This window comes from Bradyrhizobium sp. AUGA SZCCT0283 (assembly GCF_018130385.1).
GTDB lineage: Bacteria > Pseudomonadota > Alphaproteobacteria > Rhizobiales > Xanthobacteraceae > Bradyrhizobium.
On sequence record NZ_JAFCLU010000010.1, the window covers coordinates 168844 to 225921 of the forward strand.

The following is a 57078-nucleotide window of genomic DNA, read 5'->3' on the forward strand; positions in this document are numbered from 1 at the left end:
GACGCGCCAGGCCGCCCGATATCGTGATCGCACGTTATTCGTCTTCGGCGAAATACGGTGGAGCTATGCCGAAACGGCTGCGATCGCCGCCGCATCCGCGGCCCGCCTGATGCGCGCCGGAATTCAGGCCGGCGACCGCGTCGCCCTGATGTGCTCGAACCGGCCGGAATTTTTGGAAGTCTATCTCGGCTGCGCCTGGATGGGCGCCGTGACCGTGCCGATCAACACCGCGCTGCGCGGCATCCAGCTCAGCCACATCCTGCGCAACTCCACGCCGAAACTGCTGGTGATCGAGGCAGGCTTTATGCCGGCGATCGAAACGCTGGAAAGCGACGTCGCGCTGCCGGACCTTATCTGGACGATCGGCGATAGCGCCGCGTCTTCGGTCACGCCAGGATCGATCTCGCCGCTGCCCGCGCTCGGCGAGGGAGCTTCGCCGGCGCCGGTGCGGCCGGACGACACAGTTGCGATCCTCTATACGTCGGGCACTACGGGTCCTTCCAAGGGTGTCTGCTGCCCGCAGGCGCAGATGTTCTGGTGGGGCGTCTACTCGGCGCGCGCGCTCGACATCCGCGAGGGCGATGTGCTGTTCACGACACTGCCGCTGTTCCACACCAATGCGCTGAACGCATTCTATCAGGCACTCCTGAACGGCTGCACCTACGCGCTCGAGCCGAAATTCTCCGCCTCCGGTTTCTGGGCCGCGGCGCGACGGCACCAAGCGACGGTCGGCTATCTCCTCGGCGCGATGGCCGTGATGCTGCTGGCGCAGCCGAAATCCGCCGACGACACCGCCCATTTCCTGCGGGTCGCGCTCGGCGGCGGCGTCCCCGGTCAATTTCACGGGCCGTTTCTCGAACGCTTCGGCGTGCCGCTGCTCGACGGCTACGGTTCGACCGAAACGAATTTCGTGTTCGCAAGCTCCATCCCGTCCGATCGTCCCGGCACGATGGGCTATCTCGTCGAGGGCGTGGAGGCCTGCATCGGCGGTCCCGATGACGCGCCTCTGCCTGATGGAGAGGCGGGCGAATTGCTGCTTCGTTCGCGCGAGCCGCTCGCATTCTCGACTGGTTATTTTGGAATGCCGGACAAGACGGCCGAAGCGTGGCGAAATCTCTGGTTTCACACCGGCGATAGGGTCGTGCGCGAGGCGGACGGCCACTACCGCTTCGTCGACCGGATGAAGGATTCGATCCGCCGCCGCGGCGAGAATGTTTCATCCTGGGAGGTGGAGCAGGTGTTGCTGAAGCATCCGGCAATCGCTACCTGCGCCATCTATCCGCTGCCGTCCGAACTCGGCGAGGACGAAGTCGCGGCGGCCGTCCAGCTTGAACCCGGTCACGCGCTGGAGCCGATCGATGTCGTCAGGCATTGCGAGGGCAAGATGGCTTATTTCGCGGTGCCGCGCTTTGTCCGGATCGTCACCGAAATGCCGCTGACCGAGAACGGCAAGATCCGAAAGATCACGCTGCGCGAAGCCGGAAAAACTCCCGACACCTGGGATCGCGAAGCGGCGGGATACAGACTGCGCCGCTAGATTTTTGATTTGACGCGTTTTCTTGACGCGAACCGGGCGCCACTTCGCTGGAAAACGCTCTCGAATCAGGCGCGAGCTTGCTCCGTCGCGCGCTTCACGGCGCTCTTCAGGTCGTCGAGCTCCTTGACCAATCCGTCGAGCCGCCCTTTCGGAAACTCGGCAAGCAGCGAAGCCAGCCATAGGCCGTGCTTCTTCGCCATCCGCCTGAACGCCTTCCTGCCCTCGGCCGTCATGCAGACGATCTGCACGCGACGGTCGAGCGGCGACGGCGACCGCGTGATGAAACCGTCTTCGACCAGGCGATCCACGATCGGGGTCAGATTCCCAGCCGTGACCATTAGGCGCTTTGGCAGCTCACCCAGCACCAGTCCAACAGGCTCGCGATCAAGCTGTGCCAGCACGTCAAAGCGCGGCATCGTGAAGTCGAACTCTTCCCGGAACTGACGGCGAAGCTCGGCGCCGATCAACGACGTGCAGGCAAGGAGGCGAAGCCATACCCTGACCTGGGCGCGGTTGTCCGCGTCTTCCCCGGCCATGTTCTCTTCGTCGATCAGCGCGATCTCCTTGCCGGCCATCAACCCATGCCTCCCGACATTCCCTTATGCAGCCGAGCGGATCGGCATCAAAAGGTTCTGAAACGAACGTGTAAATCCTTTAGGGCCAAATCAAGTTCCCGGAACGAGAGTGGTTTGAACGATCTCGCACCCCCGGATTCGGTTGCCTGCCGCACCTCGACCGTAGCGGAGGATATCGTGGCTGGGCAAGCGTGGCGGGGTCTGTCATGCAGGAAATGACCTGAATTTAACCGGAAAGCGGCTCTCCGCCTCGACGCTGAATTGCCGATTGAGGGGCGGGGCACGGCGTCCGGGGACTTCAACGCTCGACTTTGCGCGTCGGCCCGGTTATAGAATAATACTTTATACCTAAACTAAACCGAGCGCCTTGCATGGCCCGTTTTGAATCCCTGACGCTCTCCGAGCTGCCGAGCGGCATCTGGCGCACGCGCCTTCCGGTACGCTTCGGCTCCTGCGATCCAGCCGGAATCGTCTACACGCCGGAATATCTCAACCTGTTCAACGGCGTGATCGAGGACTGGTACGGCGATGCGCTGGGACTGCCCTATCATGAACTGGTCGGAACACGGCGGACCGGCCTCGGCTATGCGCACGTCTCGGCGGATTTCGCCAAGCCCAGCCGTATGGGCGACGTGCTCGACGTCGTGGTCATCGTGCGCGATATCGGACGCACCTCGGTGAAGCTCACGGTTCATGCGTTCAAGGATGGCACCGAATGCGTACGCGCCACCTTCGTGACCGTGACGACCTCGCTGATGGATCACAAATCGATTGCGCTGCCGGACGACATGCGTCTCGCGTTGAAGAATTACCAGGCGCGTTGCGACGCGCCGGCCAGCGCTGCCTCGCCAAGCCTGCGATACGGACCTAGCAGCCTGCCGGCGTGACTGCGGCTGCCAGGCTGAACGCATCGAGCGCGCACCACTCATAAGAGCTCGCTGAACACGATGCCGACGGCGCTTCGCCTCATTTGAGGTGGCTGATTTCCGGATCATTTCCTATCTGCTTGTGGACAAGAAGTAATCAATCTCGACATTGTCTTGGTCCAAGCTGTCCCGAAGGAGCCCCCCATGCGCATATTGGCTTGCACGATTCTCACCATCGCAACGGTGCTGGTGGCCGCGCCCGCGCGCGCCCAGACCTATAATCCAAACTTCCCAGTCTGCCTGCAAACCTACGCTATCGGCGGCGGCTATATCGACTGCAGCTTTACTTCGCTGGCGCAGTGTGCAGCGTCCGCATCGGGCCGCGCGGCGCAGTGCCTGACCAATCCGTATTTTGCGCAGGGCGACAGGAAACTGCCTCGGCAACGCGGCGTTTACTAGAGGCGGCTGCATCGGCTTGCTTCGGAGGCGTCATGGCCACTTTTGCCCATGCCAACGCTTCTACGTATAATCCGGCGAAACCACCATTTCGTGAGGTCATGTGACTGCCCCCAATCCCGCTGCCGGCAAACCGGTCGATTCCGCCTCCCTTGTCAACGTGCCGCAGTTGGTAACGGCCTATTTCGCGTCGAAACCGGATCCGTCCGATCCCACCCAGCGCGTTGCCTTTGGAACCTCGGGTCATCGCGGGACGTCGCTCAAAAACTCCTTCAACGAAAATCATATCCTGGCGACGACGCAGGCGATCTGCGACCACCGCCGCGAAGCCGGGCTGACCGGCCCGCTGTTCGTCGGCATCGATACCCATGCGCTCGCCGAGCCGGCGCTGGTGAGTGCCGTGGAAGTGTTTGCCGCCAACGGCGTCGACATCATGATCGACGAGCGCAGCGGCTACACACCGACGCCCGTCATCTCGCATGCGATCCTGAGCTACAACAAGGGCCAAACGCGCGGACTTGCCGATGGCGTCGTCATCTCGCCGTCGCATAATCCGCCCGAGGATGGTGGATACAAATACAATCCGCCGCATGGTGGTCCGGCCGACACGGATGTGACCGCCAAGGTCGAAAAGGCCGCCAACGCCTACATGGAAGCCGACATGAAGGGCGTTGTGCGGATGCCGTATGAGCGCGCCCGCAAGGCGCCCTCGACGCATCTGCACGACTATATCCGTCCCTATGTCGCCGATCTCGGCAATGCCGTGGACATGGCGCTGATCAAATCATCGGGCGTGAAAATCGGGATCGATCCGCTGGGTGGCGCCGCCGTTCATTATTGGCAGCCGCTGATCGCGCATTATGGAATCAATGCGACTGTCGTGAACACCGCCGTCGATCCGACGTTCCGTTTCATGACGGCGGACTGGGATGGAAAAATCCGCATGGATTGTTCCTCGCCGTTCGCGATGGCGGGCCTGATTGCGATGCGCGACAGGTTCGACATAGCCTTTGCCAATGACACCGATGCCGACCGGCACGGCATCGTGACGCGCACGGGCGGCCTGATGAATCCGAACCATTTTCTGGCCGCCGCGATCGCCTATCTGTTCGAGCATCGGCCGCAATGGGGCAGCGAGGCCGCGATCGGCAAGACCATCGTCTCCAGCTCGATCATCGACCGCGTCGCGGTTAAGCTGAATCGCAAGCTGGTCGAAACCCCGGTCGGCTTCAAATGGTTCGTCGAGGGCCTCGGCAGCGGTGCGTTCGGATTCGCCGGCGAGGAAAGCGCCGGCGCATCATTCCTCAAGCGCGACGGCTCGGTCTGGACGACCGACAAGGACGGCATGGTGATGGGGCTGCTCGCCGCCGAAATCCTCGGCCGCACCGGCCGCGACCCGAGCCAGTTGTTTGCCACTCTGACTGCCGAACTCGGCGTGCCCCACTACGAGCGGATCGACGTGCCGGCGACACCAAAACAGAAAACCGCGCTGAAGGCGCTCGGGCCGGAGCAGCTCGATATGCGCCAGCTTGCCGGCGAACCGGTCACCGCGATCCGGACCCGGGCGCCGGGTAACGATCAATCCTTCGGCGGCATCAAGGTCGAATCCGAGGCGGGCTGGTTTGCCGCGCGGCCATCGGGCACCGAAGACGTCTACAAGATCTACGCCGAGAGTTTCCGAGACCGGAACCATCTGAACGCGATACAGCAGGATGCCCAGCGCGCCATCGCGAAGGCCTTCTGATTTCGCGGTAACCGGTTGGGCAACGGAAAATCCTCGGTCGCTCCTGGCGCAATGGGAAGAATGTTGCGCCAAGCTGCACCCAGTTGCACCGGTTCGGCACATTCCTGACCAGACGGGAACCGCGGAATTGAGTTTCTGGCGCCGTCGCTTTTGCGATCACGCTGAAATCACGAAGCTCCACGCAGTGTTAGGCTCGGGAGCTAGCTGCCAGAAACCCGTCCGGGAGGAGGGCCTGTAAGCTATCACGAGGTTATCGGGGGATGAAATGAGTGCGGAATCGGTTGTCTACTATCTGAATCGCGTGCCTGAGAGCGATCCGAATGACCAAACCGAATGGCTTTTGACGGCATTGGGGCAATATACCGGCGCGGAACTGCGTGAACTGCTCTATGTAGCGGAAGAGCCGGGATTCTTTGAATTGATGCGCGGGCTGTTTGCGCTTTCGGACGAGAGCCGTGCCGTCCTGCAGCACTTTCTCGAAACCGGCCACCCGCCGGCCATGAAGGCGGCGATCGACCCGAAAGGCCGGTTGACGATTGAGCACGTCGACGTCGAGCAGCGCGTAAAAATGCTTCCTGTGATCGCAAATTAGTGTGCTGCGCTCCCTGAGGTTGTGCTAGGGTTCCAGCTTGAACAGTTGGGAGCCTGCCCATGCCGACGAGGAAGTCTGGCCCGCTCGATGCGATGGTGGGTACCAGAATTAGTATGTTGCGGGTCAACCGCGGCATGAGTCAGGGCATGCTCGCGGAACGGATCGGCGTTACCTCCCAACAGGTACAGAAATACGAGCGGGGCGCCAACCGGGTTGGCGCTAGCCGGTTGGCGCAAATCGCTTCCGTGCTGGGTGTTTCGGTCGGCGAGCTGTTCGAATCTTCCGGGGCCGAATCTCCCGGCCTGAATTCGCCGGTTCGCTTGCTTGCCGAGCCTGGGGCCTTGCGCGTTCTCAAGGCCTATGCGCGAACGACCAGTCCGCGTGTGCGGCTTCGCATCGCGAAGCTGGTTGAAAGCATCGCCAGTCGAACTTTCGGAGCGAAGGCCACGGTCGCAATATTCAATGCTGTCGATCATGGTGAGCGGCGGAAGTTTCCCTCGCGAGGTTAGTCTTCCGCAGGAAGACCAGCGGCAATCCTGTGTCGCCCCGCAATCCGGTTGGAGGCGTCAGCCGGTCGCGCGCATCGCAAGCCGCTCCGGCGGCCTGCTGCCGGGAATGAACTCGCCGATCCAGTCACGGCGCGTCGCTTCGATATGCCAGGACATTGCCTCGGCTGAATAGGGTGCCGGATCGGGAATGTCCTTGCGGATCTCCTTGCCGTCGAGCCAGCCGCAGCTGTGCGAGTAGCGCGCTTTGCAGACGAGATGGATATCGCCGTGGTCCTGCAGCAGCACGTAGCCATCGGCCGGAAAAAATGTACCCGCAAGCTCGATCGCACCAGGCAACTGGCGCACCAACAGGAACGTGCTGGTGGATTGCGATTCCGATTCGGAAACCAGCACGCCAACCAGGCTGTGGATCGGCGCGATTACCTGCGGTGCAACCAGTGCGAGAGGCTCCGTGATCGGGCCAGCCGTCGCGATCGAGAGATATTCGCCCTCCGGTCCCCAGCGGCAGGCGATCAGCCACTCGCGGCTGCGGCTACGAATCAAGGTCGGCTTGGCATAGTCTGAACGGGCAATATCTGCGGCCATGGCTATGACGAAGGCTTTCGCGAGCATAAGTTTCCTCCAGGGCGAGGGCGGGCTGGCCTCTCGTTCGAAGAATGCACGTCAAGTCGTGAGGTCACCGTGAGCGGTACCGAAAATTCGATGCAGGAATTGTTTGCTCGCGCGGCATCGTTGCTTATTGGCAACGAAGTGAACGCCGCCGGCGATCACGATGCCCGACTTGTCTTGCAGGCGCTGGAATATGCCTCGGAATCCGGCAACCGGATTGATCCGCAGACCGCGAATCGCGCCCATCTGCTCATCGCTGCTTCCCGATTTGCGCGGGTGTTCGAACTGGCCTCACCCGATGCGCCCGGCCTGTTCAGCTTTGGCGCGCAATTCGATCCAGCGCTTGCCGATCCCTTGCATGACGGAAGCCCGATGGTCGGCGTTTCCGGCGTCGGTCTGACGTTGCGGGATGCATTTCAGGGCTGCATCGGCGAGGGAATCGAGTACCTCTCTCAATTGCAGACCGGGAGCGACGTGTTGCTCAAACCCGGCGTCGACGACTGGGCCGGAAAACTCGGTCCGAAGGCGCTGGAGCTGGTCGCTGCCGTCTCGGAACGCCGATTGCAACCAGAGCGAGCGCTTTCCTGGTGTCGTACAACGAGGCTGACTGACGGCGGCGAAGTGTGGCTTCCGGCCGACATCTGCCTGCGGCGTCCGCCGGCGCAGCGCGACTTCGCGCCGCCATTCCCCTTGAGCATCGGATCGGCCGCCGGTCCATCACGGGATGCCGCGGCACTGCACGGCCTGCTGGAATTGATCGAGCGCGATGCGGCCAGCCTGTGGTGGCGGGGCGGTCAGCTGGCCCGATCGATTCCGCCGCAGCATGAAGCCGGCATCGTGGCGGAAGGTTTGTTGCGGCAGCTTCGGCATGGCGCATCGGTGCAGCGCCGGACATGGCTGCTCGATATCACGACGGATATCGGCCTGCCCTGCGTCGCGGCCGTCTCTTGCCGGGCGGACGGTTCCGGTTTTGCCTTCGGCCTCGCCGCGCGGCCGGCGCTCGAGGCCGCGGTCCGCTCGGCTACGCTCGAAATGTGTCAGCTCGAACTGGCCGACGCCGTCGTCGCAACCAAACGCAGCGAGCGCGGCGATGACGCGCTCAACGCCCAGGATCGCATCCACCTGCAGCGCGCAGCGATCAATGCCGATCAGTGCAGACTGCTGCAGCCGGTCGCGGAGTACGCGGCCCATTCGCCACTTCACGCAACTGAAGCGAGCGTCATATTTGGATTGATCGTGCAGCGTTTGGAGAAACGGGGAATCGAGACATTTTGCCTTGATCTCACGCGCCAGCGCTTTGCCGTTCCGGTGGTCCGCGTGATTGCCCCGGGCCTGCAAGTCGAGCCATCCGAAATCATCACGGCCAGGCTGCAGGATGCGATTGCGCGAACCGGAGGCGGCGCAACCTATACCGCAGGTGTCTCTTTGATATAGACTGCCGAAATTATCCAACCGGTTCCGGAAACCCTGCATGCCGTCCAGCGCCAATGCCATGACAGCAGACAAGGCCACGGCGGCGCCCGAAAGCGCTCCGCGTCTATCGGTTTCGCTGGTCGGACGGCTCGGCGTGCGGTTCAACGGCCGGGCGATCGAATTGCGAACCCGCAAGGCCGGGGCGGTCCTTAGTTACCTTGCGCTGTTGGAGGCGAAGCAGGAGAGCCGCGAGCGGCTGGTTGGCCTGCTTTGGAGTCGTTCGGACGAGGAAAAGGCACGTGCCTCGCTGCGCCAGGTCGTTCGCGAACTGCGGTCGATGCTCGAGGAGGCCGGATATGACGGCTTCGTCGCGGAGCGGCTGATGATCGGCATCGACGTCGCGCGAATCGAAGTTGACATCGAAAGCGTGATCCAGCTCGCCGAAAGCGGACGCATTCACCCGCTGCTGCTCGATACTCCACAGCTCGACGGACGGCTGCTCGAAGGAATGGACGATCTCGACCCGTCGTTCCGGGTCTGGGTGCTGGCCAAGCGGCAGACCATCCATGAACGGCTGATGCGAAATCTCGACGAAGGTCTGACCTCCGCAAGCGTCCCCGCCGACGCCAAAAAGAGGATCGCGGCCGCGATCGTCAATCTCGATCCGACCCATGAATATGCCTGCCGCTATCTGATGCGGGCGCATGCGGAAGAGGGCGATGTCGCCGGTGCGCTGCGCATTTACAAGGCGCTGTGGGATCTCCTGGACCGCGATTACGCGATGGAGCCGTCGTCGGCCACGGAAGAGCTCGTCGCGAACATCAAGCTCGGCATTCTCGAGGGCACGCCGGCCGATCGGGCCGCCTCGGCAGCGAACGACGAATTCGCCGTCAGGATGATCAGGGGGACCGCGCTCGAGCCGGTGGCCCCGATGTCGCGATCGGTCGTTGCCTCTGCCAGGACGCGCCTGGTGCTGCGGCCCTTTGCGATGCATGGCGTCGACGAGGATCACAGCCATCTGGTGCAGGGGTTCTCCCAACATCTCGCCGCCTGTCTCGTCCGCTTTCGTGAATGGAGCGTGGTCGATCGTCCTCCCGCGGCCGTTGTGCTTCCGGCTTCGGGCACGGCGCCGCAATACTGCATCGAAACCACCGCCTACCAGGCGGGCGCCGAAATCAACATCGTGATGGTGCTGCGGGATGACACCACCGGGATTTACGTCTGGAGCGAAAGCTTCCGGCTCGGCCTCGGCAACTGGTTCGAGACGCAGCAGCGCATCATCCGCCGGATCGCGACCTCGCTCAACGTTCAATTGTCGACCGAACGGCTGATGCGGCTGGCGGGCGAGCCTGACGTGTCGCTCGATCTGCACGACCGCTGGCTGCGCGGCCAGAATCTTATGTCGAAATTCGATCCGGAAAGCTGGCGGCGGGCGGTCGCCATCTTCCGAGATGCGATTCGCGACAATCCGGGTTACTCGCCCTGCTACAGCAGCCTCGTGCAGATGAACAACATCGAGCATCTGGTGCATCCCGGGATCTTTCGCGAGTTCGACAAGGCCAAGGCGACCCTTGAACTGGCGAAGACTGCCGTTCAACTGGACCCGGTCGATTCCAGGGCGCATCTGTGCTGCGGCTGGTCTTATGTGATGGCGCTCCGCGAGGCGGAAGCAGCGCCGCACATGGAACTGGCATGTGAGCTCAACGACAATGACCCATGGACGCTGCTGTCCAGTGCTCACTACTCGGCGATCTGCGGATCGATCGAGGATGCCCGCGTTCGCGCCGAGCGGTCGCTCGCGCTCTCACCTGCGCCATCCTATCTCGAATGGGCGTATCACGGCACTGTGCGGTTCTTTTGCGGAGACTATGAAGGCACCATCGAGGCGTGCGATCGCGCGCAGGGCATCAACAAAGTCCTCCCGGCGTGGCGTGCGGCTGCGCTGTTCCAACTCGGGGAACGCGTGCAGGCGCAGCAGGAAATCCAACGCTTTGTGAACGGTCTGCGTTCATTCTGGGTCGGATCGTCCACGCCGACGGACGAGGCGGCGGCGCGCTGGGTCATGCAAGCGCATCCAATCAGCGTGAAGGAGCGCTGGGAAGCCCTGCGCCAAAGTTTGCGTGGCGGAGGGCTTCCAGTCGATGGCATCACTCACCTAACGCGCAGCTAGATCATCAGGCACAGTAGCTGATGGTGTAGTCGCCGACACGTTCGGCATGCACGCGGAACTTGTCGGCCTCCGGAATTACCGGATCCAGGCCGTTGAATAGGCGCTTGTAGAACGGCGGAAGCGGATAGGTCGCGCCCGGCTTTTTGAGGTTTTCCTCCGAATCCGCGATCATCACGGCGGGCGGCAGGCGCACCACGATCGTGTCCATCTCCTGTTCGATGAACTTCACCTTCTTGAAGCGTTCAGGCACCGTCATGAACACCTGGGCCTTGGCAAGCTGCTCCTTGAATTCGTCGACGGTGGTCGGGATCGGGTATTCGTTGTCGTCGTCGAGATAGTTCTTGCCGGTGGACCAGGTCTTCACCAGATTGCCCCAGCGCTCATGGTTGGTCACTTGCATTCTTTCGATGGCCATAGCTTCACTCTCCGGGTTGCGTGAAGCGGAGGATTCCGCTTCACAAAAATGCAGGCACGGCTTGCCGCAGCTCGGCAATTTCGGTGGTGAATTCCACTAGCTGCGCCATGCTTGAGATATCGGGAATGTCCTGAAGTACGTTCGCCGGATAATATTCGCATGAAATTGCCGCCAGTTGCCCGGCAAGCGAGCTGCCGTCCGTGCAACGCGGGTCGCCGGCGAGCGCACCAAAAATGACTTCCGACACGATGATTGATCCGAGCGGGCCGAGGTGCAGGCCCTCAGCCTGCGGTTGCCGCATCGCTTCGAACAGGATGAAGAAGGGCAGCGGTGGGTCGTTCGAAAGGGTTTCGATGTCCTCGGTCGTCAACGCGCCATACGCAGGCGCGGCTGCCAGCCATTCGCGAAGCTGATCGGTACGATAGGCGCGGTCGGCAAGCAGGCGCGACATGGCGATGAACTGCGGTCTGCGATTGCCGATCTCCGCGATCAGCGCATCAACCGACCACATGCCGGCCAGTCCGGCGCCGAGCAGGTCGCGATAGAGCAGGCCGACCCGTTCCGTTTCGTCGAACGCCGGAAAGATCTGATCATTGCCCAGCCCATCGCTGAGATGTGGTCCGATGCGGCGGCTGAAATTCGGCATCGACCCGTTGATCTCGTAAAAACGCGACCATTGCACCATCCACGTCTCATCGAGCGGCATATTTGCGGGGTCGTTTACCGAGCTCTTTTCGAGCGTGTTGTTGAGGTCGTGGAGGGACAGGTCATTGATCTGGTATTCGGGTCGCACCATGGCGTGACCGAAGCGGAATGCGCCGTGCGAGAACTCAAGCGGAATTTCCCAGTCGCCAGTCGCAAAGCCTTCGGAGGAATGGGGGCGATCGATGAAGTCGGGGTTCGGTCCGTGATAGTTCGTGTAGATCGCCGGATGGACCACCCGCCGCATCAGGTCGTTGCGGATGATGTTGTGATAGATGGCCGTCAGTGCGCCGCGGGCGCACAAAAAGCGCTTGTAGGCGGCACCGAACTGACCGTTCGGCCCCGCGTTGCCTTCATGGCGGCGAATGATATCGATGAGCCCGTTGTGCAGCAGCGCGAACAGCGCGGTGAGCTGCGACATGACGGCGTGATCGTCATTGCGCGGATCGGCGACCAGCGCCTCGGTGAGGGCAACGCGGACACCTGCAATGCTGCGGTCGATTCCGGTCACGTTCTCGGCCGGGGTCCGCGCGATATCGCGGAACGGGCACCCGGTCGCCGGCTCGTTCTCCTTCCAGCGCATTCGCCCGAGCCGCAGCTTGGTGCGGCGGTCGTCATTCGGCGCATCGAGCGCGTAGATGTGCGGCGATCCGACAGGACCGCTGCCGTACAGCGTCTCCAGCCGAAGCGGCGTGCGGCGCGCGTTCGTGGTCCCTCCGCCGAGACCGCCCGCGACCGAAAGCGGAATCGCCGAATGCACAAGGTCGTGCGCAACGAACTGCAGCAGATAGGTATAGCCCGAGGGGATGAACGGATTTTCCCAGTATTCCGCCGATCGAACCTGGTGTGGCGGCCATTTGATTGCAGCATCCATTCGCCGCGACAGGCGATGCATCAGTCTGCGGAGCTCTGCATGGTGTGACGGCGAACCGAGCGGATCGACACCGAAGGCACGGAAGCGTTGCGAAGGAGCCGGCGTGCCGAGGAAGTGACGAAAGCCGGGCGTTGCCGCCGCCTGAGCAGAGCCGCGCGTATCGAACTCGGAAGTTCGGAAAGAGGATGCGTCAGCGACGTTCTGCAGAGCCATAAAAATCACTCTCGCGCTTGGTCGGGGGCAGCGAGACTGCGAAGAAAGTCGTGAAATTATCGTGAGTTAAATTGTTAGAACCTGTGAACATCTGTGGACATCTTTTGGCCATTGTGCGGCAACTGCATGTTGCGAAACGCTGCGTCTTCCGGCTGTTTCCCGGCAAGCGATGCAGCTCTATGGTCCGGCATCTCGTTGTGCCGATTGACATAGGAGCTTGGCGTGAAGCTTACGGAGACGGCACTCTTGGCGGGATATGTCAGTGCAATGCTCGTACTGATGTTTGTTGTTTCAGGCGCGGTGCGCGCCGAGCCGGCTTTCTCCTTCGACGCCACGCCGGGCAAGCTGCCGAAGACGGTCGTTCCGATCAACTATTCAATCGAGCTGAGACCCGACGCCGAGAGCCTTGCGCTTCCCGGCGTCGAAGTGATCGACATCGAGGTACGCGAACCGACAGCAGGGCTGACCCTCAACGCCGTCAACACCACGTTTGCTTCCGTCACCGTGGATGATGGGACGGAGCGCGCCGACGTCGCGCTGGATGCCGCGGCCGAGACAGCGACCTTCACTTTTGCGCAGCCGCTCGCGGCGGGCGCGCATCGGCTACGGATCGAGTTCACGGCGCGGATCAACAAGTTCGATCGCGGCTTCTTCTTCGTCGATTATCCGACCGACAGCGGCGTGAAGCGGCTATTGACGAGCAAGCTCGAGCCGGCGGACGCGCGGCGGATATTTCCGTGCTGGGACGAGCCCGCATTCAAGGCGAGTTTCGTCCTGGCCGTGAGGGTGCCGCGCCATTTCCTAGCGGTCAGCAACATGCCGGTAGTGCGCGAAGAGCCGCTCGAGCCGAACCTGAAGAACGTTACCTTCGCGCCGACGCCGAAGATGTCGACCTACCTGTTCGTGCTGACGGTGGGCGAACTGGAGCGCATCACGGCGGAGGCGGAAGGCGTGACGATCGGTGTCGTCGCCACCACCGGCAAGGCTGCGAAAGGGCAATTCGCGCTCGATAGCGCGGCAAGACTGCTCGCCTGGTTCAACGACTATTTCGGCGTCAAATATCCACTGCCCAAGCTCGATCTGATCGCGGTCCCTGGCGGCTTCGGCGGCGCGATGGAGAACTGGGGCGGCATCACCTTCTTCGAGAGCCGGCTGCTGTTCGATCCCCAGACAAATCCGGACAGCGCGCGGCGCGGCATCTTTTCCATCATCGCGCATGAGATGGCGCATCAATGGTTCGGCGATCTCGTCACCATGGCCTGGTGGGACAATCTCTGGCTCAACGAGGGTTTTGCGACCTGGATGGCGACGAAGGCTGCGGAGCAATTTTATCCGCAATGGCAAAGCTGGCTGAACGGTTACGGCCAGAAGCAGTTCGCCATGGCGCTCGACGCCCGGCGCACCTCGCACCCGGTCCAGCAGCCGATCGTCAACGAGAGCGAGGCCATGGTCGCGTTCGACGCCATTACCTACAACAAGGGGCAGGCGCTGATTCGCATGCTGGAAAATTACCTCGGCGAGGCGGCGTTCCGCGACGGCATCCGCGCCTACATGGCCGCGCATGCCTATGGCAACACCACCACGGCCGATCTCTGGCGGGCGCTGGAGCGCGCGGGCCACAAGCCGGTGACCGATATCGCTGCGTCCTTTACCGAGCAGGACGGTGTGCCGCTGATATCAGCCGAAACCGCCTGCAACGGCGACACGCAGCGGCTGACGCTGCGGCAGGGCCGTTTCGTGGTCGCGCCGGCGCAGACGGCTGCCTTGCCGCCGCGCCACTGGCAAATACCGGTTGCGGTCGGGAACGTAGGCATGGCGCAATCGGCCGATGTCGTACTGCTGCAGGGCTCGACCGAAATCCCGGCCGGATCCTGCGGCGAGGCGATCAAGGTCAATCTCGGCGACATCGGTTACTACCGGGTCGAGTACGGGCCGGCGAGTACGGCCGCGCTGGCGAAGGCGCTGCCGCAGATGTCGCCGGCAGACCGCGTCAATTTCCTCGCCGACGGCTGGGCGATGGTGCAGGCCGGCCGCGCCGGGCCTTCCTCCTATCTCGCCCTGGTCGAGAATGTCGCCTTCGATGACTGCCGTCCGGTATGGGATCAGATCATCACGGTATTCTCCGCGCTCAACCGTCTGTCGCGCGATCGGCCGGAACGCCCGGCGCTGCAGCGCTACATCAGCGCCAAATTGCGCACCGTTTTCGACCGGCTCGGCTGGGATGGCAGCGGCTCGGGTGACGACGACAACACCTTGCTGCGCGGCAGCCTGATCTGGACACTCGGCGAACTCGGCGACGAAGAGATCATTGCGGAGGCGAAGCGGCGGTTCGCCGGATTCCTCAGCGATCCGCAATCGCTGCCGGGGGCCTTGCGCGATTCCGTCACCCATGTCGTCGGCGTCGCGGCGGATCGCACGATGTACGACACGCTGCTGACGCTGGCGCGCAAGAGCACCGTCACCAATGAGCGATTGCGCTATTATTATGCGGCGGCCAGCGCGCGCGATCCGGCGCTGGCGGATGCCACGCTGGCGCTGACACTGACCGATGAAGTGCCGGGCACGATCGTCACCGGCCTGATCGGTTCGGTCGCTTCCTCGGGGGAGCAGCCTGATCTGGCCTGGGACTTCCTGCGGAAGAACTACGATGCGTTGTTCACAAAGCAGGGGCCGCAATTCCGCGACCTGTTTATCGCCAACTTCATGACCAATTTCAGTGACGACGGCCGCGCTGCCGAACTTGCAGCTTTCGCGCCGGCTCAGGCGACCTCAGGCGGCCGCGTGATGGCGGGCCGGGCACAGGAGGTGATTGCGATCTCCGCCGACCTCAAGGCCCGCGCGCTGCCGGCGATCGAGGCCTGGATCAGGGAGCGCAAATGATGGCGCCCTTCGCACCATTCCTGCGAAGCGTTGCCTTGCACCGGCATTCCCGATAGCCATAGCAGTCTGGACTTTCCTGGTTGAGGCATTTCCTTCCATGGCTGATTTCCACGGCGTCTTTCCCTATCTGGTCTCGCCCATCGATGCGTCAGGCCAGATCCGCACGGGGGTGTTGGGCCGGCTCTGCGACGACCTCATCAAGGCGGGCGTGCATGGGTTGACGCCGCTCGGTTCGACCGGCGAGTTCGCCTATCTCGATCGGACGCAGCGCGCGACCGTCGTACAAGCGACCATCGAAGCCGCTGACGGCCGCGTGCCCGTGATCGCCGGCGTCGCCTCGACCTCGACGGCGGACGCGGTGGCGCAGGCAAGAGCGCATCAAAACCTCGGTGCCGACGGCATTCTCGCGATCATGGAGGCGTATTTCCCGGTCGCCGACGCGCAGGTCGAATCCTATTTCCGCGCCATTGCCGAGGCCGTTGATATTCCCGTCGTAATCTACACCAACCCGCAGTTCCAGCGCTCCGATCTGACACTTGACGTGATCGCGCGGCTCGCGACCCACCCGCGCATCGGCTACATCAAGGATGCCTCCACCAACACCGGCCGGCTGCTGTCGATCATGAACCGCTGCGGAGACAGCATCAAAGTGTTCTCCGCGTCCGCCCACATCCCGGCAGCGGTGATGCTGATTGGCGGACTGGGCTGGATGGCCGGCCCTGCCTGCATCATTCCGCGGCAGAGTGTCGAACTCTACAACCTCTGCAAGGCGGCGCGCTGGGACGAGGCGATGGAGTTGCAACGCAGACTGTGGCGCATCAATGAAGCCTTTGCGCGCTTCAACCTGGCGGCCTGCATCAAGGCAGGCCTCGACATCCAGGGTTACGCGGTCGGCGACCCCGTCCCCCCGCAGGCGGCGCTGACGGCAGAGCAGCGCAAGGTGGTCGAGGCCGCGCTGCGTGATCTCGCGTAGGCGGTAGCCCCGTCAGATCTCCATAAGGGCAGGAAACCTCCGGCAGGCTGGAACGTTGCCTAGGCGTTTCCAGACGGCTGAAGGGCCCGTTGGCTTGCGGCATCCACCTTGGCACGCGAGCCGCCCTTGCCAAGGGAGTAATCCATGAACCGTCGTTTCGTGTTTTTTGCAGCCATTGTTGCAGGCGTCTTGGTGGCGCTGACCGTCTCCAACATTCGCTACAGTCCCTGGACCAACACGGTCGCGCGGACCGTCGACCAGCGCGGGCCGCTGTCCGAGGCGGAGCGGGCGAACATCGAACTCTTCGAGCGGGTGTCCCCGTCGGTGGTGCAGGTGGCGGCGCGAGCTGCCGCCGGCAATCCCCTGGCCGAAGACGAAGAAGGCGCGGCTGGGGCGGCTTCCGGCACCGGCTTCGTCTGGGACAATGCCGGCCACGTGGTGACCAACAATCATGTCGTACAGAACGGCAGCGAGGTCGCGGTTCGTTTCGCGTCAGGGGAGGTGGCGAAGGCCGAAGTCATCGGCGTTGCGCCCAACTATGACCTCGCGGTGTTGCGGATCAAGAATGCCCGTCAGTTGCCGCCGCCGGTGGCGCTGGGCAGTTCAAGCGAACTCAAGGTCGGTCAGTCGGCGTTCGCGATCGGCAACCCGTTCGGGCTCGACCAATCGCTGACCAGCGGCATCATCAGCGCGCTCAAGCGCCGGCTGCCGACCAGCAGCGGCCGCGAGATCTCGAACGTGATCCAGACCGACACCGCGATCAATCCCGGCAATTCGGGTGGGCCGCTGTTGGATTCGGCGGGGCGGTTGATCGGCGTCAACACGGCCATTATCTCGCCTTCGGGCTCCAGCGCCGGCATTGGTTTTGCGATCCCCGTCGATATCGTCAATCGCGTGGTCCCCCAACTCATCAAGAATGGCCGCGTGCCGACGCCCGGGATCGGCATTGTCGCCGCCAGCGAGGCCGTTTCGACCAGACTAGGCATCGAAGGGGTAATCATCGTGCGCATCGCGCCCGGAAGCCCTGCCGAACGCGCCGGCATCCGCGGCGTCGATTTTGGTTCGGGTGCGCTCGGCGACGTCATTGTCCAGGCCGACGGCAAGCCGGTCCACCGGCTTTCCGACCTCACCGACCAGATCGAGCAGATCGGTGCCGGCAAGAGCATCCGCATCAGCCTGAAACGCGGTTCGCAGACGCGCGATATCAATATCGACATCGTGGACATTGGCCGCAGCTGATACTCGCATTTGCGGCAGGATCATACCCGTTCGCGGCGGTCAGTGCCGCGGACCTTGGCGCATTTATTGCCGTGAATTGAATGAGTTGTTTCGGCCGGAAAAACCGCTAAAACCCCGCCCGATCCGACAAGAAGCTCGAAGGACAAACTGATGAACATTCTTCCCGGCAATATGCGTTTCGGTGCGGGCCAGCCGGTCAAGCGTTTGGAAGACCAGAGACTGCTCACCGGGAAGGGGCAGTTTATCGACGACAAGCCCGAAGAGGGCGCGCTGTGGCTCTATGTGCTGCGCTCGCCCCATGCCCACGCCAGGATCAAGGCGATCGACGCCAAGGCCGTGCTTGAAATGGCCGGGGTGGAGGCCGTCTATACCGGCGCCGACCTGGTGACGGACGATATCGGCACTCTCCCGACTCTCGCGATCTTCAAGCGGCCGGACGGCAAGCCGATGACGGTGCCGCCACGGCGGCTGCTTGCCCATGAAATCGTGCGCTATGCCGGCGAGGCGGTGGTGGCCGTGGTGGCGACGTCGCGGGTGCTGGCGCAGACGGCAGCCGAAGCGATCGAAATTGATTACGAGGTGTTGCCGTCGGTGGTCGATCCCGTCGAGGCGGTGAAGCCCGGCGCACCCGTGGTGTGGCCCGAGGCGCCCGACAATATCGTGGCCGCCATGAGCTATGGCGACGCCGCCAAGGTCGAGGAAGCCTTTGCCAAGGCCGCGCACACGGTCTCGCTCGATCTGGTCAGCCAGCGGCTGGTGCCTTCCGCGATGGAGCCACGTTCGACGATTGCCGAGATCGAGAAGAAGACCGGACGGTTGATCCTGCACGTGCAGTCGCAGACGCCGGGCTCGACCCGCGACTTGCTCGCGGAATCCATTTTGAAGCGGCCGAAGGACAGCGTGCGGGTGCTGGTCGGCGATATCGGCGGCGGCTTCGGCCAGAAGACGAGCCTCTATCCCGAAGACGGTATCGTCGCTTACGCCGCGACCAAGTTGAACAGGAAGATCCGCTGGCGCGGCGACCGCACCGACGAATTCGTCGGCGGTACCCATGGCCGCGATCTCACTTCGACCGGCGAATTCGCGCTCGACGCCAAAGGCCGCGTGCTGGCCTATCGCGTGCGCTCGATCGGCGGCACCGGAGCGTACTCGTCGGGGACCGCGAACATCATCCCGCTGGTGCTCGGCCCGTTCGTGCAGACCGGCGTCTACGACCTGCCGCTGGTGCATTTCGAAGTGAAGTCGGTGATGACCAACACCGCGCCGGTGGGCGCCTATCGCGGCGCGGGGCGGCCGGAAGCCGTGTTCATCGTCGAGCGGCTGATGGATGCCGCCGCGCGGCAGATCGGCATCGATCCGCGCACCATCCGCAAGGTGAACTACATCAAGCCCGCGCAACTGCCCTACACCAATGCGGTCGGCCAGGTGTACGATTCAGGCGCTTTCGCGCACATGCTGTCGCGCGCCTCGGAGCTTTCGGACTGGGACGGCTTTGCCGCGCGCAAGAAGGCGGCGAAGAAGAAGGGCCTGCTCTACGGCCGCGGCCTCACCAGCTATATCGAATGGACCGGCGGGCGCGCGCACACCGAAAAGGTCAGCCTGCACGCGACCGCGGAGGGCCGCATCATCCTGCATTCCGGCACGATGGCCATGGGGCAGGGCCTGCAGACCACCTATACGCAAATGGTATCCGATACGCTCGGCATTCCCATGGACAAGATCGACGTCGTGCAGGGCGACACTGATCTCGCCACTGGCTTCGGCAGCGTCGGCTCGCGCTCGCTGTTCGTCGGCGGCACGGCGGTCGCGGTCTCGAGCAACGACATGATCCAGAAGGCGCGCGAGAAGGCCTCGAACGTGCTGGAAACGTCCGTCGAGGATATCGAGTATCGCGATGGCTGGCTCAGTGTGGTCGGCACCGACAAGCGCATCAGCCTGTTCGAGATCGCGAAGAAGGAAGACGGCGCGCGGCTTTCCGTCGATTCCGAAGGCGAGGTCGACGGGCCGAGCTGGCCGAACGGCACGCATATCTGCGAAGTCGAGATCGATCCCGAAACCGGCATCACGCGGGTGGTGCGCTATACCACGGTCGACGACGTCGGCATCGCTGTCAACCCGATGCTGGTGACCGGCCAGGTCCATGGCGGCGTCGCCCAAGGCATCGGGCAGGCGCTCTACGAGGGCGTCGCCTACAGCGAGGAAGGCCAGCTGTTGACCGCGAGCTACCAGGATTACTGCGTGCCGCGCGCCGACGACATTCCGCCGATCGCGGTGACGCTCGATGATTCCGCGCCCTGCCGCACCAATCCGCTGGGCGCCAAGGGCTGCGGCGAATCCGGCGCGATCGGCGGCCCGCCCTGCGTCACCAATGGCGTGATGGATGCGCTCAGTGAACTCGGCATCAAGCAGCTCAACACGCCGCTGACGCCGGCCAAGGTGTGGCAGGCGATCCGCGATGCGAGGGTGGCGGGATAGGGCTCCGTCATTCCGGGGGCGTCGCGAAGCGATGAGCCCGGAATCCATCGGGCCGCATGTTCCGCAGCGAAATGGATTCCGGGTTCAGCCCTGTGGGCTGCCCCGGAATGACGGCGGAGAGGGACCTACAACCCCAACACCATCTTCGCGACGATATCCCGCTGGATCTCCGAAGAGCCGCCAAAAATCGTGTACGCCCGGCCGTTGAGATATTCGGGCACCACGGGCAGCACTTCCTCCGGAATTCCCGGCGCCTCGTTGAGCCGGTAGAGCGGCCGTACCGGCTCGACATAGAGGCCGTCATTGCCGATCACGTCGACGCCGAGCCGCGTCACGGCCTGGCGGATTTCGCTGACGCGCAATTTTAAGAGCGACGACACCGCGCCGGGATTTTGTCCGGTCTGCAGCGCCGACAGCACGCGCAGTTCGGTCATCTCGAGCGTATCGATATCGACCTCGATCTCGGACATCCGTACCGCGATATCGGGATCGTCGATGGCGCGGCCGGTGGCATCGGATTCGGCGAGGTCCGAAACCGTCTTCAATGCATCGCGCAGCTTCGCCGAGGCGATGCCGGCGCCGCGCTCGAACTCGAGCAAATATTTGCCGTAGGTCCAGCCCTTGCCTTCCTCGCCGACCCGGTTGGCGACGGGCACGCGCACGTCGTCGAAGAATACCTGGTTGACCTCGTGGTCGCCGCCGATGGTCAGGATCGGCCGCGTGGTGATGCCTGGGCTCTTCATGTCGATCAGGATGAAGCTGATGCCGTCCTGCTGCCGCTCGCTCTCGTTGGTGCGCACCAGCGCGAACATGCGGTTGGCGTGATGGGCGTGCGTGGTCCAGATCTTGGTGCCGTTGATGATGTAGTCGTCACCATCGCGCACGGCGCGGGTTTTCAGCGAGGAGAGATCGGAGCCGGAGCCCGGCTCAGAGTAGCCCTGGCACCAGTAATCCTCGCCGGAGAGAATTCGCGGCAGGTAAAAATTCTTCTGCTCGGGCGAACCGAAGCCGATGATGACGGGGCCGACCATCTTGACGCCCATCACGTTCACATTAGGCACGCCGGCGCGGGCGCATTCGGTCTCAAAAATCCAGCGCTGCGCCGGCGTCCAGTCGGGTCCGCCATGGTCCACCGACCAGCCCGGCGCGCCCCAGCCTTTCCTGTGCAGCGCGCGCTGCCAAGCCATGCCGATGTCAGGATCGGAGAACACCGAGGGCGTCAGCGCAGTGGCGCGCTTCATTTCCGGCGTGAGATTTGCCGCGATGAACTCGCGGACCTCTTTCTCAAAGGCGCGCTCTTCGGCGCTGAAGGTAAGATCCATGCTGCGCTCCTATCGGGCCTGAACGGGACGGCCGCTGAGGGCGGCGTGACGGCGATAATGATGAGCGCTGCCGCCGAACAGCGTCTCGAAGGCAAGCAGCCGCTTGAAATAGGAGCCGACGTCGAGTTCTTCGGTGACGCCCATCGCGCCGTGAAGCTGGACCGACTGTTCGGCGACGAAGCGCGCGCATTTGCCGATCTTGGCTTTCGCCCCTGACGCTGCGCGACCACGTGCGACCGGCTCGGCGTCGGCCATTAGCGCCGCGCGCAGCGCCATCGAGCGCGCCTCGTCGCATTGCATCGCCATGTCGGCGAGGCGATGCCGGATCACCTGGTTGGCGGACAACGGTCGTCCGAACTGTTTTCGTATCTTGGTGTATTCCAGCGTCTGGTCGAGCAGGGTCTGCATGATGCCGACAGCCTCCGCACTGAGCGCAGCCATGGCACGGTCGATCGCGGCTTCAATCGCGGGCAGTGCGTCGCTGCCATCGCCGAGCAGCGCGTCGGCAGGGAGTTGTACGCCGTTGAGTTCGAGATTGCAGGCCCGACCGCCGCCAAGCCGCGGAAAGTCGCGCACGGCGAGCCCGCGCGTGCCTTGCGGCACCAGGAACAGGCAGAGCTTGCCAGGCTTGCCGTTGCCGTCATCGACACGGGCCGAGACGATGATCGGTCCGGCGGCGTTGCCGTCCAGCACGGCGGTCTTGTGTCCGTCGAGACGCCGGCCGTCAGGCGTTTTCCTGGCCGTGGTCGTGACATCCGCCAGATCGAAGCGCGCCTGGCGTTCCGAATGCGCGAATGCCAGGTACAGCGAACCGTCGGCGATTTTCGGCAACAGCGCCTGCTTCTGCGCTTCCGTGCCGCATTCCGAGATCAGCGACGCGCCGATCACGACGGTCGAAAGATACGGCTCGGAGACGAGCCCGCGTCCGAACGCTTCCATCAGGATGCCGATCTCGATGGCGCCGCCGCCGAGCCCGCCATGGGCTTCGGCGATCGGCAGCGCCAGCCAGCCGAGATCGGCGAACTGCTTCCAGATATCGGCGCTGAAGCCGAGCGGATCGTTGGCGATCCGGCGGCGGTGATCTGCGGTGTAGGTCTCGCTGACGAAGCGATCGGCACTTTCGCGCAGCAACCGCTGCTCGTCGCTTGGGGTAAGGTCCATCTGATCTGCTTTGCTTGTTCTATTTTGCCTGTGCCGGTTTTCTGACGGAGGGGTGCAGGCCTGCGGGATCCACGATCATTCCGAATTCCTGAAGGTTATGCGCGTGGCAGAGCTGATGCAGCGCGAACGCCTGCTCGATCGCCGCCGGCTGTCCCATCACGTCGACCGAGCGATTGACCGCTTCCTTTGTCAGCTTCAGTGCGAACGAAGGTTTTGCTGCGATCCTTTCAGCTAGCTTCATCACGAACGAGGATAATTCGTCCCGCGGCACGACGTGGTTGACCATGCCGAGCCGGTGCGCCTCTTCTGCGTTCCAGACGTCCGATGTGAACAGCAATTCCTTGGCCTTGCGCGGGCCGAGCTCCCAGGGATGCACGAACCATTCGACGCCGCAGACACCCATGGTGACGACGGGATCGCAGAACTCCGCGTCACTGCTTGCGACAATCAGGTCGCAGGCCCAGGCGAGCATCAGGCCGCCGGCAATGCACTTGCCGTGCACTTCGGCAATCGTCGGTTTCGCCAGATTGCGCCAGCGCCGCGTGATCTGCAGATAGATTTCCTGCTCGCGCGCAAAACGGCCGTGGGCGTTGGGTTCGGCGAACCCGCCCCAATTTCCGACCGGCGGAAAATCTACGCCGGCGGTGTTCTTGGCCCCCGGGCGCAAATCATGCCCAGACGAAAAGTGCGGGCCGCGGCCTGCGAGGATGATGACCTTGACCGCATCGTCCTGCACCGCCTGATCGAAGGCGGCGTTGAGGTCGTAGGTCATCTGCAGGTTCTGCGCGTTGCGCGCTTCGGGCCGGTTCATCACGATCCGGGCTATGCGTGGCTCCGGCCGTTCCACGACGATGGTCTCGAACTCCATGGCGCCCTCGCGTTTCCCTTAATCTTTGGTGGCCATGTTGTAATTTCGGCAAATGATACGCAAGGGCCGTCGCCTGCGAAATAGACCGGAGGCCGGCTCACGCCTGCATACCTGGCGCAACCAATCTGATAGACTCGCGTTTGATTTTCTTTAGGGAGAGTTCGATGCGCAGATTATGGACCGTGCTGGCGACGCTGTCGTGCCTGAGCCTGACCAATTGCGGCTACAACGCGATCCAGACCAACGACGAGCAGGTCAAGGCGGGCTGGTCGGAGGTCGTCAACCAATACCAGCGCCGCGCCGACTTGGTCCCCAACCTCGTCAATTCGGTGAAGGGCTTTGCGCAGCAGGAAAAGGACGTACTGCTCGGGGTCACCAATGCGCGCGCCAAGGTGGGCAGCATCCAGGCGACGCCGGAGGTGCTGAACGATCCCGCCGCGTTCCAGAAATTCCAGGCCGCCCAGGGCGAACTGTCGAGCGCGCTGTCGCGGCTGTTGGTGGTGACCGAAAACTACCCGCAGCTCAAATCGGACGCGCTGTTTCGCGATCTGATCTCACAGCTCGAAGGCACCGAAAACCGCATTACCGTGGCACGCAACCGCTACATCAAGGCGGTGCAGGACTATAACGTCGGCATCCGCACCTTCCCGAACAACCTGACCGCGATGATGTTCGGCTACAAGGAGAAGCCGAACTTCACGGTCGAGAACGAGAAGGCAATCTCGACGGCGCCAAAGGTGGACTTCAACCCGACGCCGGCGCCCGCGAAGTAACGGGGTGAGCAGACGATCCGCGATGAACGCTGCAAGAGCCTCCCTTCTTGCGCTGCTGTTGTGCTGGGCCTGTTCGGCGCTGGCGCTGGTCGCGGTGCCACCGCTGACCGGCCGCGTCGTCGATCAGACCGGCACGCTCGCGGCCGGCGACATCGCCTCGCTGACGCAGACGCTGAAGGATCTGGAGACGCGGAAGGGCAGCCAGATCGCGGTCCTGATCGTGCCGACGACGGACGGTGAGGCCATCGAGCAATTCTCGCTCCGGGTCGCGGAGGCCTGGAAGATCGGCCGCAAGAAGATCGACGACGGCGCGCTGCTCGTGATCGCCAAGAACGATCGCCGCCTGCGGGTCGAGGTCGGCTATGGCCTCGAAGGCGCGCTCACCGATGTCACCACCAAGCGCATCATCGACGAAGACATTACGCCGAAGTTCAGGGCCGGCGATTTCGCCGGTGGCGTCTCGGCGGGCGTCAGCCGGATGATCCGGGTCGTCGAGGGCGAAAAATTGCCCGAGCCGGAGCCGCCGCATTGGCAAAGTCCCGGCCTGCTCAATATCGACCCGTTCAATCCGTTCGTTCTCGCTTTCGTGTTTATCGTCGGCAGCGCATTGCGGGCGGCGCTCGGTCGGCTGGTTGGCTCGGCCGCGACCGGCGGCTTCGTCGGATTTCTGGCCTGGCTCCTGGTCGGCAGCCTCGGGGCGGCTTTGGCCATCGGCGCACTCGCCTTTTTGATTGCTGCGTTCTTCGATCTGATGCCTTCTGGCGGCGGCCGCGGCACACGCGGTGGCTGGTCAAGCGGCGGCAGCAGCGATTGGAGCAGCAGTAGCGGCAGTAGCAGTTCGAGCGGCGGCTTCAGTGGCGGCGGAGGCAGCTTCGGCGGCGGCGGCGCATCGGGGAGCTGGTAGCATGAGCATCAGGCGCATCGGCAGGCATCTCCTCGAACACCGCTGGCGGCTGCGGCGCATCTTTCCGCCGCAAGCGCTGGCGAGAATCGAGCAGGCGATCAGGTCGGGCGAAGCCACCCATTCCGGCCAGGTGCGCTTCGTGGTGGAGGGCGCGCTCGACGGCGCGCCGCTGTTTCGCAATCAGCCCGCGCGGGAGCGGGCGCTGGATATTTTTTCGCAACTGCGGATCTGGGACACCGTCCATAACAACGGCGTCTTGATCTACCTGCTGCTGGCCGACCACGACTTCGAGATCGTTGCCGACCGTGGCATAGACGCCAGGGTCGGCCACGCCGGTTGGGAAAAAATCTGCGTCGAGATGGAGACGCAGTTCAGGGCCGGAAATTTTGAAGGAGGCGTGATCAAGGGAATCGAGGCGGTGTCGCGCGAGTTGGCGACGCACTTTCCGGCGCAGGGGGCAGGGCGGAATGAATTGCCGGATGCGCCGGTGGTGATGTAGCTCACCACCACCGCCTTAAACCAATGGATAGTCTGCTCCATCCGATTCCATGGAAAGAGCCTACCTCAGTACGGTTTGGCCATACCCGCGTGCAATGGCGTCAGCCGGCACTGGGTGCTACCGATCAAGATACAAGTAGCACCTGGAATGCAAAGCAACGGAACCGGACCCACGAGCCGGCAGTTGCAAGACAGGGTCGGCGGCGTAACGCCCGCCGGCCTTTTTCTTGATCGAGGGACGAGCTGAACTTTGCACGATCAAGCTGCGTCACAGGAATATCTTCAATCCAGCCCGCTCGTTCCACAAATGGACTGTAATGGGATCACGCCTTCGCCGAAGGCCGTTCCCCCACGCGCGCCATCCACGCGACGATGTTGGTGTTGACAGGATCGAGCGGCTGGCCGACCTGGCCGGCGAAATCGAGCCAGCCATAGAGCAGGATGTCAGCCAGCGTGAAGCGCTTGCCGCAGAGATAGTCGCGGCCGTCGGCCATCTGGCCGTTGAGCCATTGCAGGCGGTTGGCGGCAATCATCTTGAGGCCGGGCGAGGCTTCAGGCGCGCAAGGAATCCGCTTCTCGAAAAACTTGAGACCTTCGCCGAAGCGAAAACCGTTCCCCAGGTGCTCGCAAATGTTGAGATCGACGCGGCGGGTCCACATCCGGCATTCGGCGCGCTCTTCCGGCGTCGTCCCGATCATCGGAGGGTTCGGGTGCTTCTCTTCGAGATATTCGCAGATCGCGGTGATCTCGGACAGATAGTTGCCGTTGTCGAGTTCGAGCGTCGGCATCTGACCATGCGGATTACGCTTCAGATGCTCGGCCTCGCGATTTTCGCCCTTGCGCAGATCGACGGTCTGCTTCGGCATCTCGATGCCCTTCTCCGCCATGAACATGCGAACAATGCGCGGATTCGGCCCGACCGAGTCGTAGAACTTCATGGTGCTGTCTCTCCCGACGTTTTTTTGGCAGTGTTGTTGGAACCGTTGAACAGGCCGCCGTGCCATTTGTCAAATGGGCGGATCACACATTCGGTGCTGCGGAATATGCTGCGGGCCGGCTAGTCTAGCTGTCGTCGAGCTTGTTGAGGTCGCGCACCGACTGCATGATCGGCTCGAAGTTCGCTCGCGCGTCCAGCGCGTCGAATAATTGCGCAGTGTCCGACAACAAGCCGTGCGAGCGCTGGATCGCGACCCGCACGTCGTCCTGCGGGGTGTCGGATAGCCGCCCGTGGCCCGACAGCAGGATCTTCGAGTTCAGGCCCTTCAGCCGCTCCAGCGACTGGATGTAGTCGGCGATGCTGCCGGAGCCGAACACGCCGCCCATCACCCCGCCCGGCATCAGCGTGTCAGAGGCGAACAACAGGCCCTTGTCCTGTTCGAACAGCGTGATGCAGGCCGAGGTGTGGCCTGGCGTGTACATCACGTTGAGGCGGAAATTGCCGAGGTCGATCAGATTGCCTTCTTCCAGCCAGAGATCGATATTGATCGGCACGTTCGGCTCGTTGAACATCTTGCGCAGCATCGAGAAGTCGTCGCGCAGCGTGATCTTGTTGGCGGCCAGCCGGTGTGCAGCGATGAAGGCGCGGCCGTGGAAATGATAGGCCGCGCCGATATGGTCGAGGTGTTCGTGGCTCAGCACCACCATGTCGATCTTCTCGAGCGGACAGCCGAGGTGGTTGAGGCACGTCAGCAGGTGCGGATAGTTCGAGGATAGCCCGACATCGATCATGATGGTGCGCGAGCTCCCGCGCACCAGATAGGCGTTCGCCGCGCGGTTCTTGAAACGGATCTGATAGACGTTCTCGGCCGCCTCGATCAGCGTACAGACGTCGCTGTCGAGCAGTGTCTTGAACGGGCTCGGTCTGCGCTCGCTCATGAAGTCGCCGCGGCTCTGAAGGCAACCGTGTTGGAGGCCCGCAAGCGCTTGCTGAGCGCATCCATGATCATCAGCGCAAAGGCCGGCTGCTGGCTGACCAGGTAAACGAACCGGGCGTGATTGATCCGCATCACGCGGGTGTTTGGCGCCGCCGCAATCGCCGCCGCCGAACGAGACGAACCGTCGATGACCGCCATCTCGCCGAAGAACTCGCCCTTGCCGAGCGTGACGATCACCGTCTTGCTGGCGCCGTTCATCTTGGCGATCTCGACCTTGCCGTCGAGCACCACGAACAGTTCCCGCCCGGTCGAGCCTTCCTCAAAAATGACGTCATCTACATCAAACTCGTTGATGCACTTCTCGATGGTCATGGCGGCCCCTGCCTTTCTGGCTGGTCGGTGCGGCCATGTTAGTCGGGAAACAGACCGGCGCAAACGGAACCGGCAAGGATGCCGCAGGGCAGCATGGGGTATCGGACCGGGGTGGCCGACATTCGGGGCCCAAAACCGGGCCGGACGAGTTCCTAAAATTTCGGTAAGGCCGAGGCCGGTAACGATTTGGCAAGCAATAAAAGTTACCAAATGGTCAATCAATTCTGGAGAATCCAACGTGAGCGATCAGCAAACCCAGCCCACCAGCGGTGAAGCCGGAACCCTCGGCGCCACGCCGGCCGTTCCCGCCATGCCTGCGCCGGGCGAGCCGGTAACGCCTGCGGCGGAGGTAGAGGCGGCGAGACTGGCGCCCGACCAGGAAGAGACCTCGCCGAAGCCCGACGCGCCCAAGGTGGACGCCGTCAGGATGGAAGCGCCAAAGGTCGAGGCCTCAAACGCTGAGCCTCCCAAAATCGACGCCGTAAAGCCGGAGGCGCCACGCTTCCCAGGCAACGTGACGATCATGTCACCCGGCGACCGTGTTGGCGCCGATGCCAAGGCTGCACCGGTGGAAGGATCTCCCGGCAAACGCAGGATCGGGGCGATGGCCGCCGTGGTGGCGCTGGCGACGGTGGCGGGTGCGCTGGGTGGCGCGCTGGCAACCGCAGGCGTTGGAAAGCTGATGGCCGGCGATTCGGCCCAGGCCTCGACCCAAGCTTCGGCAAAGGACAGCGCGCTCGAAGCCTCGATGGCGCGAATCGATGCCGAGATCGTCGCGCTGAAAGCCAGCCTCGAGCATACTTCCAAGACGACAACGGGCCAGCTCAACAAGGCCAGCGACCGCCTCGACAAGGTCGAGAAGGCGCAGGCCGAACCCGCCGCGAAACTCGCCAAGCTCAGCGAAACCGTCGACAAGCTTCGCGCCGCCCAGGCATCGACGACGACAGCTGCTGCCGCGCCGGCTCCCGCGAAGGAAGTGACAGGCACGATACCGCAGCAGGCTGCAGCCGCGCCTCCGCCCGGACCTGCGGCGCCGCCCAAGCCTGAGGTTGCCCGGCTGCCGACCGTCGAAGGCTGGGTGTTGCGGGATGTCGCCAATGGCAGCGCCCTGATCGAGAGCCGCCGCGGCATGTACGAGGTCTATGCCGGCGATCCCATCCCCGGTCTCGGCCGTGTCGACGCCATTCGCAAGCAGGATGGCCGCTGGGTGGTCGTGACCAGCAAGGGCCTGATCGTCGCGCGCTGACGGGACGATATGCCAACAGGAAGGCGCTTCACGGCGATGTGAGGCGCCTTTTTCCTTGAATAGACCTCTTTGCGCGGTGTTAGTTGGGACATGAGCCGCGTGCCAGGATTTCTCGCCATCGTATTTGTTCTGCTGTGCGGCGCTTTGCCGGCGCATGCGGCACAGGATGCCGCGCTGGAGCGCGGCACAGCCATCACCGATCCTGCGACGCTGCGCCAACTCGATGGCGGAAAATTTCGCCTCGATCGCATGCTGCTGCCGGAGCGGTCGGCAGATATTCCAAGCGCCAACAGCGAACTGTTCGTCGCGCCGTCGATGGCGCCGGTCCGGCAGGCGATCGATGGCGAGTTCGATCGCTACATCGCGCGGCACCGAGCGAACCTGCCAAAGGAGACGATCGGCGTCGGCGAGGGCTTTGATTTCCAGTTGTTCGACCGCACGCTGCTTTATTCGCAAGAGACGCGGTTCGTGCTGGCCGGCATCGTCAACCGCATGGACCGCGCTTACGTTGCGGAAGCAAGCTGCGGCGAGATCCGCCTGATCTACCGCCTGACGCGGATGAACAAGGCAGCCGGCGACGACGCTTCGCCGCCGCGGCTGCCGATGACGCTGAACCTCGTGCTGAAGGCGAAAGGCGAGGGTGCGGCGGTGACCTGCTCCGACATCGCCAGTCGCTGGCTCGCCGCGCCGCTCGGCGGGACACTGTCGGCAAAGGATGGCCCGCTCGACCTGATCGACTATCAGAATATCGATCGCATCGAGACCAATCTTCAGATCGCGCACGCGCCGAAATCTTCGGTTCGCGATTTCCGCACCGACTATCTGTTGAAGGTGTTTCGCTACGACCGGCAAGCACGCGTCTTCGCGGAAGTGCCGATGGAAAACCAGATCGACCGCGCGCGCCTTCTGGCGGACGATGGCCTCAAGCGCGAGTTCAGGGCATGGCTGCTAGATCCCATCAATCTCGTGGCGTTCGATCGCGGCACCGCGCTGATCCCGGAAAAATTCCTCGCCAACGGCGCGATTGCGCCAACGCCGGTCGGGTTCGATCCATCGGACCTGGAGCCTGAATTCGGGCTGGTGCAGGGAGAGGGCGCCGTGTTCAGCGAGGCTGACGTGGTGGCTGCGCTCAGGAAGGCTGCGGAAGGTGGCGTGAAGCTGCAGAACATCCGCTCGCCTGCCGGGTTCGAACGCAGGCTCAACGACGTGACCTGTTCCGGCTGCCACCAGACGCGAGGCATCGGCGGCTTTCACTTCCCCGGCGTCGACTGGATGGCGGATAAACCGTCGAATTCGACCGTTGTGCCGGCGTCGCCGCATTTCTTCGGCGACCAGATCCGCCGCCGCGACATTCTCACGGCGCTGCGCGACGGCAAGCCGCCGGATTACTCGCGCGGGTTCGCCAGCCGTCCGCAGTTGCGCGGCAGCACCGAACTCGCCGGCACCAATTATTACGATGGTTGGGGCGCGCATTGCTACGTGCAGGGCAAGCCAGCCACCGGCAATGACGGAAGTTTTCGCGGCTGGACTTGCGCCGAGGGCCTGAGCTGCCAGGCCGCCGGCAAGATCTCGCGCATCGGCATGTGCTTCGTCAAAAGCCGCTAACTTCGCAAATTGTGCTAAGTGAAGGCAGCAGCTGAGCGGAGATTGGCGATGAGCTCTTCCGACCAGGACAGGCAACGCAATCGTGAGATCGCGGAGAACGAAGCCAATCGGCAGGTGATCGGTGATATCAGGGTCAGCGTCTGGGCGGTCGCGGTCTCGATCGTTGCCGGGGTGGTTGTGTTCGGCATCGCCTGGGCGTGGCTCAACCGCTGAAAATTGCCTGAGTGATCACTTGGCGTAATGCGTCAGTCGCTTGCCTGGAAGCAGGTCATAGGCCGATCTCCAGCCCGGCAATTGCGCCATGCGTCCGAGCCAGGCGTTGATCGCGGGATGGCTGGCCGCGAGATCATACCCGGTTTCGTCGGCGGGGTAATGCAGATAGGCCATCATCGAAATATCGGCCACCGTTGGCCGTGAGCCGATCGCGAATGCATTCTTCTGCATGTGCTGCTCGAGAATCGACAGGAAATCGTCGAGCCGTCTGCGGAAATGCTTCAGCACGTGTTCGTCCGGCGACGGCGTGAAGGTCCGAAGATAGCGGTAGGTTGCCATGTAGCCGGTGAGCTTGTGGTTGTCCCAGAACAGCCAGCGCAGCAGCTCGAACTGCTCCTGCTCAGTCTCGCCGCCGAACCGGCCGAATTGCTTTGCCAGCTTGAGCAGGATCGGCGCGGTCTGGGTGAGGCGCTCGCCATCCACCTCGAGCACCGGAATTTCGCCCATCTCGTTCACGTCGCGCCGCCATTCCGGCGTCCGGGTCACGCCGCCGCCAAAATCAGTCCACACCGGCCCAAAAGTTTGGCCGCACAGCGTGAGCATCAGCGCGAGCTTGTAGCTGTTTCCCGACTCCGGGAAGTAATGCAGGCGATAGCTGGGCATGGCTTGCTTCCTCACGCCACCGCGCCGGACGCGCGCAACTTGCCAATCGCGGCTTCGTCATAGCCTGCGTTACGCAAGATCTCGTCGCTGTGCTCGCCGATGCCGGGCGGCTTGCGCGGCTGGACCTTCTTGCTGCCATCGACCCAGATCGGGCTGGAGATCGTCAGCATGGTGTCGTTCTCAAACGGCACCAGCACCTCGTTCTCGATCATCTGCTTGTCGTTCGGAATATCGTCGAGGATGCCGACCACGCCGAACACCAGGCCGTTGCCATCAAGGATCTTCCGCCACTCGGCAAGGTCCCTGGTCGCAAAGGTCTCGTCGAAGATCTTGATCAGTTCGAGCGATCGCGCATGGCGGTCCTTCTTGGTCTCGAATCTCGGATCGGTGACGAGGTCCTCGCGGCCGAGGCAGCGCGCCAGCGTCGGCCATTGCCGGTCCTCGTTGAGCAAAGAGAGGATCAGCCAGCGTCCGTCCTTGCACTGGTAGTGGTTAGTGACCGCATTGAGCGCGCGCTCGCGTGGGCGGCGTTCGCCGAATTTCGCGCCGACCAGTTTGGCCTGCGCCAGCACCGAAGCCGCCCAGACGCCATTGGCCATCAGGTTGGAGCTGACATGCGAACCCTTGCCGGTGCGCTCGCGCTTGTAGAGCGCGGTCACGATCGCCCCGTAAAACGCCATCGCGCAGGGGTGGTCGCCCATGCCGGCGATCGAGCGCGCCGGCGTGGTGTGTTCATCCGCCCGCACCAGGTCCATCAGGCCCGAGCGAGCCCAATAGGCATTGCTGTCGAAGCCGGGCTTGTTGGCTTCCTCGCCTTTTTCGCCGTAGCCCGTGAAGGAAGCGTAGATCAGGCGTTCGTTGTGGGGCGCCAGATGGTTATGGGTGATGCCGAGCCGCTCGCGCACCTGCGGCGGATAATTGGTGATGAAGACGTCGGCCTGCGCAGCCAGCCGATGCAACACCGCCTGGCCTTCGGGCTTCGAAAGATCGAGCGCGAGGCTCTTCTTGTTGCGGGCTTCCAGCATCCACGCAAAGTTATGCTCGCTATGCGGGTAGCCCGGCAAATTCGGCAGGTTGCGATAGGGGTCGCCGGTGCCCGGCGGCTCGATCTTGATGACGTCGGCGCCGAAATCCGACAGCACGGTGGCGGCGGCAGGCGCTGCGATAAAACTCGCGCAGTCCAGAACCTTGAGGCCTTCAAAAATGCCCTTATCCATCGTAGCGCCGCTCCGTGACGTTTGTCGGTCTTGCTGAATTATCGCTATGGGCGATCCGGTTCAAACGTCATTTGGCCCATCTTGGAAAGTGATGCAACTACTCACCGCCAGACATCAGCGCTGCATTTCCGCCGGCCGCCGCCGTATTGACCGTCACCGTCTGCTCGGTTGCAAAACGCGCCAGATAATGCGGCCCGCCGGCCTTGGGGCCGGTGCCGGACAAGCCATGGCCGCCGAACGGCTGCACGCCGACGACGGCGCCGATCATGTTGCGGTTGACATAGATGTTGCCGACCTGGAGGCGCTCGATCGCGTCCTCCACCGTATCGTCGATCCGGGAATGGATGCCGAGCGTCAGCCCGTAGCCCGAACGCTCGATCGATTGCAGCACCTGGTCGAAGCGGTCGGCGCGGTAGCGCACGACATGCAGCACCGGACCGAATACTTCTTCCGTGAGCCGGCCGGCATCGGACAATTCGAAGATATGCGGCGCGACGTAGTTGCCTTGGGGAGCGCTGCCTGCAAAGTGCACCCGGGCTTCCTTCTTCATGCGTTCGATATGCGCGTCCAGCCGCTGCTTGGCCTCGGCATCGATCACCGGGCCGATATGGGTGGCGGGATCTGCGGGATCGCCGATGACGAGTTCACGCGCTGCGCCCGCAATCATCTCGATCATGCGGTCGGCGACGTCGTCCTGCAGGAACAGCAATCGCAGCGCCGAGCAGCGCTGGCCGGCGGAGCGGAACGCCGAGGTCACGACGTCGTCGGCGACCTGTTCGGGCAGGGCAGTAGCATCGACGATCATCGCATTGATGCCCCCGGTCTCCGCGATCAGCGGCACGATCGGTCTGTCCTTGGCGGCGAGCGCGCGGTTGATGGTCCGCGCCACTTCTGTCGAGCCCGTGAAGACAACACCGGCGATATCGGGATGCGCCACCAGCACGCCGCCGATCCGGCCGTCGCCCGTCACCAGATGCAGCGCGGACGCCGGCACGCCGGCTTCATGCAATAGACGTATGGCCGCAGCCGCAATCAGCGGCGTCTGCTCGGCCGGCTTCGCAACGACCGCGTTGCCCGCCATCAAGGCCGCCGTGACCTGGCCCAGGAAGATCGCCAGCGGAAAATTCCACGGCGAGATCGCGACGAAGACACCACGGCCGCGCAGGCAGAGCACGTTACTCTCGCCCGTCGGTCCCGGCATCGCCTTGCCTTCGCCGAACAACTCGCGCCCCTGCGCGGCATAGTAGCGGCAGAAATCCACGGCCTCGCGGACTTCGGAAACCGCGTCGTCGAGCGTCTTGCCGCCCTCGCGTTGCAGCAGCGCGATGAAATGCGCCGCGCGCCCTTCCAGCAGGTCGGCGGCATTTTCCAGCGCAGCTGCGCGCGTGCCGGCTGGTGTCCTGCTCCAGTCCTTGAAACCATCGCGCGCTGCCGACACGGCGGCATTCGCCACGGCGATCGTCGCATCGGCGATGCTTCCTGCCGCGGGCAATCGTTCCGCAGCGACCGCCGAGGCGAGTTGCTCCAGCGCCGCGCGCTCGCCGAATTCAATCCCGCGGGAGTTTTTGCGTTTGGGTCCGTACAGTTCGCGCGGCAACGGGATGTTCGGATGGCCGGCATTTTCTGCGTTGCCGATAATGTCGGCCGGACGCCGCAGCAATTGCGACACCGGCACCGCCTCGTCGGCGGCGAGCGCGACAAAGGATGAATTGGCGCCATTCTCCAGCAACCGCCGCACCAGATAGGCCAGCAGATCGCGGTGGCTGCCGACCGGCGCGTAGGTGCGATGGGCGATGTCGGGGCGGTCTTCGCCGAGCTTCGCATAGAGCGCCTCGCCCATGCCGTGCAGTCGCTGGAATTCGAAGCCGCTTTGGTCCGTTGCCAATTCGAGAATGGTCGCGACCGTCAGCGCATTGTGGGTGGCGAACTGCGGAAAAATCCGTGGCCGTAGCGCCAGCAATTGCTTTGCGCAGGCGACGTAGTTCAGATCCGTCATCGCCTTGCGGGTGAACACCGGATAGCCGTCGAGCCCGCGTTCCTGCGCGCGTTTGATCTCGGTGTCCCAATAGGCGCCCTTCACCAGCCGCACCATCATTTTGCGGCCGAGGCTGCGTGCGAGACCATCGACGTAATCGATCACGCCACCGGCGCGCTTCTGATAGGCCTGGATCGCGAGGCCAAAGCCGTCCCAGCCCGCAAGCGATGGATCGCCGAGCGTTGCCGCTATCACGTCGAGCGATAATTCCAGCCGGTCCGCTTCCTCGGCATCGACAGTGAAATTGAGGTCATGGGATTTGGCTTGCCTGGCGAGATCGATCAGGCGCGGGACCAGTTCGCTCATCACCCGCGCGCGGCTCACCGCCTCGAAGCGCGGATGGAGTGCCGAGAGCTTGACCGAGATACCGGGTCGGTCGGGCAGCGAGCGGTCATCGGCCGTGCGTCCGATCGCCTCGATCGCGCTGGCATAGGAGTCGAAATAGCGCGCGGCGTCATCGGCCGTGCGCGCGCCTTCGCCGAGCATGTCGAAGGAGTAACGTTCATGGCGCGAGGAATGCGGCTGCGCCCGCGATAGCGCGGCCTCGATGGTCTCGCCCAGCACGAAATGGTTGCCCATCAGCCGCATCGCCTGACGCGTCGCCGCCCGCACGGCCGGCGCGCCCAGCCGCTTGGTCAGCCGTCCGATGGTCCCTTGAGGCGTTTCGCCGGGCTGGATCACGCGGGCCGACATCCCGAGCGCCCAGGCCGAGGCATTGACCAGGAACGCGCTCGATCTGGTTTCGTGATGGATGAAATCGCCCTGCGCGAGCTTGTCCTCGATGAACTGGTCGGCGGTGCGGGCGTCCGGCACCCGCAGCAGCGCTTCCGCCAGCACCATCAGCGCCAGCCCCTCTTTGGTCGAGAGCGCGAACTCGCGCAGCATGTCCTCGACGCCGCCGAGCGGGTCGTCATTGGCCCTGATCGCCTCGATCAGCCCCGTCGTCGTGCGATCGATGCGCTCCTCCTGCGCCGCATCCAGCTGGGCGGTCTGGAGCAGGCGGATGGCCATTGCAGGATCGCCGGGCGCGTAGGGCGCGCCGAAGGGCGGAAGGGATGGCGGATGGGCCGGCATGCGATTCTCTTGGCTCCCAATGCAAGCTTACTGCCGGTTGAACCGGAGCTCGATAGACAAATATGGCATTTTGCCTTAGAAAATCAGGTGAAATAGTATGATCGGCAGATAAATGGTCGACATTGACAAGATAGACCGCAAAATCCTCTCAATTCTTCAAGGGGATGGCCGTATCGCCAATGTTGAGTTGGCCGAACGGATCGGGCTGTCGCCGACCTCGGTCGGCGAGCGGCTGAAACGGTTGCAGCGCGACGGCTTTGTCGAAGGCTACGGCGCCCGGCTCAATCCGCACCGGCTGGGCTTGGGCCTTCTGGTGTTCGTGGAGGTGATGCTCGACAAGACCACGCCCGACGTCTTCGAGCGGTTCGCCAAGGCGGTCCAGACGGCGCCCGAGGTGCTGGAGTGCCACATGGTGGCGGGCGGCTTCGATTACCTGGTCAAGGCCCGGGTTGCCGACATGACGGCCTACCGCCGGTTCCTCGGCGAAACCCTGCTGGCGCTGCCAGGCGTGCGCGAGACGCGGACCTACGCCGTGATGGAAGAGGTCAAGCGCGACGCGCCGCTGCCGGTCGGCTAGCGCCGGCAACTGGCGCACGGAAAACACAGCAGGCGGAATTTCCGCGGCGTGATCCACAGATTGCGGGCTTGCTGGTTGGCAGCGTGAAGGCGCCGCGCTAATCGTCGGGCGTCGCTTGGGAACAGCAGGGATCATGCGAGACGCCGCTCTGCCGATACGGGGAAACCGCACGCGAACCACCTTCGCGGCCGTGTTCGGCGCTCTCCTCGCCGCGCTGCTTGGCGTCTCCGCCGCGAAGGCCGTCGAGATGAGCTCTGCGGTCGCCTACCTCTACAGCTCGGTTTCGATCTATCCGCCGTCCGCCACATCCATGACCGTGTGCTACGGCTTTGTCTGCCGGCGCCGCGAGATCCTCGATTTTTCGGCCGGCGACCGCAGCGCGCTGACCCAGATCATGGCGGCGGGGCGCGCGTCGGCTGCGGCCGAACGCGCCGCGGTGCAGAAGGCGGTGGTGTGGTTCGACCGCCGCATGGGGCCGATCCTCGGCACCAACAAGCGCGTGGCGAAAGCGGATTTCCGCTACTTCGACGACAAGCACAATTACGATTGCTGGGACACGACGCGGAACACCACCAGCCTGTTGCTGGTGTTGCAGGAGTGGGGCCTGCTGAAGCATCACGCGATCGGCGATCCGAAATATCGCGGCAATACGCTGGTGCTGCAGACGCCGCACAACACCGCGGTGCTGGTCGATCGCGCCACCAAGGTCGAGTGGGTCGTCGATCTCTGGCCGCGCGGCTATCTGCAGCCACCCGACGTGATGACGGTCCAGAAATGGGTTACGGAAGATTGAGCGGCCGGTTTCGCGCACGATGTAACCATCGTGCGTGCAGAAGCGGTGCCCGCTCCGCCGAACGCTCACAGTTTTTGAGAATTTTTTTTAAGCCCAACTCCCGGATTTTTAGTCCGAGAGCGCGCCGTTGCCGATCGCGCGTTCGCGCTAAACCTTGAGGTTCTCGGCCGAAGTCTTGCCGCGGTTGGCGATCTCTTCGTATTCGACGGACTGCCCTTCATTGAGTGTCGAAAGACCAGCTTTCTCAACTGCCGAAATATGAACGAACACGTCCTTGCCGCCATTCGAGGGCTGGATGAACCCGTAACCCTTGGTTGGATTGAACCACTTCACCGTACCTTTAGCCATTCACGTCGTCTCCGCGGAATCAAAAAAAGTAATCGAGCCGTCGGTCCCCGCACTAACCGGCATGCCCGAACCATCAGGATACGCGGGTTGGGGCAGGCTGGGTAGCGCAAACGGAACGCCCGTTTCGGCAAAAAAGCGCCCATTCGCCACCGATTTTCGCCGTTTTCGGGGTTTCGCGCTCATTTGCCGCGGCCGGGCGGCGGCGATTCCAAAAATTGGGCAATTGGTTCGACCCGCTGCCGGTGGACGTCATTCTTCCGCTTGCAGGGTGGCGGCGGCCGGCCTCGGGCAACCGCGAATGGAAAACCCCGGCCGCGCGAGCAACCGGGGCTTCCGAACGGAACGTCTGCGGCCGGATCAGTAGCAGACATTCACCGTCCGCCAGCGGAAGCCAAACGGCGTCAGTACGCGGCGGGTCACGTAGCAGCCGTCATAGCCGCCACCGACGAAGCCGACGCCGAAGCCATGGCCCCAGTGGTGGTGATGATGGTGATGCGGCCAGATGAAGCCACCGCCCGCCGAAGCGGAGGTCGGAGCCAGCGCCATGGCGCTGAGGGAAGCGGCGGCAACAAGAGCGAGAGTCACTTTGCGAAGCATGGTCGTTCTCCTTGAGCTGTGCGCGTTCGACGTTTTTGTCTCGGCGCGGGTTTTAAGTTTCAGTCTTACCCATCGCCAATCTGTCGCGTGCCTCGAGATGCGGGTTCGAGGAATCCGCGCCGCGTTCGCCGACAATTTTCTGAACGATTATTCAGGTGTGAAAAACATCACACAGGCTTCGAACCGCTATTATTGCAGCGGTTTCAGGCTGCGGCGCTTTGCTCTTCGTTAACCAGCGCCGACAGCATCCGCGCATCCGCAACCGTGCGTACGATCATCGGCTCGTTGCGTCCGCGAATCTCGACGTCATGCTGCGGCAATGAATCGGCGGAAAGGCCCGCGGCGGCGCGAACTTCGTCGGAGACGACGACCTCACATGAAAGGCTCTTGGTCATATCCTGCAGCCGTGCTGCGACATTGACGGCGTCGCCGAGCGCGGTGAACACCATGTGGTCGCGGTAACCGATGTCGCCGACGATCACTTCGCCGCCATTGATGCCGATGCCGAAACGGATCGGCTCGCGCAGATCATGCTCGAGAAATTTGTTCAATTCGTCGACATTGGCGGCGATCATCGCCGCCGCGCGCAACGCCTGACGGCAGGCTTCCTGCCGGGTGGTCGTAAGCCCGAACAGCGCCAGCATGCCGTCGCCGACGAACTGGTTCGGCATGCCGCCGCTCTCGAGCACCGCCTGCGACACCGCGCCGAGAAACCGGTTGACGATGAAGACGGTGTCGAACGGCAGTCGCTTTTCCGCCATCTTGGTCGAGCCGCGCATGTCGACGAACATGTTGACGAGATAGCGCTCCTGTCCGATCCGCGTCGGGTTCGAGCCGTGGCCGTCCGCGGCCGTGTGCGGCAGGAAGAGCTGGAAGAACGACAGGTCGGTGGCCGGCCGCAACTGGCAGGCCAGCCGGATCGACGGATCCGAGGTGCCGACCCGGCCGAGCACGAAGGCCTCGCGCTGCGAGGGCTCGGGTAACGCGCTGCAGTCGCCGATGATGCGGATGCGGCAGGTCGAGCAGCGCGCGCGACCGCCGCACACGCTGGCGTGCGGCACGTTGTTGCGCAGGCTCGCTTCCAGCACGCTGAGGCCCTTGGGCACCCGGACCGTGCGGCCGTTGCCGTAGGACAGGCTGACCATGCCGCGGCGGCGCTCGTTGATGGCGCGGGCGCCCTTGGCCAGCAGCGCGATGCCGATCAATCCGAAATAGCCGATCAGGGCGTAGTCGGTGATACGATCGAGCACCTGCTGCTGCTCCCGCGTCCCGACCTGGCGCTGCGTCAGGTTTTCCGCCCGCCATTCGACGCTGTCATTGTCAACGACGATTCGCCCGCCCTGATAGAAGCCCAGCATGGCGAGCGTTGGAACCAGCACGGCGGCGGCTAGCAGAAACGGCGCGGCGCGCTTGTAGAACGCCTTCATCCGCAGCCAGAGATACAGTCCGATGCAGCCGTGGACCCAAGCGATGGTCATGACTGATAGCATCAGCCAGATCCGGTACGGCGCCGAGATCCAATGCAGGAAGAGCACCTGCGGATAGAGCTTTTCATGTCCGTAAAGCGTAAGGCCCATCCGTATGCCGATGATATGGGTGATCACGAGCATCGGCACGCTCAGGCCGAGCACCAGCTGAAGCGGCTCAATCGCCTTCCAGCGGAATTGGCGGCGTTCGTAAAGCGCCCAGATGCCGAGCGCGGTGTGCGCCAGGCACGCGGTGTAGAACAGGATCGCGATGGGGAGGAACTGCCAGAAAGAGGTATGGAGATAGACGCCGCGCGCCAGCGCCTCCATCGAGACATTGCCGAGCGCGTGGTTGAGAAAATGGCTGACCAGATAGGCGAACAGCACGACGCCGCTGACAAGGCGGACCTGCCGGAGGCTGATGCCGCGGAGCGATGTCGTGAGTTGTTCTCGGGATAAAGCGGTCATGCGATCCATAGGGTCAATATCGGCGATGGTAGCGTTTTATTCCTTCGGTGAATACCATCTACCGTCGTCCCTGCGCCCGTGCGCAATTGCGCACTAGGCAGGGACGACGGGCGAATCATTTTCCCACGGCACGTTGACACCTGAGGGGCAGTCGGGGAGAAAGCGCCGTGACGACTGCCCCGCCCAATATCAGCCACGCCAAGCCGGATCAATCTGGCGCGCCGCCTTGGCTTGCCGTCGCGCTGCTGATCGCCGCGCTGACGGCGATGCGGCTGATCTATGCCGGCGTGCTCGATCTGCGTACCGACGAGGCCTATTACTGGACCTGGTCGAAGGAGAGCGCGCTTTCCTTTCTCGATCATCCGCCCGGCATCGCCTGGCTGATCCGGTTCGGCACCGCGATCTTCGGCGACACCAGTCTCGGCGTGCGGTTCGGCGGCATCGTCGCGATGCTGGTCACGCAGCTTCTGCTCGCCGACATCGTCCGGCGCGTGACGCATGATGTTCGCGCCGTCATCCTGGCGGTGCTGTTGCCGGAAGCGGCGCTGTACTACGGGCTGTTGATGGCGAAGGTCGCGCCCGACACGGCGATGATCCCCTGTGCGGTCGCGATGCTGTGGTCGCTGGTGCGGCTGCATGAGAGCGGCAATCCGCGCTGGTGGCTGGCCGCGGGTCTGTTCGCCGGGCTGGCGCTGCTGTCGAAATTCACCGCGATCATGCTGCTGCCGGCGGTGCTCGCGTTCGCACTGGTGCCGGACTGGCGGCGGCGCTGGCTGCTCAGCCCCTGGCCGTGGCTGGCCGCGCTGATGGCGACGATCGTGCTTCTGCCGGTTCTGATCTGGAACGCCGAGCACGACTGGGCGTCGTTCCGCTTCCAGTTCGTGCGCGCGGTCGCGACCCATCCATTGTCGTTCCGTACCGTCGGCGAATTTATCGGGCTGCAGTTCGGTCTCGTCGGTTTCGTGCTGCTGCCGGTGGTGCTGTCCGGCGTGACGCTGACGGCGTGGCGTGGCTATCGCACCCGCGAGCCGGTCGCGATCCTGCTGTCGACCGCCGTGCTGGTGCCGTTTCTCTATTTTCTCTGGAAGTCGCTGACCCTGCGCGTCGGCGACACCTGGCCGATGTTCCTGTGGCCCGCCGGCTTTGCCGCCACCGCCATCAATCTCGTCATGCTGCCGCGCGAGGGTTTTCCGGACCGGATCGTCAAATCGACATTCTGGTGGGCGAGGGTGGCGGTCATCTCCGGCATCGCCTTCGTGGTCGGCGTGTTCTTCTATTACGTCGCCGCGCCCTGGAATTTGATCGGCAGGACCGATCCCGTCGGCGGCGAGGCCGGCTACGAACAGGTCGCGGTCCGCGCGCGCGAGCAATTGCGAGTGACCGGCGCGACCTGGATCGCGACGTCGGACTATCGCACCTACGCGATGTTGCGCTGGCATTTCAACGGCCAGGTGCCTGTGGTCCAGGTCAACGAGCGCGGGAGATTCATGGGCTTTCGCGATCCCGGCATGAAGGCGATCAAGGATCAACCCGGCCTCTATGTCGCGCGCGAGCCGGACAACCGCCTGCCGCTGTGGGATTTCACGACCGCGAAGCGGCAACCGCTGGCGCGGGTCGAGCGCGTCTGGCGCGGTGTGGTGATGGATATCTACGCGCTGGAAAAACTTACCGGCTGGACGCCCGAGCTTTCCCCACCGCCGGATTCGCCGCTGTTCCGCTGGCGCGTGCTGGCGGGGGTTTTGAAATTTGAGGCAGCTTCGTAGCATCTGCGCTCGCAATGACGTGACTCCTGTAGGATGGGTGGAGCGCAGCGATACCCATCAACGCCGGTGCGTGTGGCGATGGGTATCGCTTCGCTCCACCCATCCTACGAAAACACGCTTTCGCATTCTCGCGGCGCATTGCGCCCGAGGTTTGCTATCAACTTCCCGCCCTCGTTATCAGAGGGCGCAGGGAAGACCGGGTGCACGCTGCACCCGCGGTCTCGTGTGCAATTGCGCACAAGGAACGCGCACACGAGCATACAGGTCCAGCGGAAACACTCCGGCCTTCCCTGCGCAATGGCTTTACGGCTTACTTCGTGCTCTCCCCGGTGAACGGCTTTCTTGCCACCGTCGCCCTCAAGAAGCTTGCTTCTCAAGAACTTGACGCCAGCACCGCGGCGTCAGGACCACACGACTTCGCCGTACGCTTGAGCCACACACGTCAGTCGCAGCCCTCGCGTCCATCGCATCTCACCGCGCGTTCGTGACGATGGCCAACGCCCCTCATCTGCCGCGAGACGGGCGGAGTTATGCCGATGATTTGCTCTCGAAGTTAAGCGGAATATTTTTGCAAAAGGGGCTGGACAGACTTTTGGTGATTTGCCCGTCGTGCCAATTTGTCGCGGGCCGCTGCAAGAAATCGTGCTTGCGCGCAAAGCAAATCAGTTCGCAGCCCGTAGGGGCCCGTCGGCGTTTGTTCCCGGATATCGCTGCGCTCATCCGGGCTACGACCACGACGCCGCGATAGTCCCCAGAGTGGGCAAAGCGACAGCGTGCCCACCATAAAGAAATACGCTCGGGATAGATGGTGGGCACGGCGCTGACGCGCCTTTGGCCACCCTGCAACTGCATTGCGATCTTCGGACAGCGACCACAAACCTTCGTATAGAAGCTGCATCCGTTTGTATCTGCGCCACTTACCCAACGGACAATTGAGCGCTGACGTCGCGTGCTTTAGCGTCACTGCGATCGGGTTCGGCTGTCGCGGGAAAAATTTCACGGCCGAAGCGATCGAATACAGCAGCAATATTTGAGCTGTCCAGGGCGACGAGTCCTGCTCTCTTCTACGCGTTAACGGTGAGTGCGGCCTGAGATGCCCTGTTGCGCCGCGCATCCAGTCAGTAACCTGAAGTGGCGTCTTGTTTCCCTGCTATCCAATTTGGGGTCATTGCCTGAATGTCATCCTCCCTCGGCAAGATCGCGCTGCTAATCGATGGCGCCAATCTCTATTCGACCAGCAAAGCGCTTGGTTTCGATATCGATTACAGGCGGCTGCTCAAGGAATTCCAGAGCAGAGGCACGTTGCTTCGTGCGATCTACTACACAGCGGTTATCGAGGATCAGGAATATTCGTCGATCCGGCCCTTGATCGACTGGCTCGATTACAATGGCTACACCGTGGTCACCAAGGCGACCAAGGAGTTCATCGACGCCAGCGGCCGCCGCAAGGTGAGGGGCAACATGGATATCGAACTCGCGGTCGATGCCCTGGAGATCGCCGAACACGTCGACCAGATCGTGCTGTTCTCCGGTGATGGCGATTTCCGCTCCCTGGTCGAGGCGTTGCAGCGCCGCGGGGTCCGGGTGACCGTGGTTTCGACGATTTCAGTTCAACCGCCGTTGATCGCCGACGAATTGCGGCGCCAGGCCGACGTCTTCACCGATCTGGTGGAGTTGAAATCCAAGGTCGGCCGCGACCCGTCCGAGCGGCCGCCCCCGCGCGAGCTGCGTCATCACATGCCGGAGTTCCTGCAGCGCGACACTAGTGTGTGACCGCGGCGTTCTTCAACGCTGGTCCTCTCGATCGCCACCTGGTCCGTAGCGTGGGCCAAGCGATAGCGTGCCCACCATCAAGACGTGCGCTCGCCGATGGATGGTGGGCATGGCGCAAGTCAGTCACATGGTCGTCCCGTCATTATGACCGCGGTTCCGGTGCAACCCTTCTCACGTTCTCCAGCAGGAAGCGGCGGGCGTGCGGCCATTGGCGGTGATGTCGGCTTTTGAGAATGCGGGACAATACCTTGCTTTGCTTCGGGCCTGCCGACGCGCTTCTCGGCAAAGGCGGGATGGCTAACCAGCAGGGTCAGCCAGACCGTCAGGAGAATGCCCAGCAAGGCTCGCATCAGAAAGCCCTCAAATCGGCAATGAAAACTGACACTAACATCGAAGCTAACGATCACGATGCGCAACAAGTCGTGATCGTGATCACGGTTCCAAGGTGATCCGTACGGTTTGCCAAGCGGCCGGCCCCGATCACGGCGATCTTCAACGCTTGTCCCCATCGCCACTCAGGTGGAACCACCGCCACAAAACCGCGCCTGGGCGGTTCTCGTCCACGCCTTAGCTGCCACCCAGGACGACAGCGCGCTGCAGGACCCAGAACATCGCAATGCTGCCGATTGCGTAGGCCGGCGCCATTTCCAACCAGCGCGGCCACAGAATATGCGCTCGGGCGATGACCAGCGCGGCGACCGCGAATGCACCGATGAACAGCAACTGTCCCAGTTCAACGCCGACATTGAAGAAGAACAGCGCCAGCGGAATGGCATTTTGCGGCAAGCCGACTTCGCTCAGCGCGCCGGCGAAACCAAACCCGTGCAGCAACCCGAACGTAAACGCCACAACCCATGGCCGGCGCGCCGTCAGGCCCGGCCTGCCCCGTGCGCCGTGAACGATTTCCGCCGCAACGAAAACGATGGACAGCGCGATCATGGCTTCGACCGGCGGACCCGGCACGCGGACCAGTCCCAGCGTCGCCGCGGCGAGCGTGATGCTGTGCGCGATGGTGAAGGCCGTAACCGTCGCCACCACGCGCCCTGCGCCTTTGACCACCAGCAACAGGGCCAGTACGAAGAGCAGGTGATCGATCCCGAGCAGGATGTGCTCCACGCCGAGCACAAGATAGGTCCGCGCAACTTCCCATGCCCCGGCGGACGCCTCGACGACGAACGCCGGATTCGACGGCAGAAGGCGCAACACCTGCGTGGTTCCGTCGGACCTCTCGACACGCGCCAGTACGTCGGTAACGCTCGCAGGAAGCCCCTCGATGCGAACTGTCTGCCCGACGAGGCCGCCAGGACGCTTCAACCGCCAGCGTTCCGAGTACGCGCCGGCGTGGAACGCGCCGCGCGGCTCCGACAGATTGACGGCATCGGCGGGAAACACGACGTAAATGCCAAGCCGCAGATTGTCGCCTTGCGCCGGGACTTTCCAGAAGACGTCGTAGGTTTCGGCATCCCGCTGGCGTAGTTCAAGGTAGCCCGGCCGGAATTCATCGGCGCCTGCGGCGGTCGCGACCATCAATGCGAAGAGCCCGATGATGCTGCGAACCAGATGGCGCATGTTTATTGCGGCCCCTTCGAAGCGGCTTCGGTGGCTTGTCGCGCCAGCCGCGGCGGCTCGATGGCCACGGTATAGCGCTGCAACAGCTTCCGGTACGATCTCTCGCCGGCCTCGAGACGGCGGGCGAGCAGCCAATCCCGTTTGACCGCTTCGCGCACTTCCGCAAGCGCTGGAATGCGCGGCTCCATGCGCTCGCTGACCTGCACAAGATGCATCCCGTAGCCGGACTCCACCGGGCCGGTCCACGGACCGGGTGCAATCTGGTCAAGCGTCTTCCAAAACTTGTAGCCGAGGGTATTTTTTATGCGGCTCGCCGTGGCCTTGTCGAAGTCAAGCGGAAGCGTGGTGGGGTCGCCCAAGTCCGAGACGGCGGGCGCGCTTGCCGGGCTATTGAGTTCGTTGAGCATTCGCTGGACGTCGGATGCAAGCGTCTTTTCGTGTCGTCTCGGGTTGAGATATATGTGGCGGAAGGTGATCTTCGGTTCGGCCATAAACACCCCGGGGTGCAAATCGAGATACGCCTGCAGGTCCCCGTCACTCGGCTCGGCGGCTTCGGCATGTTCTGTGGCGAATTCCAGCTTCTGCGCAACCCGACGCCGGACGATCGGATCGTCGCGGTCCAGCCCCAACGCAACGCCCTCGCGGTACAACACCTCCTCGCGGACATGGTTGCGGATAAGCCCCTGCAACTCCTCATCCGAAGGCGGCCGCTGCCAGGTGCGCGAGAACAGCATGACCATGCTTTCGATCTGGCCCTGCGTGACGACGATCCGGCCTGGCTCGCTGCCGGCACCCCGCGCCAAGATGCCGTGAGCCGCGAACAGCATGGCGCCCAGCAGCAAAAAATGCAGCAGCGGTTCCCTGAGAAGCCGCCTCATCATCCCGGCGTGTACCAGATCGGCGAGGTGTAGGCGCGCTCGGTCACCGTCATCGGTGTACCGGGCAATAGCTTTATTCCGAAACGCTTGGCGTCGTAGGCCGTCCACCGCGGCGTGGGGATTTCGAGAACGCGGACGTAGTAGAAGGCCCGCTCGGCAGCATTGAAATTGGGATCGCTCCAAACCGCAATCAACTCCGGCGCGCCGATGGTGTTGGTCCAGATCGCATTGGCGACATCCACGGTATTGCCGACGGACGGAAGCTTGCCGTCGACGCCGGGTTTGCGGTCGCCGCTCCAGACGACGTCGTGGACTTTCTCCTGCAACTCGCCCTTGGCGTCCATCCAGCCTTTCACGATCTGGATACGATCCAGGTTTCCGCCGAGGGAATCCTTCAGCGCCGCGACCAGGAAGGTTGGGGCCTTTCCCGCCGGCCCACCACCGAGGTCACCGCCCATCGGCACGCCCTTGGCATAACCAGTCATGGCCGGGCTGCGGGTCTGGGCATCGGCTTGGTCGAAGTCCCAACCGCCAAAGAAACGCACGGCCATCCGGGAGCCGGTGGTCGCGTAGGTCTCCCTTCGCTGCATCGCGTCCCAGATGGATTCGCGCGTGTTGTCGGTGGCCCAGACCGCGGCATAGCCGGACGAACTGACCTGCCAGTCCATGACCTTGATGCCAGTCTTGGGGTTTTCCACGAACGTCGCAGTCGCGCGCTCCGGACTGGGCTCCTGTGGCGTGGTCTTGCCGAAGAAATTGTCTTCTTCCATGGCCGTGAGGCCTGTATGGGCATCGGAACTGCCGACCATGCCGAATTTGTAGGGGTTGGTGCCGAGCTGCGCCTCCAGCTTCAGGCCGTTCTTCAGCGCGGAGCGCGCATATTCGAACTCAAGCATGTCTTTTGTCTTTGCGGCGCTGGCATCAAGGTTGCCGAAGTCCCAGCGCTCGAAATTGGCGAACTCATCGTTCGGCGACAGCACCGGATGAGCCTCACCGTCGCCCTTGGTCTGGGTTGCTTCGTAAAGCCGTTCCCACTTGGCTCGTTGCTCGGCGTACTCCTTGTCGACCGGCCTTCCGGTGAAGGACTCGATGATCGGAAACATCCGGCCATTGCTGAGGTTACCGTTATGCGCGATTGCGAGCACGCTGCCGCCGGTCTTCTGCTCGTAAGCCGCCATCCATTTCCAGAGATCGCGCGGGTTGTCGCTCCCGAGCGGAGCGATCGTCGTATACGGTACGATCTGATTTGCCCTGTCGCCGTTGTCGCGGAAGATGACGTTGCGATGCAGGTTGTTGCCGCCGGTGTTCGAGGTCCATTCGTAGCCGATGAGGGCCGTGAACCGGCCCGGTTCGTTGTATTGTTCAGCCGCCGCGACATTGTCCTGCCAAGCAGCCTTGTACGCGCGCGTGTCCGGCGCGTAGGTCATCTGCTTCGGGAACGTCCCGGCGCTGAAGGACATGATCATTTCGAAGGCGGCGTCGGCGCCTTTGCCGTCCATGATCATCTGATACCACTTCCTTCCGGTCGGGTCGGCCAGGATTTCCGGTTTGCCGGCGAAGAGGTCGGGAAAGACCCCCATATTGTCGGAATGGTCGGCGACGACCAGAAAATCGAGCGGCCTCGACAGCTTCGCCGGTTGTCCGCTCGACGCCGTCACCTCCTCCCCGCGGGCGAAGCGATAGGCGTCGCGGGGGCCGAGCCTCGCACCGAATGCACCGGCATCGAATGAGGCCGCGGTATGCAAATGCGTGTCGCCGAACAGCGGACGGGTGGGAAATTTGCGCCCCGCATAGGGCGAGTAGATCGGCTTGGATGGAAACACTCTCTCGACGGTCTTCTTGTCCATGGTGCCGGCGTCATCAAGCCTGCCGCCAGCGGATTGGCCATGGGCAGTCAATGGAATTGTAGAGCCCAACATCAAGCTGACAGCAGCAAACACGAGATTCCGCTTCATCGCAGGTCTCCTTTTTTGGGTTCTCTACTTGGACACCTTGTGCCGGGTCGGCGACACCGTGCTGACGGGAGCGGCCTCCGAGATCGAGAACGTCAGCCAGGTGTTCCAGCCCGATGGCCGGTTTGCCGCATCGAACTCGCCATATCCCTTCAGGCCGAGAAACGCCTGGTTGCTGCCGATCGAGAAAATATATCCGACCTGTGGGCCGATGCCGAGAACGCGCGAGCGGAAGCCGCCGAGAATGGCCGGCTGACCGAAGTCGTCGGTGATCTGCTGATAGGCATAGCCAACGAAGCCGACAAAGACCTGCTTCGACAGGAACTGCGACACGCCCCAGTCGAAGTGGAAATCGATGCCGCTTTGGTATTGGGAATCGGGGTTCTTGAAATTGTAGGTGAAGCCGCCGACGCCGGAGAATTCCGTGCCGGTCGCAGGATTCAGATAGGTGTAGCCGCCACCGAGATCGATGGCGCCGTGGCCGATGCCGATATTGGCCAACCGGTTCGGATTGTAGTCGCCGACCGGAATGTCGCCGGTGGCATAGACCATGTAGTTGTTGATGCCACTGTTCCACTTCAGCTTCAGGGTCGGATAGATATCACCATAAGAGGTGAGCGCATCTTCGAGAAATCCCGTGCGCGTGGTCACGATCGGTCCGACCGCCGTCGTCAGCGTGCCGGCGAGGCTTGCGGAGTTTCTGCCGAAGATGCCGGCCACGGTCGCCGACAACTGGCCACCGAGCACCGGCGTTGCAAACGTGTAGGTCGGTGCGAGAATCATCAGATCGGCCTGCCCCTTCAAGGCCAGATTCAGATCGATATTGACCGTCGGGGAAAACCTTCCGACCTGGAATTCCCGCGCCGCTGCCGCCGCGCCCGACGCACCGACGCTGGTGTGGTAGTAGATGGCGGCCATCGACCAGCCCGGCGTCGTCGGTGTGGCGGAAAGGCTGCCGTACAGTCCCGGAAGCCAGAACGAGATACCGCTCTCGTCGGCGCGGGCGATCTGAGGCAGAAGCAAAGCAACTGCGGTGGCAGCCAAAGCGCCACTTAGTGGTCGCCGCAGCGAGCCGGACCTCATTCGTGATGCGTCGCGCTTCATAGCCTGCCCCCTGCCAATGTCATGCCAGTTCATTCCCGTTGGTTCGGGCGCGCAACGGTAGAAGTGCCCAAGCAGACGGACGACTAGCTGGCCCTCATTGATGCCCTCGTCCATGCGCCATGTCAGACGCTCACATGCTAGCGCCTGCCGACGCGATTGACCGGGCCGCCGCGATTCATCGGCGTTCCACGTCGTACTCCAACACCCACGGCACCAACGCCAGGTGTCACCACAGCGCGTGCCACCGGCCGGGGCCGTAGCACGACGCCGGGCCTTACGACGCAGCCGACGGGATATTCGACGTACTGGCAATACACCACGGCACTGGCCTTTTCAGTGCTGGTGGCCAAGAAGCCGGTCACCAGCAGCGCGGATAGCGCGATCGAGAGCTTCATCTTGGCGATCCTTCATTGTAAGACATCAAGTTTAAACATGCGTCGCAATAAACGTCTCGTATGTTGATGCAGGTCAAACGTAATGGCGATTAAAATAGCGTCAGCCTCGCTGACACTACGCCGTAGAGCAACCGCTCGATGCCGGAAAACCTCACGCGTCGTCGCATTCATGAAACGAAGCGACCGGCATCAAACACGGTGCGCAGGGCGATGATGGGTTTCGCTGCGTTCTGCCCTGCGTGCGTCTACAGGAAGGGCTTGCCGCCGGTAACGGCGATCGTCGCGCCGGATACGTAGCTCGAAAGCGGATCGGCCAGCATGACATAGGCGGTGGCCAGCTCGACCGGTTGGCCGGGGCGTTGCATCGGGACCTGTTTGCCGAAATTCTTTACGGAATCATCGGGCAAGGTTGAGGGGATGAGCGGTGTCCAGATCGGTCCCGGGGCGACCGCGTTGGCGCGAATGCCTTTTTCGGCCAGCATCTGTGCCAGACCCGCCGTGAAATTATGAATCGCGCCCTTGGTCGTTGCATAGGCCAGCAGCGTCGGGTTGGGCACATCGGAATTGATCGAGGCGGTGTTGATAATGCAGCTCCCCGGCTTCATGTGGCCGACCGCAGCCTTGGTGAGATAGAACATCGCGTGGATGTTCACCTTGAACGTCAGCTCCCATTCCTCGTCGCTGATCTCGTCGATTGATTTGAAGCTGGCCTGGTGCGCCGCGTTGTTGACGAGGATATCGATTCCGCCCAGCTCCGATACCGCCTTGGCGATGACCGCGCGGCATTGGCCCGGCTCCTGGATGTCGCCGGGCAGCAGAACGGCCTGTCTGCCGGCTGCTTTCACCAGCCGCTCGGTCTCCCGGGCGTCGTCGTGCTCGTCAAGATAGGAGATCAGAACGTCCGCGCCCTCCCTGGCATAGGCGATGGCAACCGCGCGGCCGATGCCGCTATCGCCACCGGTGATGATGGCCTTCTTGCCGTTGAGGCGACCGCTGCCCTTGTAGGACGTTTCGCCGTGATCGGGCGTCGGGTTCATCGCGGCGGTCTTGCCGGGCATCGGCTGGTGCTGATCCGGGAACGGGGGACGGGGATAATGCAGCATGGCGGTTCTCCAAGAAAGCACGGGGTGCGTCAAACGTCGCTGGTGGTGTGTGCCGTGATCTGGTTGAGCGATTCAGGTTTCCGAATGGAGTGAAGTCTGCCGTTTGCTGTCTTGATCTGCGTCCGCGTAATCCCTTGAGCGCGTCTCGATGTCCGCCTCGGCCAGAGCGCCGATGGCGGGGGCATTGAGCGGTGTTCCATCGACTGCAAAGTGAGATCCGTGACAGGGGCAATCCCAGCAGGTCTCGAAGGAATTCCAGTGCAGGTGGCAGCCGACATGGGTGCAGGCGGCAGAGCGCGCATATAGTTGGCCGGAAGGATCGCGATAGGCCGCGATCTTGCGCATGCCTTGCCGGATGATGGCGCCGTGTCCGGCTTTCAGCTCGCTGACATCCGCCAGTTCGCCCGGCGCGAGATACTCGGCAAAGTTCTTCACCGCGGTCATGTTCTCTTTCAGGAAGTTGCTTATTCCGGCGGGCGTCTTGCGCGAGGGATCATAAACTTCGGCCCATCTGGCCTCTCGTCCGAGGATCAGCGCCGAATTGATCATGGCACCCACCACGCCGTGGGTCATGCCCTGGCCGGAATCGCCGGTATGGACGTAGATATTGTTGCTTCCCGGATTCCTGCCGATGAAGCCGGCGTAATCGATGGTGTCGAGCACCTGTCCCGACCAGCGATGGGTGACGTCTTGCGCCGCTGGAATGAGATTGCGCGTCCAGGCTTCGAGAGCCTGAAAGCGAACTTCGGCGTCGTCCGCTTCGCCGCTCTTGTGGTCGCCGCCGCCGACAATGAGAAAATCGGTTCGGCCATCGCCCGGCTGCAGCCGCACATAGTGGTAGGGGTCGAGCGTGTCCCAGTACAGGGCGTCCGGGATGGCTCCCTTCGGAATCGAAAAGGCCATCGCGTAGGTGCGATAGGGAGCCATTTTGGTGTGCAAGGCGAATCGATCGACGATCGGCGCATTGGTGGCCACCACCGCAGCTCGGGCGGTTATTGTCCCGCCGCCGGCCGTGACGACGACCTTGCCGTCGTTGCGCTCTTCGACGCCCTTGACGACCGTGTCGCAGTGCAAGCTGCCGCCCTTTGCCTCGACGGCGGCGACAAGACCCCGGAGATATCTCAGCGGATGAAACGTGGCCTGGCGCGGATAGCGCAGCACGTGCTGCTGTTCGCAATGGGCCAGGGGCACGCCGACCAGGCGATGGACGGGTGCGCCGACCTTGCGGACCGCCTCCAGCTCGTCCTCGATGATCTTCGAGTCGGTGTTGAGCGCCTGAAACAGATAACCGTCCAGACGACGAAAATCGCAGTCGATGGATTCCCGCTTCTGGATTTCCTCGATGCGATCCACCGCTGCCGCCTGGCTCTGGTAGAACCGGCGGGATATTTCCTCGCCGCGGAGGCTGATCATCGCCGACGTCAGGTCGTCGCATAGCGGCGCCAGATGCGCGCTGGTGCGGGCCGTGATGCCGCCCGCGACCTGCCACGATCAACGACGATGACGTGCGAACCCTCCGCGGCAAGTTCGTAGGCGGTGGATATCCCTGCAATACCCGCGCCGACGATCGCGACATCGCATTTGCTGCTGCCCTGAAGCGGTGCCGCGCTCGGGGCTACCGCAACGTCCGCCCAAAGCGATTTGCTGCGCCGGTCGACGGTATCATCCATCGCGAGACCCGATTAATCGAATTGATCCTGATGGATCAAACGCTCCGATCGGGTGACTCGTTCCAAGGAGCCCTGCGGCGTCAGACCTGACCCATCAGCTCACGCAAGGATCTGGCATCGGCCGGCGCCGCACTTTTCTGGTCGTTGTCGAAATAGACGTACACGTCGCAGCCTTGCCTCTTCCAGGACCTGATACGGCGAGCCCATTCCGAGAGGGTCCGCTGAGGATAGTGGCCTTTGTAACGGCCGGTGGGACCGTGTCCGCGCACATAGACAAAGCCGGCGGTGCGCTTCCAGGGGGCGGGTGCGTCATGATGATCGGATATGCACAGCGCGATGTTTTGCGCCCGAAGCAGTCGCAATATCTCCGGTGCGTACCAGCTTGGATGCCGGAATTCGAAGCTATAGCGCCGCTTCTTCGGCAGCAGCTTCAGGAAAGATGTGAGCCGGTCGGCGTCCACCTTAAAGTTCGGCGGTAACTGAAACAGGATCGGCCCCGCTTTGGTGCCGAGCAGTGACAGGCGATCCTCCAGCAGTTCGAGGCTGTTGACCGAATTGCCTGAGAGCCGCTTCCAATGGGTGATGAATTTGGATGCCTTCCAGGCAAAGATGAAGTCGCGCCCGGTCTGATCCCGCCAGCTCGTCACCGCTTCCGGCGTGGGTGTTCTATAAAACACACCGTTGAGTTCGGTCGTCGAAAACTGGCCCGCGTAGTATGGCAATAGCTCCTTGAGGGGGAGGCCCTTGGGAAAGAATGGCCCGCGCCAGGAATCGTAGTGCCATCCAGACGTACCGATCAGGACCCGCGCCATGAGATCACGGCTTCACCATGCCAGCGCTTTCATCGTCGAGTTTCTCCGCATTGGTCGATGAGGAGAAGATCGGGAAGGACGAGTTGTTCCTATCGACCGGGCGGCGGCGAACGTCACCCGGCCGGGGTTTGGCGAGCAGCATCGCAAAATGGCTAAGCCGGGGTCCGCGAAGCGATCGTGGCGATCTGGGCTCGCGACGGCGCCGGAGGGCTGCTTTGGAACAACGGCCCCGGCGAGAACGTTTAACGGCATTCAATCAGGAGGATGCCATGGGACTGTTTACACAAGACATCAAGACAATGGACGACCTCTTCCTGCACGGTCTGCAGGATATTTATTATGCCGAGCAGCAGATCACGAAGGCCTTGCCGAAGCTGATCGAGAAAGCCACCAACCGCGACCTCGTCGCGGGCCTCAAGGCGCATCTGGAGGAGACCAACAAGCAGATCGAGCGGCTGGACAAGGTGTTTCTGAAGCTCGAGAAGCAGCCGAGCGGTACCCAATGCCCCGCCATCGACGGCCTGATCAAGGAAACCGATGAGGTGGCCGGCGAAGTGGAAGACAAGGCCGTGCTGGATGCGGCGATCGTCGCCGGCGCGCAGGCCGTCGAGCATTACGAGATCTGCCGCTACGGTACGCTGATCGCATGGGCCGAGAAACTTGGTCACGACGAAGTGGTCCGCTTCCTGACCACCAACCTCAACGAGGAAAAGGCGGCCAACACCAAGCTCAATACGATCGCGCTTCGGAAGGGCGTCAACACCAAGGCGTCTAACGCGGCGTGACCTTGAGTGCCGCTGCCAAGGCCTTCGGTGGGAAGGCCGTAGGGTGGGCAAAGCGAAGCGTGCCCACCATTAAGATGGTCGGTCGCTGATAGGTGGTGGGCACGGCGCAAGTGCGCCTTTGCCCACCCTACGTAGAAGCCTCATCGTCGCGCTTGCGCAGCAGGTCCTTGGCGAGATCGGACAGCGCCGGCCGCGGCAGCGCCGTAAACGGCAGTGGACGCGTCACGTCGATCGCGGCGAGACCCAAGCGTGCGGTGAGGAGGCCGTTGAGCACGCCTTCGCCGAGCCGCTGCGAGAGCTTTGCCGCGATGCCGTGGCCCAGCATCTGCTGCACCAGGCTGTCGCCGACCGCCATGCCGCCGGTGATGGCGAGGTGGCCGATGACGTGACGCAGCAGGCTGATCATGCCGAGCGTGCCGGGCCGGCCGCCATAGAGCCGCGCCAGTTGCCGGATCAGCCGCATTGCGGCGACGAACACGAACAGCACGTCGATCAGCGCGCGCGGGCTCACCGCCGTGACGACCGAGACGCGTTGCGCGGCCGTGGAAACCAGCCTGCGCGCTTCCTCGTCGAGTGGCGCCATCAATTCGCGCTCGGCGAGCTTGATCATGTCAGCGCCGTCGATGATGTCGTCGGCATGGCTCACCAGCGCGGCGCGAGCGCGCGCCAGTTGCGGGTTCTGATGCGCGAGCTTGAGCAGGTCGTTGACGACGGCGCGGCTCTCGGCGCGGTCGTCGCTGCGCAGCACTTCCGTGGCGCGCTGATGCAGCTTTTCGATCGCCGCCAGCCGCGCCAGCCCGAAGGCTTCGCGCCCGATGACGACCGCCAGCGCCAGCGCCGCGGCGGCAGCGAATGCCAGCGCGACATAGCCCAGGGTTTCGCTGCGCGCGAACAGGTCCTCGATCAGGTTGACGACGCCGAGGCCTGAGGCCAGCAGCACCAGTCCACCGACGGCGGACCAGAACAGCGTTCCCCAGCGAAAGCCGCGGCGAGCCGGGACACGCGGTGTCGCGATCGGTACCGGCAACAGCGCAGGATCGGCTTCGGGCGTGATGTGCACGGTGCCGCGGGCGGGGCGTCCGGTTTCATCCGGGCCCATCACGACCACGCCGGGATCGCCGAGCTTGAACGTCGCCGGCCGCCGATGCGGCGTTTTCTCGCTCATTGCAGTCGGTCTCCGATCAGGAACTGGAGGGCGCGGTCGAGGCGGATGTGAGGCAGTGCGGGCTCGTCGTTGGCAGTGCGCTCCAGCAGCGGCGGCCGGAAGCGCAGGAAGCGGAAATCGGCCTGTTCGGAAGCCGTGCTGGAAAGGCCGCGAAAGCCGCCGTTGAACAGTTCCTCAGGGTCCGCGGGCAGGTCGCCTGGAAAGGTCGCGACTTCGGTCTCGCCATCGAAGGCCTCGCCATTGGCGGTCTCGCCGGGCGCTGGCGTGCCGATGATGGACGGCAGCTTCTCCCGGCCACGCGCGACCTGCGCCTCGCGCGTGGCGCGCACTGCTGACAGCGCGACCACGTCGATTGTCGCACCGGCATATTCGGCGCGGTCGGCCGCCTTGGCGACCGCCCGCCGCAGCACGGCTTCCAGCCGGTCATGGCTCTGATGGTGCAGATGATCGGCCTTGGTGGCGGCAAACAGAATGCGATCGATCCGGGGACGAAAAAGGCTGCTCAGGATCGTGCTGCGGCCGATGCGGAAGCAGTCGAGAATGCCCGACAGCGCAGCTTCGAGATCGTGCAGCGCTTCCGGCCCGGCATTGAACGCAGCGAGCGCATCGACCAGCACGATCTGCCGGTCGAGGCGGGAAAAATGATCGCGGAAGAACGGACGCACCACGACGTCCTTATAGGCCTCGTAGCGTCGCCGCATCATTGCCCACAGCGAACCGTCGGGCGCGCTGCCGTCGGCAGCCACTTCCAGCGGCGCAAAGGTCAGCGCCGGTGTATCAGCGAGATTGCCCGGCATCAGGAAACGGCCGGGCGGCAGCAGGCTCATCGCAAAACGTTCGTCGCGGCAGGCGCGCAGATAACCCGTGAACAGCCTTGCCGCCATGCGGGTCGCCTGTTCGTCCTCGCGGCCTTCGGGGTGAAGCGTCTTCAGATGTTCGTGCCAGGGCGCGGCGAGTTTCGCGCGCGGGCCTTCGCGCGACAGCGCAAGACTCTCGGCCGACCATTGCTCAAAACTCTTGTTGAGCAGCGGCAGATCCAGCAGCCACTCGCCGGGGTAATCGACGATGTCGATGGTGAGCGTACGGTCCGCGCCGTTCTGCCGCTGGTAGTCGATGACGAGGCGCAGTTCGCTGATGTCGACGGTCGAGTTCGGCCAGCGCCGCTCCTCGATCAGGGTGCGAACGTGGTTCTCATAATCGAAGCGCGGCACCGCATCGTCCGGCTGCGGCTCCAGCCGGGCGCGGGCGATCCTCCCGGTGGCGTACGGCTCGAATATTGGAAACCTTCCGCCGCGGGTCAGGCCGTGGATCAGCGCCGTGATGAACACGGTCTTGCCGGCGCGTGACAGGCCGGTGACGCCGAGCCGCACCGTCGGATGGAAGAAGCTGTCGCCGTAATCGAGAAGCGCCCGCGCCGACAGGCGCGCTTCCTCGACGATGTCTGAAAAACTGGGGGCCATGGGGGGTGCGGAAGGCTCGGTGCGAGAGAGGCTTTGGTGGGGTAATCACAGGAAAAGTGGCGATTGGCGGGCCGAAATCAAGCTTTCGTCATATTCTGCCACCGGGTTGCGCGAACGCGCGCCCGATGACAGGCTCCGTCGGTCGCTCCCTCATCATCTGCCGCAGGCCTGCATGACCATTTTCAGACTGAAGCAAATCGCCTCGACTTCCTTCCATGCGGCGGCCGACGCCATGCACTGGAACTACGACCGCGCCGAACTGATCGCCGACGGCGTCGTGCATATCGTCGGCGTGTGTTTTGGCCTGGTGGCCGCCACCGCGCTGATCGTGTT

51 protein-coding genes and 1 pseudogene (2 of these 52 cut by a window edge) are annotated in these 57078 nt (G+C 63.2%); 25 read left to right on the top strand and 27 right to left on the bottom strand.

Annotation, left to right across the window (positions count from 1 at the left end; genetic code table 11):
* Positions 1-1537 carry the 3' portion of an ATP-dependent acyl-CoA ligase gene (locus JQ624_RS16385; RefSeq protein ID WP_212419926.1) on the top strand. It extends 107 nt beyond the left edge of the window, so only the last 1537 of its 1644 coding nucleotides appear in the window; its start codon lies off the left edge, out of view; the stop codon is at positions 1535-1537.
* 65 nt (positions 1538-1602) lie between these two features.
* Here JQ624_RS16385 and JQ624_RS16390 read toward each other — a convergent pair whose 3' ends face one another.
* On the bottom strand, positions 1603-2112 hold the full coding sequence (locus tag JQ624_RS16390) for a MarR family winged helix-turn-helix transcriptional regulator (RefSeq protein ID WP_212419927.1): 510 nt from the start codon (positions 2110-2112) through the stop codon (positions 1603-1605).
* A gap of 371 nt (positions 2113-2483) precedes the next feature.
* Here JQ624_RS16390 and JQ624_RS16395 point away from each other — a divergent pair, with 371 nt between their 5' ends.
* From JQ624_RS16395 to JQ624_RS16415, 5 genes are all read left to right on the top strand, one after another.
* A complete protein-coding gene (locus JQ624_RS16395; protein WP_212419928.1) occupies positions 2484-2999 on the top strand; it encodes a thioesterase family protein in 516 nt (171 codons plus the stop codon).
* 183 nt (positions 3000-3182) lie between these two features.
* On the top strand, positions 3183-3437 hold the full coding sequence (locus tag JQ624_RS16400; RefSeq protein ID WP_212419929.1) for a DUF3551 domain-containing protein: 255 nt from the start codon (positions 3183-3185) through the stop codon (positions 3435-3437).
* 100 nt (positions 3438-3537) lie between these two features.
* Positions 3538-5178: a phosphoglucomutase (alpha-D-glucose-1,6-bisphosphate-dependent) gene (gene pgm / locus JQ624_RS16405; protein ID WP_212419930.1), complete on the top strand. Its 1641-nt coding sequence runs from the start codon at positions 3538-3540 to the stop codon at positions 5176-5178.
* 265 nt (positions 5179-5443) lie between these two features.
* Positions 5444-5770 carry a hypothetical protein gene (locus tag JQ624_RS16410; protein ID WP_212419931.1) on the top strand — a complete coding sequence of 109 codons (327 nt, stop codon included), beginning with the start codon at positions 5444-5446 and terminating at the stop codon, positions 5768-5770.
* 59 nt (positions 5771-5829) lie between these two features.
* A complete protein-coding gene (locus JQ624_RS16415) occupies positions 5830-6279 on the top strand; it encodes a helix-turn-helix domain-containing protein (RefSeq protein WP_212419932.1) in 450 nt (149 codons plus the stop codon).
* A gap of 57 nt (positions 6280-6336) precedes the next feature.
* On the opposite strand, the gene JQ624_RS16420 is transcribed toward JQ624_RS16415, so the two are convergent.
* Positions 6337-6891 (bottom strand): hypothetical protein, encoded by a 555-nt coding sequence (locus tag JQ624_RS16420; RefSeq protein ID WP_212419933.1) that lies wholly within the window; start codon positions 6889-6891, stop codon positions 6337-6339.
* A 69-nt stretch (positions 6892-6960) separates the two neighbouring features.
* Between JQ624_RS16420 and JQ624_RS16425 the strand changes: the two genes are divergently transcribed.
* Both JQ624_RS16425 and JQ624_RS16430 read left to right on the top strand, forming a co-directional pair.
* A complete protein-coding gene (locus JQ624_RS16425; protein ID WP_212419934.1) occupies positions 6961-8322 on the top strand; it encodes a YcaO-like family protein in 1362 nt (453 codons plus the stop codon).
* 37 nt (positions 8323-8359) lie between these two features.
* Complete coding sequence (locus JQ624_RS16430; RefSeq protein WP_212419935.1) at positions 8360-10471, top strand: BTAD domain-containing putative transcriptional regulator; 2112 nt, start codon at positions 8360-8362, stop codon at positions 10469-10471.
* 4 nt (positions 10472-10475) lie between these two features.
* On the opposite strand, the gene JQ624_RS16435 is transcribed toward JQ624_RS16430, so the two are convergent.
* Positions 10476-10886: a hypothetical protein gene (locus tag JQ624_RS16435; protein ID WP_212419936.1), complete on the bottom strand. Its 411-nt coding sequence runs from the start codon at positions 10884-10886 to the stop codon at positions 10476-10478.
* Between the two features lie 40 nt (positions 10887-10926).
* Positions 10927-12675, bottom strand: a complete 1749-nt coding sequence (locus tag JQ624_RS16440) for a peroxidase family protein (protein ID WP_212419937.1) — start codon at positions 12673-12675, stop codon at positions 10927-10929.
* 222 nt (positions 12676-12897) lie between these two features.
* Between JQ624_RS16440 and JQ624_RS16445 the strand changes: the two genes are divergently transcribed.
* The 4 genes from JQ624_RS16445 to JQ624_RS16460 all read left to right on the top strand — a co-directional run bounded on the left by JQ624_RS16445 (position 12898) and on the right by JQ624_RS16460 (position 20242).
* Positions 12898-15555, top strand: coding sequence for a M1 family metallopeptidase (locus tag JQ624_RS16445; RefSeq protein ID WP_312014431.1), 2658 nt, complete (start codon positions 12898-12900; stop codon positions 15553-15555).
* A 97-nt stretch (positions 15556-15652) separates the two neighbouring features.
* Complete coding sequence (locus tag JQ624_RS16450; RefSeq protein WP_212419938.1) at positions 15653-16528, top strand: dihydrodipicolinate synthase family protein; 876 nt, start codon at positions 15653-15655, stop codon at positions 16526-16528.
* A 144-nt stretch (positions 16529-16672) separates the two neighbouring features.
* Complete coding sequence (locus JQ624_RS16455) at positions 16673-17767, top strand: S1C family serine protease (protein WP_212419939.1); 1095 nt, start codon at positions 16673-16675, stop codon at positions 17765-17767.
* A 150-nt stretch (positions 17768-17917) separates the two neighbouring features.
* Positions 17918-20242 carry a xanthine dehydrogenase family protein molybdopterin-binding subunit gene (locus tag JQ624_RS16460; protein WP_212419940.1) on the top strand — a complete coding sequence of 775 codons (2325 nt, stop codon included), beginning with the start codon at positions 17918-17920 and terminating at the stop codon, positions 20240-20242.
* A gap of 125 nt (positions 20243-20367) precedes the next feature.
* Here JQ624_RS16460 and JQ624_RS16465 read toward each other — a convergent pair whose 3' ends face one another.
* Genes JQ624_RS16465 through JQ624_RS16475 form a run of 3 tightly spaced genes read right to left on the bottom strand, consistent with a single transcriptional unit; the run spans position 20368 to position 23593 of the window.
* Positions 20368-21564 (bottom strand): acyl-CoA dehydrogenase family protein, encoded by a 1197-nt coding sequence (locus JQ624_RS16465; RefSeq protein ID WP_212419941.1) that lies wholly within the window; start codon positions 21562-21564, stop codon positions 20368-20370.
* 9 nt (positions 21565-21573) lie between these two features.
* Positions 21574-22725, bottom strand: coding sequence for an acyl-CoA dehydrogenase family protein (locus JQ624_RS16470; RefSeq protein ID WP_212419942.1), 1152 nt, complete (start codon positions 22723-22725; stop codon positions 21574-21576).
* A gap of 19 nt (positions 22726-22744) precedes the next feature.
* Entirely contained in the window at positions 22745-23593 is an 849-nt protein-coding gene (locus JQ624_RS16475) for an enoyl-CoA hydratase (protein WP_212419943.1), read from the bottom strand.
* A gap of 164 nt (positions 23594-23757) precedes the next feature.
* Between JQ624_RS16475 and JQ624_RS16480 the strand changes: the two genes are divergently transcribed.
* The 3 genes from JQ624_RS16480 to JQ624_RS16490 are packed head-to-tail and all read left to right on the top strand — an operon-like array spanning position 23758 to position 25769.
* Positions 23758-24366, top strand: coding sequence for a LemA family protein (locus JQ624_RS16480; RefSeq protein ID WP_212419944.1), 609 nt, complete (start codon positions 23758-23760; stop codon positions 24364-24366).
* A gap of 22 nt (positions 24367-24388) precedes the next feature.
* On the top strand, positions 24389-25270 hold the full coding sequence (locus JQ624_RS16485) for a YgcG family protein (protein WP_212419945.1): 882 nt from the start codon (positions 24389-24391) through the stop codon (positions 25268-25270).
* 1 nt (position 25271) lies between these two features.
* On the top strand, positions 25272-25769 hold the full coding sequence (locus JQ624_RS16490; RefSeq protein WP_212419946.1) for a TPM domain-containing protein: 498 nt from the start codon (positions 25272-25274) through the stop codon (positions 25767-25769).
* Between the two features lie 322 nt (positions 25770-26091).
* Here the strand turns inward: JQ624_RS16490 and JQ624_RS16495 are convergent, their stop codons facing one another.
* The 3 genes from JQ624_RS16495 to JQ624_RS16505 form a co-directional block, all read right to left on the bottom strand.
* A complete protein-coding gene (locus JQ624_RS16495; protein WP_212419947.1) occupies positions 26092-26706 on the bottom strand; it encodes a glutathione S-transferase family protein in 615 nt (204 codons plus the stop codon).
* A 124-nt stretch (positions 26707-26830) separates the two neighbouring features.
* Positions 26831-27643, bottom strand: a complete 813-nt coding sequence (locus JQ624_RS16500) for an MBL fold metallo-hydrolase (protein WP_212419948.1) — start codon at positions 27641-27643, stop codon at positions 26831-26833.
* Entirely contained in the window at positions 27640-28014 is a 375-nt protein-coding gene (locus tag JQ624_RS16505) for a Crp/Fnr family transcriptional regulator (RefSeq protein WP_212419949.1), read from the bottom strand. The genes JQ624_RS16500 and JQ624_RS16505 overlap by 4 nt, the downstream gene beginning before the upstream one ends.
* Before the next feature lie 238 nt (positions 28015-28252).
* On the opposite strand from JQ624_RS16505, the gene JQ624_RS16510 reads away from it, so the two are divergent.
* The 3 genes from JQ624_RS16510 (at position 28253) to JQ624_RS16520 (ending at position 31078) form a co-directional block, all read left to right on the top strand.
* Positions 28253-29260: a hypothetical protein gene (locus JQ624_RS16510; RefSeq protein WP_409334333.1), complete on the top strand. Its 1008-nt coding sequence runs from the start codon at positions 28253-28255 to the stop codon at positions 29258-29260.
* Between the two features lie 90 nt (positions 29261-29350).
* Positions 29351-30865: a hypothetical protein gene (locus JQ624_RS16515; RefSeq protein ID WP_212419950.1), complete on the top strand. Its 1515-nt coding sequence runs from the start codon at positions 29351-29353 to the stop codon at positions 30863-30865.
* A gap of 48 nt (positions 30866-30913) precedes the next feature.
* Complete coding sequence (locus tag JQ624_RS16520; protein WP_212419951.1) at positions 30914-31078, top strand: hypothetical protein; 165 nt, start codon at positions 30914-30916, stop codon at positions 31076-31078.
* A 15-nt stretch (positions 31079-31093) separates the two neighbouring features.
* On the opposite strand, the gene JQ624_RS16525 is transcribed toward JQ624_RS16520, so the two are convergent.
* The 3 genes from JQ624_RS16525 to putA form a co-directional block, all read right to left on the bottom strand.
* Positions 31094-31741 (bottom strand): glutathione S-transferase family protein, encoded by a 648-nt coding sequence (locus JQ624_RS16525; protein WP_212419952.1) that lies wholly within the window; start codon positions 31739-31741, stop codon positions 31094-31096.
* A gap of 11 nt (positions 31742-31752) precedes the next feature.
* Positions 31753-32958 (bottom strand): CaiB/BaiF CoA-transferase family protein, encoded by a 1206-nt coding sequence (locus JQ624_RS16530; protein ID WP_212419953.1) that lies wholly within the window; start codon positions 32956-32958, stop codon positions 31753-31755.
* 97 nt (positions 32959-33055) lie between these two features.
* Positions 33056-36067, bottom strand: coding sequence for a bifunctional proline dehydrogenase/L-glutamate gamma-semialdehyde dehydrogenase PutA (gene putA, locus JQ624_RS16535; protein ID WP_212419954.1), 3012 nt, complete (start codon positions 36065-36067; stop codon positions 33056-33058).
* A 112-nt stretch (positions 36068-36179) separates the two neighbouring features.
* Here putA and JQ624_RS16540 point away from each other — a divergent pair, with 112 nt between their 5' ends.
* Complete coding sequence (locus JQ624_RS16540) at positions 36180-36644, top strand: Lrp/AsnC ligand binding domain-containing protein (protein ID WP_212419955.1); 465 nt, start codon at positions 36180-36182, stop codon at positions 36642-36644.
* 247 nt (positions 36645-36891) lie between these two features.
* Positions 36892-37437, top strand: a complete 546-nt coding sequence (locus JQ624_RS16545; RefSeq protein WP_249129865.1) for a hypothetical protein — start codon at positions 36892-36894, stop codon at positions 37435-37437.
* Positions 37438-37584: 147 nt separating this feature from the next.
* Here the strand turns inward: JQ624_RS16545 and JQ624_RS16550 are convergent, their stop codons facing one another.
* The 3 genes from JQ624_RS16550 to JQ624_RS16560 all read right to left on the bottom strand — a co-directional run bounded on the left by JQ624_RS16550 (position 37585) and on the right by JQ624_RS16560 (position 40316).
* Positions 37585-37785, bottom strand: a complete 201-nt coding sequence (locus JQ624_RS16550) for a cold-shock protein (RefSeq protein WP_212419956.1) — start codon at positions 37783-37785, stop codon at positions 37585-37587.
* A 357-nt stretch (positions 37786-38142) separates the two neighbouring features.
* A complete protein-coding gene (locus JQ624_RS16555; protein ID WP_212419957.1) occupies positions 38143-38382 on the bottom strand; it encodes a hypothetical protein in 240 nt (79 codons plus the stop codon).
* 203 nt (positions 38383-38585) lie between these two features.
* The gene (locus JQ624_RS16560; protein ID WP_212419958.1) at positions 38586-40316 is read right to left on the bottom strand and encodes an adenylate/guanylate cyclase domain-containing protein; all 1731 of its coding nucleotides are present in this window, start codon (positions 40314-40316) and stop codon (positions 38586-38588) included.
* 266 nt (positions 40317-40582) lie between these two features.
* On the opposite strand from JQ624_RS16560, the gene JQ624_RS16565 reads away from it, so the two are divergent.
* From JQ624_RS16565 to JQ624_RS16575, 3 genes are all read left to right on the top strand, one after another.
* Complete coding sequence (locus tag JQ624_RS16565) at positions 40583-42079, top strand: glycosyltransferase family 39 protein (protein ID WP_212419999.1); 1497 nt, start codon at positions 40583-40585, stop codon at positions 42077-42079.
* Positions 42080-43255: 1176 nt separating this feature from the next.
* Positions 43256-43852, top strand: a complete 597-nt coding sequence (locus JQ624_RS16570) for an NYN domain-containing protein (protein ID WP_212419959.1) — start codon at positions 43256-43258, stop codon at positions 43850-43852.
* A 233-nt stretch (positions 43853-44085) separates the two neighbouring features.
* Positions 44086-44301, top strand: a complete 216-nt coding sequence (locus JQ624_RS16575) for a hypothetical protein (RefSeq protein WP_212419960.1) — start codon at positions 44086-44088, stop codon at positions 44299-44301.
* Between the two features lie 118 nt (positions 44302-44419).
* On the opposite strand, the gene JQ624_RS16580 is transcribed toward JQ624_RS16575, so the two are convergent.
* The 9 genes and pseudogenes from JQ624_RS16580 to JQ624_RS16615 form a co-directional block, all read right to left on the bottom strand.
* Entirely contained in the window at positions 44420-45421 is a 1002-nt protein-coding gene (locus JQ624_RS16580; protein WP_212419961.1) for a HupE/UreJ family protein, read from the bottom strand.
* 2 nt (positions 45422-45423) lie between these two features.
* Positions 45424-46248, bottom strand: coding sequence for a peptidyl-prolyl cis-trans isomerase (locus JQ624_RS16585; protein ID WP_212419962.1), 825 nt, complete (start codon positions 46246-46248; stop codon positions 45424-45426).
* 50 nt (positions 46249-46298) lie between these two features.
* Positions 46299-48146 (bottom strand): DUF3604 domain-containing protein, encoded by a 1848-nt coding sequence (locus JQ624_RS16590; protein ID WP_409334337.1) that lies wholly within the window; start codon positions 48144-48146, stop codon positions 46299-46301.
* 132 nt (positions 48147-48278) lie between these two features.
* A complete protein-coding gene (locus JQ624_RS16595) occupies positions 48279-49334 on the bottom strand; it encodes a transporter (protein WP_212420000.1) in 1056 nt (351 codons plus the stop codon).
* A 158-nt stretch (positions 49335-49492) separates the two neighbouring features.
* A complete protein-coding gene (locus JQ624_RS16600; protein ID WP_212419964.1) occupies positions 49493-49750 on the bottom strand; it encodes a hypothetical protein in 258 nt (85 codons plus the stop codon).
* Between the two features lie 245 nt (positions 49751-49995).
* Complete coding sequence (locus JQ624_RS16605) at positions 49996-50853, bottom strand: SDR family oxidoreductase (RefSeq protein WP_212419965.1); 858 nt, start codon at positions 50851-50853, stop codon at positions 49996-49998.
* Between the two features lie 72 nt (positions 50854-50925).
* A complete protein-coding gene (locus JQ624_RS39720; protein WP_409334338.1) occupies positions 50926-51426 on the bottom strand; it encodes a Rieske 2Fe-2S domain-containing protein in 501 nt (166 codons plus the stop codon).
* 33 nt (positions 51427-51459) lie between these two features.
* Positions 51460-52523, bottom strand: a pseudogene (locus JQ624_RS16610) (NAD(P)/FAD-dependent oxidoreductase); the annotation flags it as partial.
* Between the two features lie 80 nt (positions 52524-52603).
* Positions 52604-53335 (bottom strand): DUF72 domain-containing protein, encoded by a 732-nt coding sequence (locus JQ624_RS16615; protein WP_212419966.1) that lies wholly within the window; start codon positions 53333-53335, stop codon positions 52604-52606.
* A gap of 269 nt (positions 53336-53604) precedes the next feature.
* Here JQ624_RS16615 and JQ624_RS16620 point away from each other — a divergent pair, with 269 nt between their 5' ends.
* Entirely contained in the window at positions 53605-54120 is a 516-nt protein-coding gene (locus tag JQ624_RS16620; RefSeq protein ID WP_212419967.1) for a ferritin-like domain-containing protein, read from the top strand.
* Positions 54121-54247: 127 nt separating this feature from the next.
* Here the strand turns inward: JQ624_RS16620 and JQ624_RS16625 are convergent, their stop codons facing one another.
* Together JQ624_RS16625 and JQ624_RS16630 are read right to left on the bottom strand one after the other, a co-directional pair.
* Positions 54248-55285 (bottom strand): YcjF family protein, encoded by a 1038-nt coding sequence (locus JQ624_RS16625; RefSeq protein ID WP_212419968.1) that lies wholly within the window; start codon positions 55283-55285, stop codon positions 54248-54250.
* A complete protein-coding gene (locus tag JQ624_RS16630; protein WP_212419969.1) occupies positions 55282-56745 on the bottom strand; it encodes a YcjX family protein in 1464 nt (487 codons plus the stop codon). Before JQ624_RS16630 ends, JQ624_RS16625 begins: the two co-directional genes overlap by 4 nt.
* A gap of 172 nt (positions 56746-56917) precedes the next feature.
* On the opposite strand from JQ624_RS16630, the gene trhA reads away from it, so the two are divergent.
* Positions 56918-57078, top strand: partial view of a PAQR family membrane homeostasis protein TrhA gene (gene trhA / locus JQ624_RS16635; protein ID WP_212419970.1) — the 5' end (the start) only. Its footprint extends 535 nt past the window's final position; 161 of the gene's 696 nt are visible here — the first part of the coding sequence; the start codon lies at positions 56918-56920; the stop codon falls past the right edge of the window.

Coding starts and splice junctions, on each gene's coding strand:
- JQ624_RS16455 (WP_212419939.1), top strand. CDS start 16,673: ATGAACCGTCGTTTCGTGTTTTTTGCAGCCATTGTTGCAGGCGTCTTG.
- JQ624_RS16435 (WP_212419936.1), bottom strand. CDS start 10,886: ATGGCCATCGAAAGAATGCAAGTGACCAACCATGAGCGCTGGGGCAAT.
- JQ624_RS16545 (WP_249129865.1), top strand. CDS start 36,892: ATGAGCTCTGCGGTCGCCTACCTCTACAGCTCGGTTTCGATCTATCCG.
- JQ624_RS16575 (WP_212419960.1), top strand. CDS start 44,086: ATGCGGGACAATACCTTGCTTTGCTTCGGGCCTGCCGACGCGCTTCTC.
- JQ624_RS16415 (WP_212419932.1), top strand. CDS start 5,830: ATGCCGACGAGGAAGTCTGGCCCGCTCGATGCGATGGTGGGTACCAGA.
- JQ624_RS16495 (WP_212419947.1), bottom strand. CDS start 26,706: ATGAAGTTCTACGACTCGGTCGGGCCGAATCCGCGCATTGTTCGCATG.
- JQ624_RS16480 (WP_212419944.1), top strand. CDS start 23,758: ATGCGCAGATTATGGACCGTGCTGGCGACGCTGTCGTGCCTGAGCCTG.
- JQ624_RS16585 (WP_212419962.1), bottom strand. CDS start 46,248: ATGCTGTTCGCGGCTCACGGCATCTTGGCGCGGGGTGCCGGCAGCGAG.
- JQ624_RS16560 (WP_212419958.1), bottom strand. CDS start 40,316: ATGACCGCTTTATCCCGAGAACAACTCACGACATCGCTCCGCGGCATC.
- JQ624_RS16470 (WP_212419942.1), bottom strand. CDS start 22,725: ATGGACCTTACCCCAAGCGACGAGCAGCGGTTGCTGCGCGAAAGTGCC.
- putA (WP_212419954.1), bottom strand. CDS start 36,067: ATGCCGGCCCATCCGCCATCCCTTCCGCCCTTCGGCGCGCCCTACGCG.
- JQ624_RS16450 (WP_212419938.1), top strand. CDS start 15,653: ATGGCTGATTTCCACGGCGTCTTTCCCTATCTGGTCTCGCCCATCGAT.
- JQ624_RS16465 (WP_212419941.1), bottom strand. CDS start 21,564: ATGGATCTTACCTTCAGCGCCGAAGAGCGCGCCTTTGAGAAAGAGGTC.
- JQ624_RS16420 (WP_212419933.1), bottom strand. CDS start 6,891: ATGCTCGCGAAAGCCTTCGTCATAGCCATGGCCGCAGATATTGCCCGT.
- JQ624_RS16440 (WP_212419937.1), bottom strand. CDS start 12,675: ATGGCTCTGCAGAACGTCGCTGACGCATCCTCTTTCCGAACTTCCGAG.
- JQ624_RS16395 (WP_212419928.1), top strand. CDS start 2,484: ATGGCCCGTTTTGAATCCCTGACGCTCTCCGAGCTGCCGAGCGGCATC.
- JQ624_RS16625 (WP_212419968.1), bottom strand. CDS start 55,285: ATGAGCGAGAAAACGCCGCATCGGCGGCCGGCGACGTTCAAGCTCGGC.
- JQ624_RS16390 (WP_212419927.1), bottom strand. CDS start 2,112: ATGGCCGGCAAGGAGATCGCGCTGATCGACGAAGAGAACATGGCCGGG.
- JQ624_RS16410 (WP_212419931.1), top strand. CDS start 5,444: ATGAGTGCGGAATCGGTTGTCTACTATCTGAATCGCGTGCCTGAGAGC.
- JQ624_RS16430 (WP_212419935.1), top strand. CDS start 8,360: ATGCCGTCCAGCGCCAATGCCATGACAGCAGACAAGGCCACGGCGGCG.
- JQ624_RS16505 (WP_212419949.1), bottom strand. CDS start 28,014: ATGACCATCGAGAAGTGCATCAACGAGTTTGATGTAGATGACGTCATT.
- JQ624_RS16615 (WP_212419966.1), bottom strand. CDS start 53,335: ATGGCGCGGGTCCTGATCGGTACGTCTGGATGGCACTACGATTCCTGG.
- JQ624_RS16550 (WP_212419956.1), bottom strand. CDS start 37,785: ATGGCTAAAGGTACGGTGAAGTGGTTCAATCCAACCAAGGGTTACGGG.
- JQ624_RS16565 (WP_212419999.1), top strand. CDS start 40,583: ATGCGGCTGATCTATGCCGGCGTGCTCGATCTGCGTACCGACGAGGCC.
- JQ624_RS16620 (WP_212419967.1), top strand. CDS start 53,605: ATGGGACTGTTTACACAAGACATCAAGACAATGGACGACCTCTTCCTG.
- JQ624_RS16460 (WP_212419940.1), top strand. CDS start 17,918: ATGAACATTCTTCCCGGCAATATGCGTTTCGGTGCGGGCCAGCCGGTC.
- JQ624_RS16605 (WP_212419965.1), bottom strand. CDS start 50,853: ATGCTGCATTATCCCCGTCCCCCGTTCCCGGATCAGCACCAGCCGATG.
- JQ624_RS16580 (WP_212419961.1), bottom strand. CDS start 45,421: ATGCGCCATCTGGTTCGCAGCATCATCGGGCTCTTCGCATTGATGGTC.
- JQ624_RS16520 (WP_212419951.1), top strand. CDS start 30,914: ATGAGCTCTTCCGACCAGGACAGGCAACGCAATCGTGAGATCGCGGAG.
- JQ624_RS16540 (WP_212419955.1), top strand. CDS start 36,180: ATGGTCGACATTGACAAGATAGACCGCAAAATCCTCTCAATTCTTCAA.
- JQ624_RS16630 (WP_212419969.1), bottom strand. CDS start 56,745: ATGGCCCCCAGTTTTTCAGACATCGTCGAGGAAGCGCGCCTGTCGGCG.
- JQ624_RS16570 (WP_212419959.1), top strand. CDS start 43,256: ATGTCATCCTCCCTCGGCAAGATCGCGCTGCTAATCGATGGCGCCAAT.
- JQ624_RS16590 (WP_409334337.1), bottom strand. CDS start 48,146: ATGGACAAGAAGACCGTCGAGAGAGTGTTTCCATCCAAGCCGATCTAC.
- JQ624_RS39720 (WP_409334338.1), bottom strand. CDS start 51,426: ATGACCCACGGCGTGGTGGGTGCCATGATCAATTCGGCGCTGATCCTC.
- JQ624_RS16530 (WP_212419953.1), bottom strand. CDS start 32,958: ATGGATAAGGGCATTTTTGAAGGCCTCAAGGTTCTGGACTGCGCGAGT.
- JQ624_RS16400 (WP_212419929.1), top strand. CDS start 3,183: ATGCGCATATTGGCTTGCACGATTCTCACCATCGCAACGGTGCTGGTG.
- JQ624_RS16525 (WP_212419952.1), bottom strand. CDS start 31,741: ATGCCCAGCTATCGCCTGCATTACTTCCCGGAGTCGGGAAACAGCTAC.
- JQ624_RS16515 (WP_212419950.1), top strand. CDS start 29,351: ATGAGCCGCGTGCCAGGATTTCTCGCCATCGTATTTGTTCTGCTGTGC.
- JQ624_RS16595 (WP_212420000.1), bottom strand. CDS start 49,334: ATGAGGTCCGGCTCGCTGCGGCGACCACTAAGTGGCGCTTTGGCTGCC.
- JQ624_RS16485 (WP_212419945.1), top strand. CDS start 24,389: ATGAACGCTGCAAGAGCCTCCCTTCTTGCGCTGCTGTTGTGCTGGGCC.
- JQ624_RS16600 (WP_212419964.1), bottom strand. CDS start 49,750: ATGAAGCTCTCGATCGCGCTATCCGCGCTGCTGGTGACCGGCTTCTTG.
- JQ624_RS16500 (WP_212419948.1), bottom strand. CDS start 27,643: ATGAGCGAGCGCAGACCGAGCCCGTTCAAGACACTGCTCGACAGCGAC.
- JQ624_RS16490 (WP_212419946.1), top strand. CDS start 25,272: ATGAGCATCAGGCGCATCGGCAGGCATCTCCTCGAACACCGCTGGCGG.
- JQ624_RS16475 (WP_212419943.1), bottom strand. CDS start 23,593: ATGGAGTTCGAGACCATCGTCGTGGAACGGCCGGAGCCACGCATAGCC.
- JQ624_RS16555 (WP_212419957.1), bottom strand. CDS start 38,382: ATGCTTCGCAAAGTGACTCTCGCTCTTGTTGCCGCCGCTTCCCTCAGC.